This window comes from Isoptericola haloaureus (assembly GCF_036689775.1).
GTDB classification, from domain to species: Bacteria; Actinomycetota; Actinomycetes; order Actinomycetales; family Cellulomonadaceae; genus Isoptericola; species Isoptericola haloaureus.
The window spans coordinates 228,827-285,247 of record NZ_JBAGLP010000105.1 but is presented as its reverse complement, the minus strand read 5'-3'; the positions used below and the strand labels follow the sequence as shown (position 1 = coordinate 285,247).

51 protein-coding genes and 1 riboswitch (2 of these 52 only partly in view) are annotated in these 56,421 nt (G+C 71.9%); of the genes, 23 read left to right on the top strand and 28 right to left on the bottom strand.

Translation table 11 applies throughout. The features are described from left to right. Positions 1-376 carry the 5' portion of a hypothetical protein gene (locus tag V5O49_RS03255; protein ID WP_332900970.1) on the bottom strand. It extends 218 nt beyond the left edge of the window, so only the first 376 of its 594 coding nucleotides appear in the window; it begins with the start codon at positions 374-376; its stop codon lies beyond the left edge, outside the window. After that, positions 373-1,263: a PASTA domain-containing protein gene (locus V5O49_RS03250; protein ID WP_332900969.1), complete on the bottom strand. Its 891-nt coding sequence runs from the start codon at positions 1,261-1,263 to the stop codon at positions 373-375. The genes V5O49_RS03255 and V5O49_RS03250 overlap by 4 nt, the downstream gene beginning before the upstream one ends. Before the next feature lie 134 nt (positions 1,264-1,397). On the opposite strand from V5O49_RS03250, the gene V5O49_RS03245 reads away from it, so the two are divergent. Continuing rightward, positions 1,398-2,663, top strand: a complete 1,266-nt coding sequence (locus V5O49_RS03245; RefSeq protein WP_332900968.1) for an MFS transporter — start codon at positions 1,398-1,400, stop codon at positions 2,661-2,663. Between the two features lie 5 nt (positions 2,664-2,668). Next, complete coding sequence (locus tag V5O49_RS03240) at positions 2,669-3,010, top strand: ArsR/SmtB family transcription factor (RefSeq protein WP_332900967.1); 342 nt, start codon at positions 2,669-2,671, stop codon at positions 3,008-3,010. A gap of 51 nt (positions 3,011-3,061) precedes the next feature. Here V5O49_RS03240 and V5O49_RS03235 read toward each other — a convergent pair whose 3' ends face one another. The 4 genes from V5O49_RS03235 to V5O49_RS03220 are packed head-to-tail and all read right to left on the bottom strand — an operon-like array spanning position 3,062 to position 8,141. Further along, the gene (locus tag V5O49_RS03235; RefSeq protein WP_332900966.1) at positions 3,062-5,026 is read right to left on the bottom strand and encodes a right-handed parallel beta-helix repeat-containing protein; all 1,965 of its coding nucleotides are present in this window, start codon (positions 5,024-5,026) and stop codon (positions 3,062-3,064) included. Between the two features lie 48 nt (positions 5,027-5,074). Continuing rightward, complete coding sequence (locus V5O49_RS03230) at positions 5,075-5,908, bottom strand: carbohydrate ABC transporter permease (RefSeq protein ID WP_278235837.1); 834 nt, start codon at positions 5,906-5,908, stop codon at positions 5,075-5,077. Continuing rightward, complete coding sequence (locus tag V5O49_RS03225; RefSeq protein WP_405001131.1) at positions 5,908-6,843, bottom strand: carbohydrate ABC transporter permease; 936 nt, start codon at positions 6,841-6,843, stop codon at positions 5,908-5,910. Before V5O49_RS03225 ends, V5O49_RS03230 begins: the two co-directional genes overlap by 1 nt. Further along, positions 6,840-8,141, bottom strand: coding sequence for an extracellular solute-binding protein (locus V5O49_RS03220; protein WP_332900965.1), 1,302 nt, complete (start codon positions 8,139-8,141; stop codon positions 6,840-6,842). The genes V5O49_RS03225 and V5O49_RS03220 overlap by 4 nt, the downstream gene beginning before the upstream one ends. 187 nt (positions 8,142-8,328) lie before the next feature. On the opposite strand from V5O49_RS03220, the gene V5O49_RS03215 reads away from it, so the two are divergent. Then, positions 8,329-9,363: a LacI family DNA-binding transcriptional regulator gene (locus V5O49_RS03215; RefSeq protein ID WP_332900964.1), complete on the top strand. Its 1,035-nt coding sequence runs from the start codon at positions 8,329-8,331 to the stop codon at positions 9,361-9,363. Between the two features lie 5 nt (positions 9,364-9,368). On the opposite strand, the gene V5O49_RS03210 is transcribed toward V5O49_RS03215, so the two are convergent. Beyond that, positions 9,369-10,334: a quinone oxidoreductase family protein gene (locus V5O49_RS03210; RefSeq protein ID WP_332900963.1), complete on the bottom strand. Its 966-nt coding sequence runs from the start codon at positions 10,332-10,334 to the stop codon at positions 9,369-9,371. Between the two features lie 159 nt (positions 10,335-10,493). On the opposite strand from V5O49_RS03210, the gene V5O49_RS03205 reads away from it, so the two are divergent. Together V5O49_RS03205 and V5O49_RS03200 are read left to right on the top strand one after the other, a co-directional pair. Further along, positions 10,494-11,174 carry a phosphatase PAP2 family protein gene (locus V5O49_RS03205; protein ID WP_332900962.1) on the top strand — a complete coding sequence of 227 codons (681 nt, stop codon included), beginning with the start codon at positions 10,494-10,496 and terminating at the stop codon, positions 11,172-11,174. After that, entirely contained in the window at positions 11,171-11,875 is a 705-nt protein-coding gene (locus V5O49_RS03200; protein WP_332900961.1) for a phosphatase PAP2 family protein, read from the top strand. The genes V5O49_RS03205 and V5O49_RS03200 overlap by 4 nt, the downstream gene beginning before the upstream one ends. Positions 11,876-11,878: 3 nt before the next feature. On the opposite strand, the gene V5O49_RS03195 is transcribed toward V5O49_RS03200, so the two are convergent. Next, a complete protein-coding gene (locus V5O49_RS03195) occupies positions 11,879-12,571 on the bottom strand; it encodes a GPR1/FUN34/YaaH family transporter (RefSeq protein ID WP_332900960.1) in 693 nt (230 codons plus the stop codon). A gap of 139 nt (positions 12,572-12,710) precedes the next feature. On the opposite strand from V5O49_RS03195, the gene V5O49_RS03190 reads away from it, so the two are divergent. Next, a complete protein-coding gene (locus V5O49_RS03190) occupies positions 12,711-12,923 on the top strand; it encodes a heavy-metal-associated domain-containing protein (protein ID WP_332900959.1) in 213 nt (70 codons plus the stop codon). 29 nt (positions 12,924-12,952) lie between these two features. On the opposite strand, the gene V5O49_RS03185 is transcribed toward V5O49_RS03190, so the two are convergent. Together V5O49_RS03185 and V5O49_RS03180 are read right to left on the bottom strand one after the other, a co-directional pair. Next, entirely contained in the window at positions 12,953-13,567 is a 615-nt protein-coding gene (locus tag V5O49_RS03185) for a cation diffusion facilitator family transporter (RefSeq protein ID WP_332900958.1), read from the bottom strand. Continuing rightward, a complete protein-coding gene (locus V5O49_RS03180) occupies positions 13,564-14,478 on the bottom strand; it encodes a DUF4190 domain-containing protein (RefSeq protein WP_332900957.1) in 915 nt (304 codons plus the stop codon). Before V5O49_RS03180 ends, V5O49_RS03185 begins: the two co-directional genes overlap by 4 nt. A 185-nt stretch (positions 14,479-14,663) precedes the next feature. Here V5O49_RS03180 and V5O49_RS03175 point away from each other — a divergent pair, with 185 nt between their 5' ends. Further along, entirely contained in the window at positions 14,664-16,067 is a 1,404-nt protein-coding gene (locus tag V5O49_RS03175; RefSeq protein WP_332900956.1) for a polysaccharide deacetylase family protein, read from the top strand. Positions 16,068-16,165: 98 nt separating this feature from the next. Here V5O49_RS03175 and V5O49_RS03170 read toward each other — a convergent pair whose 3' ends face one another. From V5O49_RS03170 to V5O49_RS03150, 5 genes are all read right to left on the bottom strand, one after another. Then, positions 16,166-18,580, bottom strand: a complete 2,415-nt coding sequence (locus tag V5O49_RS03170; RefSeq protein WP_332900955.1) for an RICIN domain-containing protein — start codon at positions 18,578-18,580, stop codon at positions 16,166-16,168. A 121-nt stretch (positions 18,581-18,701) separates the two neighbouring features. After that, on the bottom strand, positions 18,702-20,066 hold the full coding sequence (locus tag V5O49_RS03165; protein ID WP_332900954.1) for an ABC transporter substrate-binding protein: 1,365 nt from the start codon (positions 20,064-20,066) through the stop codon (positions 18,702-18,704). Positions 20,067-20,133: 67 nt separating this feature from the next. Continuing rightward, positions 20,134-21,033, bottom strand: coding sequence for a carbohydrate ABC transporter permease (locus V5O49_RS03160; RefSeq protein ID WP_332900953.1), 900 nt, complete (start codon positions 21,031-21,033; stop codon positions 20,134-20,136). Continuing rightward, positions 21,033-21,959, bottom strand: coding sequence for a carbohydrate ABC transporter permease (locus tag V5O49_RS03155; protein WP_278235849.1), 927 nt, complete (start codon positions 21,957-21,959; stop codon positions 21,033-21,035). The genes V5O49_RS03160 and V5O49_RS03155 overlap by 1 nt, the downstream gene beginning before the upstream one ends. Then, the gene (locus V5O49_RS03150; RefSeq protein WP_332900952.1) at positions 21,956-24,091 is read right to left on the bottom strand and encodes a beta-galactosidase; all 2,136 of its coding nucleotides are present in this window, start codon (positions 24,089-24,091) and stop codon (positions 21,956-21,958) included. The genes V5O49_RS03155 and V5O49_RS03150 overlap by 4 nt, the downstream gene beginning before the upstream one ends. 184 nt (positions 24,092-24,275) lie before the next feature. Here V5O49_RS03150 and V5O49_RS03145 point away from each other — a divergent pair, with 184 nt between their 5' ends. The 3 genes from V5O49_RS03145 (at position 24,276) to V5O49_RS03135 (ending at position 27,639) form a co-directional block, all read left to right on the top strand. Beyond that, entirely contained in the window at positions 24,276-25,388 is a 1,113-nt protein-coding gene (locus V5O49_RS03145; protein WP_332900951.1) for a LacI family DNA-binding transcriptional regulator, read from the top strand. Positions 25,389-25,395: 7 nt separating this feature from the next. Further along, the gene (locus V5O49_RS03140) at positions 25,396-26,382 is read left to right on the top strand and encodes an SDR family NAD(P)-dependent oxidoreductase (RefSeq protein ID WP_332900950.1); all 987 of its coding nucleotides are present in this window, start codon (positions 25,396-25,398) and stop codon (positions 26,380-26,382) included. Positions 26,383-26,507: 125 nt separating this feature from the next. Next, a riboswitch (cyclic di-AMP (ydaO/yuaA leader) is annotated at positions 26,508-26,610 on the top strand. An 87-nt stretch (positions 26,611-26,697) separates the two neighbouring features. Further along, a complete protein-coding gene (locus V5O49_RS03135) occupies positions 26,698-27,639 on the top strand; it encodes a M15 family metallopeptidase (protein WP_332900949.1) in 942 nt (313 codons plus the stop codon). A 13-nt stretch (positions 27,640-27,652) separates the two neighbouring features. On the opposite strand, the gene gtfA is transcribed toward V5O49_RS03135, so the two are convergent. Then, positions 27,653-29,185 (bottom strand): sucrose phosphorylase, encoded by a 1,533-nt coding sequence (gene gtfA / locus V5O49_RS03130; protein WP_332900948.1) that lies wholly within the window; start codon positions 29,183-29,185, stop codon positions 27,653-27,655. Between the two features lie 191 nt (positions 29,186-29,376). Between gtfA and V5O49_RS03125 the strand changes: the two genes are divergently transcribed. Then, positions 29,377-29,595 (top strand): DUF2180 family protein, encoded by a 219-nt coding sequence (locus tag V5O49_RS03125; RefSeq protein WP_278235865.1) that lies wholly within the window; start codon positions 29,377-29,379, stop codon positions 29,593-29,595. A 43-nt stretch (positions 29,596-29,638) separates the two neighbouring features. Here V5O49_RS03125 and V5O49_RS03120 read toward each other — a convergent pair whose 3' ends face one another. Next, positions 29,639-31,027, bottom strand: coding sequence for a patatin-like phospholipase family protein (locus V5O49_RS03120; RefSeq protein ID WP_332900947.1), 1,389 nt, complete (start codon positions 31,025-31,027; stop codon positions 29,639-29,641). Positions 31,028-31,034: 7 nt separating this feature from the next. Further along, the gene (locus V5O49_RS03115) at positions 31,035-32,687 is read right to left on the bottom strand and encodes an alpha-amylase family glycosyl hydrolase (RefSeq protein ID WP_332900946.1); all 1,653 of its coding nucleotides are present in this window, start codon (positions 32,685-32,687) and stop codon (positions 31,035-31,037) included. A gap of 146 nt (positions 32,688-32,833) precedes the next feature. On the opposite strand from V5O49_RS03115, the gene V5O49_RS03110 reads away from it, so the two are divergent. Beyond that, entirely contained in the window at positions 32,834-33,865 is a 1,032-nt protein-coding gene (locus V5O49_RS03110) for a bile acid:sodium symporter family protein (RefSeq protein WP_332900945.1), read from the top strand. Between the two features lie 40 nt (positions 33,866-33,905). Here the strand turns inward: V5O49_RS03110 and V5O49_RS03105 are convergent, their stop codons facing one another. After that, positions 33,906-34,589 carry a type 1 glutamine amidotransferase domain-containing protein gene (locus V5O49_RS03105; protein ID WP_332900944.1) on the bottom strand — a complete coding sequence of 228 codons (684 nt, stop codon included), beginning with the start codon at positions 34,587-34,589 and terminating at the stop codon, positions 33,906-33,908. Continuing rightward, on the bottom strand, positions 34,586-35,230 hold the full coding sequence (locus tag V5O49_RS03100) for a TetR/AcrR family transcriptional regulator (RefSeq protein ID WP_332900943.1): 645 nt from the start codon (positions 35,228-35,230) through the stop codon (positions 34,586-34,588). The genes V5O49_RS03105 and V5O49_RS03100 overlap by 4 nt, the downstream gene beginning before the upstream one ends. Positions 35,231-35,354: 124 nt before the next feature. On the opposite strand from V5O49_RS03100, the gene V5O49_RS03095 reads away from it, so the two are divergent. The 3 genes from V5O49_RS03095 to V5O49_RS03085 all read left to right on the top strand — a co-directional run bounded on the left by V5O49_RS03095 (position 35,355) and on the right by V5O49_RS03085 (position 38,242). Then, entirely contained in the window at positions 35,355-36,293 is a 939-nt protein-coding gene (locus tag V5O49_RS03095; RefSeq protein ID WP_332900942.1) for an NAD-dependent epimerase/dehydratase family protein, read from the top strand. Between the two features lie 75 nt (positions 36,294-36,368). Continuing rightward, positions 36,369-37,127, top strand: coding sequence for an alpha/beta fold hydrolase (locus V5O49_RS03090; RefSeq protein WP_332900941.1), 759 nt, complete (start codon positions 36,369-36,371; stop codon positions 37,125-37,127). A 62-nt stretch (positions 37,128-37,189) separates the two neighbouring features. Beyond that, the gene (locus V5O49_RS03085; protein ID WP_332900940.1) at positions 37,190-38,242 is read left to right on the top strand and encodes a S66 family peptidase; all 1,053 of its coding nucleotides are present in this window, start codon (positions 37,190-37,192) and stop codon (positions 38,240-38,242) included. A gap of 43 nt (positions 38,243-38,285) precedes the next feature. Here the strand turns inward: V5O49_RS03085 and V5O49_RS03080 are convergent, their stop codons facing one another. Continuing rightward, on the bottom strand, positions 38,286-39,461 hold the full coding sequence (locus V5O49_RS03080; RefSeq protein WP_332900939.1) for an AI-2E family transporter: 1,176 nt from the start codon (positions 39,459-39,461) through the stop codon (positions 38,286-38,288). A gap of 230 nt (positions 39,462-39,691) precedes the next feature. Between V5O49_RS03080 and V5O49_RS03075 the strand changes: the two genes are divergently transcribed. Both V5O49_RS03075 and V5O49_RS03070 read left to right on the top strand, forming a co-directional pair. Continuing rightward, positions 39,692-40,552, top strand: a complete 861-nt coding sequence (locus V5O49_RS03075; protein WP_332900938.1) for an HNH endonuclease family protein — start codon at positions 39,692-39,694, stop codon at positions 40,550-40,552. Positions 40,553-40,603: 51 nt separating this feature from the next. Further along, a complete protein-coding gene (locus V5O49_RS03070) occupies positions 40,604-41,083 on the top strand; it encodes a nuclear transport factor 2 family protein (RefSeq protein ID WP_332900937.1) in 480 nt (159 codons plus the stop codon). 294 nt (positions 41,084-41,377) lie between these two features. Here the strand turns inward: V5O49_RS03070 and V5O49_RS03065 are convergent, their stop codons facing one another. Together V5O49_RS03065 and dnaB are read right to left on the bottom strand one after the other, a co-directional pair. Then, positions 41,378-41,710, bottom strand: coding sequence for a ribonuclease E inhibitor RraB (locus tag V5O49_RS03065; protein ID WP_332900936.1), 333 nt, complete (start codon positions 41,708-41,710; stop codon positions 41,378-41,380). 155 nt (positions 41,711-41,865) lie between these two features. After that, positions 41,866-44,685, bottom strand: a complete 2,820-nt coding sequence (dnaB, locus tag V5O49_RS03060) for a replicative DNA helicase (protein WP_332900935.1) — start codon at positions 44,683-44,685, stop codon at positions 41,866-41,868. A 296-nt stretch (positions 44,686-44,981) separates the two neighbouring features. On the opposite strand from dnaB, the gene V5O49_RS03055 reads away from it, so the two are divergent. Continuing rightward, positions 44,982-46,304, top strand: coding sequence for an MATE family efflux transporter (locus V5O49_RS03055; protein WP_332900934.1), 1,323 nt, complete (start codon positions 44,982-44,984; stop codon positions 46,302-46,304). A 179-nt stretch (positions 46,305-46,483) separates the two neighbouring features. On the opposite strand, the gene rplI is transcribed toward V5O49_RS03055, so the two are convergent. The 5 genes from rplI to V5O49_RS03030 all read right to left on the bottom strand — a co-directional run bounded on the left by rplI (position 46,484) and on the right by V5O49_RS03030 (position 50,902). After that, positions 46,484-46,933 (bottom strand): 50S ribosomal protein L9, encoded by a 450-nt coding sequence (rplI, locus tag V5O49_RS03050; RefSeq protein ID WP_278235878.1) that lies wholly within the window; start codon positions 46,931-46,933, stop codon positions 46,484-46,486. A 16-nt stretch (positions 46,934-46,949) separates the two neighbouring features. Then, on the bottom strand, positions 46,950-47,186 hold the full coding sequence (rpsR, locus tag V5O49_RS03045) for a 30S ribosomal protein S18 (RefSeq protein ID WP_106265817.1): 237 nt from the start codon (positions 47,184-47,186) through the stop codon (positions 46,950-46,952). A 79-nt stretch (positions 47,187-47,265) separates the two neighbouring features. Next, positions 47,266-47,802, bottom strand: coding sequence for a single-stranded DNA-binding protein (locus V5O49_RS03040; protein ID WP_332900933.1), 537 nt, complete (start codon positions 47,800-47,802; stop codon positions 47,266-47,268). A 116-nt stretch (positions 47,803-47,918) separates the two neighbouring features. After that, positions 47,919-48,209, bottom strand: coding sequence for a 30S ribosomal protein S6 (gene rpsF, locus V5O49_RS03035; protein WP_278235880.1), 291 nt, complete (start codon positions 48,207-48,209; stop codon positions 47,919-47,921). Positions 48,210-48,382: 173 nt separating this feature from the next. Then, on the bottom strand, positions 48,383-50,902 hold the full coding sequence (locus V5O49_RS03030) for a transglycosylase domain-containing protein (protein ID WP_332900932.1): 2,520 nt from the start codon (positions 50,900-50,902) through the stop codon (positions 48,383-48,385). A 310-nt stretch (positions 50,903-51,212) separates the two neighbouring features. Between V5O49_RS03030 and V5O49_RS03025 the strand changes: the two genes are divergently transcribed. The 5 genes from V5O49_RS03025 to V5O49_RS03005 all read left to right on the top strand — a co-directional run. Beyond that, entirely contained in the window at positions 51,213-51,881 is a 669-nt protein-coding gene (locus V5O49_RS03025) for a PadR family transcriptional regulator (protein ID WP_332900931.1), read from the top strand. Continuing rightward, positions 51,878-52,969, top strand: coding sequence for an inositol-3-phosphate synthase (locus V5O49_RS03020; protein ID WP_332900930.1), 1,092 nt, complete (start codon positions 51,878-51,880; stop codon positions 52,967-52,969). Before V5O49_RS03025 ends, V5O49_RS03020 begins: the two co-directional genes overlap by 4 nt. A gap of 240 nt (positions 52,970-53,209) precedes the next feature. Then, positions 53,210-54,562 (top strand): MFS transporter, encoded by a 1,353-nt coding sequence (locus V5O49_RS03015; protein WP_332900929.1) that lies wholly within the window; start codon positions 53,210-53,212, stop codon positions 54,560-54,562. Between the two features lie 168 nt (positions 54,563-54,730). Continuing rightward, positions 54,731-56,227, top strand: coding sequence for an MDR family MFS transporter (locus tag V5O49_RS03010; RefSeq protein WP_332900928.1), 1,497 nt, complete (start codon positions 54,731-54,733; stop codon positions 56,225-56,227). Positions 56,228-56,376: 149 nt separating this feature from the next. Next, positions 56,377-56,421 carry the beginning of a SpoIIE family protein phosphatase gene (locus V5O49_RS03005; protein ID WP_332900927.1) on the top strand. Its footprint extends 2,169 nt past the window's final position, so 45 of the gene's 2,214 nt are visible here — the first part of the coding sequence; its start codon is at positions 56,377-56,379; its stop codon lies beyond the right edge, outside the window.

The window sequence follows — 56,421 nt, the reverse complement described above, 5'->3', positions numbered from 1 at the left end:
GCACCCCGTCGACCATCAGGTCGACCCGCGGGTGGTGGCTGCCGGTGACACGGTGGGTGGCGAGCGCGACCACCTCCCGGCCCGGGGACCGGGCCGTGCGGCGGCCCGCCGCCAGGAGGTCGGCGGAGGAGCGCCACCCGCGCAGCAGGACGTCGCCGAGGTCGAGGTCGAGCAGCCCGTCGGCGACGGCCGCGACCTCGGCCGCGACGGCCTCGGAGGTGGCCGAGGTCGCGTGCCGCACGCCCTGGAGCGCCGTCCCGGCGACCCCCTGCCGGTGCACGGCCTCGCCCAGGACCTCCGCCGTGTCCCGGCCGGTGCCGTCGTCCAGGAGGAAGACGCGCGCCGACGTCCTCGGCGCGGTCGCGGTGCTGGTCATCTCCCGATCACCTCCAGGTGCTCGTCCGGCGCGTCGGTCGACCCGACGAGCCGGACCACGAGCGTCGCGTCGGACGCCGGGTCCTCCGCCACCCTCACCTCCGGCGCCGACGTCGGACCGGGGCTCAGGCGCACGTGCTCCCGCACCCACCGCCGGGCCCGGCGTCGGCGGACCCGTCGCACCGCCGCGGTCCCCGCCGCACCGGCGAGCACGAGCAGCCCGAGGCCGAGGCCGAGGGCCCAGAGGATCCGGTCCGGGTCCTGGTCACCGGTGACGTCGCCGGTCACGTCACCGGGGTCGTCGCCGGGACCGTCGTCGGCGGGTTCCGGGTCGTCCACCCCGACCGGTGCCAGGACGACGTCCACACCGGTCTCCGGCTCGACCGGGGTCCCCGCGGGCGGGTCCTGCTCCGCCACCAGGTCGCCCTCCCCGACGACCTCACCGAGCACCAGGCCCGACTCCGCGAGCCGGGCCTCCGCCTCGGCGGGCGAGGTCCCGCGGACGTCGGGCACGGTCACCTCGAAGATCCCGAAGACGTCGAACCGCGCCTCGGCCTGCAGTCCCGGGTCCCCGGTGCACCGGGCGAGCAGCACGTGCGGCCCGGGCGAGGACTCCGCCGGGACGGTGACCGTCGTGGCCCCCGAGCCGACCTGCAGGTCGGCCGTCCCGAGGAGCTCGTCGCCGTCCCACAGCAGCTCGACCCTCCGGGCGTCGGTGGTGTCGTCCGGGCAGTCGGTGAACCCCTGGACCACGACGGAGACCTCGGTCTCGGGCGCCCCGGCCCCCGGCTCGACGCTCAGCGTGGGGTTCGAGTCGACGACGGCCGCGGTCCCCAGCAGCAGGCCGAGGACGATCCCCAGCACCCTCCGTGCCGCTCGAGGAGCCACGGCGGCCACCTCCGTCGGTGAGACCTCTCCTCTGATGGTCTGGAGCGGCGTCCCGGCCCACCTGATACGCGCGACCGTCTCCGGGCGAACCCTGCATAGTTGCGCGTCTATGCAGATATGCAGATGATGGGTCCGTGCTGCACGTCCTGTCCCGTCGCGTCTACCGCCGGCTCTTCCTCGCCCAGGTGGTCGCCCTCGCCGGCACCGGGCTCGCCACGGTCGCCCTCGGCCTGCTCGCCTACGACCTGGCCGGCGCCGACGCCGGCCAGGTGCTCGGCACCGCGCTCGCGGTGAAGATGGTCGCCTACGTGGTCGTCGCGCCACTGGCCGCGGCCGCCGTCGCACGGCTCCCGCGCCGCGCGGTCATGGTCGGCTCCGACGTCGTCCGGCTGCTGGTCGCCGGGTCGCTGCCGTGGGTCGGCGAGGTCTGGCAGGTCTACGTCCTCGTCTTCGTCCTGCAGGCCGCGTCCGCCACGTTCACCCCCACGTTCCAGTCCGTCATCCCCGACGTGCTCGACGACGAGGAGGAGTACACCGCGGCGCTGTCCCTGTCCCGGCTGGCGTACGACCTCGAGGCCGTGCTCGCCCCCGTGCTCGCGGCGGCCCTGCTCCTCGTCGTGCCCAGCGCGGCCCTGTTCCTCGGCACCGCGGTCGGGTTCGGTGCGTCGGCGCTCCTCGTGGCCGCCACGGTGCTGCCGCGGCGGGGCGCGGAGAACGCCGGGGACGGCCCGCGGATGCCCTTCGGCGAGCGCGTCCGGCACGGGACCCGGCTCGTCGTGCGCACCCCGGCCCTGCGCCCGGTCCTGGCGCTGAACATGGCCGTCGCCGCGGCCGGCGCGTTCGTCATCGTCCAGACGGTGGTCGTGGCGCGCTCGACGTTCGGGCAGGGCGAGGCCGTCGTCGCGCTGCTCCTCGCCGCCAACGGCGTCGGCTCCATGGCGGCGGCCGTCGCCCTCCCGCGCGTGCTCCGCCGTCGGCCCGAGCGGTGGGTCATGGTCGGCGGGGCCGGGCTGCTCACCGCGGCCACCGCCGTCGTCCCGCTCGCCCTCGCCGCGCCGTCCGCCGGGGTCGGGCTCACGGCGGTCGCCGGGCTGTGGGTGCTGGTCGGCCTCGGGTGGGCGTCCGTCGAGACGCCCGTCGGTCGGATCGTGCGCCGCACGATCCCGGCCGCGGACCGTCCGGCCGTCTTCGCGGCCCAGTTCGCGCTGCTGCACGCGTGCTGGCTGGTGACCTACCCGCTGGCCGGATGGCTCGGCACGGCGGTCGGCCTGCCCGCGACCGCCCTGGTCCTCACCGCGCTCGCCGCCGCCGCGACCACGACGGCGGCCCTGCTGTGGCCGCGGGGTCGCACCCCGGCTGCCGCAGGGCCTGCCCGCGCGGAGCCACCGGTGCGATCATGAGTCCCGTGGCCACCACCGAGCGCAGCGCACCACCGGACCTGGAGCTCGACCACGCCGTCGACGTCCTCCGCCTGCTCGCGGACCGCACCCGCCTGGCCGTCCTGGCGATGCTCGACGGGACCGAGATGTCGGTGGGCGAGATCGGCAGACGGCTCGACCGTCCCGGCCCGGCCGTCTCCCAGCACCTCGCCAGGCTCCGCGCCGCTCGCCTCGTGACGTCGCGCCGGGACGGCACGACCGTCTACTACGGCCAGCCGGACGAGCACGTCGCGGCGCTCGTCGCGAACGTGCTCCACCACACCGAGCACCTGCTCTACGAGGTGCCGCCGCACCACCGCGCCGACTGACCGGCGTCGTGGGCGGACGTCCCCGTCAGGACGTCCGCCCACGACCTCGCGTCACCAGACGCGGACGCGGGACGTGCCGGCGTCGACCGCGGCGAGCGGTCCGACGGGGTAGCCCGCGCCGGCCTCCTTCTCCCGGCCCAGCAGGTCGGTCCCCACCACCAGCGGCGTCCCGTCGGGCTCCTCGAAGTCCGCGTCGACGTACCGCACGCGCGGCAGGTCGGCCGCCGTGACCAGGCCGACGTGCGCGGCCACGAGCGCCTCCGGCAGGTTCGTCTCGAGCACGACCTGGTCGCCCTGGTCGACGACGGCGCACGTCACGGCGTCGTCCAGCACCAGGGCGTCCTTCTCCTGCTCGTACGGCGCCGCACCGCCGGCGTAGGCGTTGTGGTGCACGTACGCGGGCTGGCGCAGGCCGTGGAACCGCTCGTGGTCGCCCTTGGACTGGTCCATGCCGCCGAGGTACTCCTCGAGGCTCGCCGGGCAGCCGTCGTAGCCGTGCGTGCCGTAGGTCGTGAGCCGGTGGCCCTTGCTGCCCGGGGCGAACGCGCGGTCGGCGTCACCGCCGAGGAACAGGTTGCCGACGTAGCGGTCGTCGCCGCCGCAGACCACGGCGAACCCCGCGACCTCGGTGCTGTGCGGCCGGTGGTACGGCGTGGCGCGGTCCATGACCTGCTCCAGGCGTACCGCGCCCGCGACGAGGTTGTTGACGTACGCGCCGCCCTGGCTGAACACCTCCAGCGCGACCGGCGAGGCGAAGACGTTGTGGTCCACGACGTAGGGACCGTGGCTGACCTCGACGAACAGGTCGCGCGTGTTCGCGTAGAACAGGTTGCGCGCCACCCGCGTGCCCTGCGTCTGCCAGTCCAGCCACACCCCGAGGGTGCAGTCGTGGATGCGGTTGTGCACGATCTGCACGTCGACGGCGGCGTGCAGCTTGATGCCGCCGATCTCGTAGCCGTAGAACTCGCGCTTCGTCGCGATGTGGTGGATGTGGTTGTCCTCGATCGTCGAGAACACCGCGCCCAGGTGGCCGACGACGCCGTTCTGACCGCAGTCGAAGATCGTGTTGCGGCGCACCACGTGGGAGCCGACGCGCTCGCGGTCCCACCCGATCTGGCGGGCCAGGAACACCGACTCGAGCTGGTACTGGTAGCCGGGCTTGTCGCCGCGCTCGGTGGCGTAGTTGTGGCCCGTCGAGATCTCCTTGCCCAGCGACACGGCCGAGCACTTGGCGTCGTGGATGACGTTGTCCTCGATGATCCAGCCCTTGGCCCAGTTGGGCCCGATCAGCCCGGGCTGGTCGGCGGTCGGCGGGGTCCACGGGGTCGCGGCCTGGGCGAGCTCGAACCCGCGCACGGTGATGTAGTCGAGGTGGTGCTCGGTCGGGTAGAAGACGGCCGGGCGCACGTTGATCTCGACCAGCGCGCCGGTCGGGTCGGTCCCCAGGAAGTTCGCCCAGATGGTCGTCGTGTCCTCGCCGACCTCCGCGTACCAGACGGCGCGGGTCCACTCCGGGTCCTCGACGGGCTCGGTGGTGCCGGTCCAGCCGTCCACGGCCTCGGTGCGCGCCACCGGGGCGGACACGGTGGCGCGGTCGTGCACCTCGGACAGGCTCCGCCCGTCGAGGTAGACCTCGCCGAGGTGCTGCCGCTCCCCGGTCGCCGGCGGGACGAGCCAGTCGCCGTCGACGGTCTCGACGAACGGGTTGCGGTCCCCGAACAGGCTGTTCGGCACCTCGGCGCGCCAGACGTCGCCGTCCTCGCGGTGCCAGGCGGTCACCGGCTCGGACCCCTTGATCACCACGTGCTCGCCGTCGGCGGCCTCGTAGGTGATGCGGCGCAGGTCGCTGAGCCCGCCGCGGGCCGGCCGGACCCACTCGCGGTACTCGCCGCCGTGGACGCGGACGGTGTCGCCGGGCCGGGCGAGCGCCGCGGCGCGGTTGATGGTGCGCAGGGGTGCGCCCGCGGAGCCGTCGGCGGTGTCGGACCCGGTCGTGGCGACGTGGTGGATGGTCATCGTGATGACGCCTTTCGGTGCAGGGGTGCGGAGGTCGGGACGGTCGGACTACTTGCCGAACCCGGCCGTCAGCCCGGAGACGAGCTGGCGGCGGCCGACGGCGTAGGCGGCCAGGATGGGGAGCACGGACAGGACGACGGCGGCCAGGACGGCCGGCACGTTCACGGAGAACTCGCCCTGGAAGGCCCACAGGGACAGGGGCAGCACGCGGGTCTCGGCGCTCTGGGTCAGGACCAGGGGGAACAGGAACCCGTTCCAGATCATCAGGCCGTCGTAGATGCCCACGGTGACGATGGCCGGGCGCGTCAGGGGCAGCGCCAGGCTCCACAGCGTGCGCCACTCCCCCGCGCCGTCGACCCGCATGGACTCGAACAGCTCGCCGGGCACGTCGCGCAGGAAGTTGGTCAGGATGAGGACCGACAGCGGGATCGCGAAGGCGATGGAGGGCAGGATCAGCGCGAGCAGGGTGTCGTAGAGCCCGAGCTGCACGATGAGGTAGTAGACGGGGATGATCGTCGCCTGGATCGGGATGGCGATCCCCAGCAGGAACACCTGGAAGAGCCGCGAGGTCGAGCGCCGGACGGAGCGCACCACGACGTAGGACGCCATGAGCGAGACCGCGAGGATGACGACCACCGAGGTCCCGGTGACGATCACCGAGTTGGCGAAGTACCGCAGGAAGTCGTTCTCGAGCACCTGTCGGTAGGCGTCGATCGTGGGCGCGGACGGCCACGACAGGGGGTTCTCGGTGTAGTAGTCGGCCTGCGGACGCAGGCTGGTGACCACGATGTAGTAGATCGGCACGATCACGACGAGGAGCCACAGCCACCCCCCGAGCCCGCCGAGGACGTTCGGGGTGGTGCGGGTGCTGCGCGCGGTCATCAGACTCCCTCCTGCTGCGACTCCATGCGGTTCGCGCCCGAGAGCCGGTTGAGGGCGAGCGAGACCAGCAGCCCGACGACGACGAGCAGGACGGCGATGACGCTCGCCTTGCCCATGTCGTAGGAGCGGAATCCGGTGAGGTACATGTCCAGCGGCAGGACGCGGGTCGCGTTGCCCGGGCCGCCGCCGGTGAGGACGAAGATCAGGTCGAAGTACGTCAGCGAGCCCACGATCATCAGCGTCGAGGACGTGACCATCGTGTACTTCAGCTGGGGGACGGTGATGCGGAAGAACTGCTGCACGCGGCCGGCGCCGTCGAGCAGGGCGGCCTCGTACATCGAGGCCGGGATCTGCCGGACGCCGGACTGGTAGAGCAGCGAGTGCAGCGGGATGAAGCTCCAGCCGATGACGAAGATCACCAGCCACATCGCCAGGTCGGGGTCGCCGATCCAGTCCTGCGCGAGCCACTCGGCCCCCAGCGCGGCGCCGAGACCGAAGTTCGGGTCCAGCAGCGCGGTGAAGGCGATGGCCACCGCCGCGGCCGAGAAGAGCAGCGGCAGGAAGAACAGCACGGACAGCACGGCGCGGTACCGCTGGCGGCCCGCCATGAAGACGCCGAGCAGCAGCGAGACAGGTGCCTGGAAGAGCCAGGTCCCGACCGTCAGCACGACGGTCAGCCACATCGCGTTCTGCGTGACCGGGTCGGTCAGCGTGCGGCCCCAGTTGTCGAGCCCGGCCCACGTCGGGGTGCCGAGGCCGTCCCAGCTCATGAAGGACAGCACCACGACACCGATCAGCGGGACGAACGCGAAGAGGCCGAAGAAGGCCAGGGCCGGGCCCGCCATCCACAGGCTGGGGCCCGCCGCCCGGCCCCGGGGGGCCCGCCGCGCGGGGCGGGCCTCCCGGGTCACGTCGGTGGTGGCGGGGGCAGTCACAGCGTCGCGTCCATCGTCTCGCTGAACTGCTGCGGGTCGATCTGCCCCAGGAACACCTGGCTGAGGTTGTCCAGCAGGGCCTGGGCCTGGTCGGCCGGCAGCGCCTGGTCCCAGGAGAGCTGGAAGTGCGGGGCGTCACGGACCATGTCGTAGACGAACTCCAGGTACTCGGGGTTCTCCTGCTCCGCGATCCGGTCCTCGAGCCCCGTCAGCGGGGGCACGGTGCCGATCGCCAGCAGCTCGTCGACCGCCTCGTCGGACAGCACCTGGGTGCTGATGTACTCCTTGGCGGTCTCCTGCGCCTCGGGAGAGGCCGAGGCCGAGACGGACCAGAAGTTGGACGGGTTGCCCACGATGTTCGTCGGGTCGCCGGCGCCGCCGTCGACCGCGGGGAACGTGGTGTACCCGAGCCCTCCGGACTCGACCAGCTCGGGCGACGACTCGAGGAAGTTGGGGTAGACCCAGCTGCCCTGCAGCACGAAGGCGGCCTTGCCGGTCTGCACGAGCGCGATGTCAGCGTTCTGGTCGGCGTTGACCGAGCCGAACGCGTCCCCGAAGGCGCCCGCGTCGACGAGCTCCTGGATGCGCGTGGTCGCCTCGACGATCGCCGGGTCCGACCACGCACCCTCCTCGCCGTCGAGCACGGCCTGGAAGACCTCGGGTCCGCCGATGCGGTCGGTGAGGTACTGGATCCACATCAGCTCGGGCCAGACGCTCTGGCCGGCCAGGGCCACGGGGATGACGTCGGCCTCCTGGAGCGCGGCCGCGGCGTCGAGCAGCTCGTCGTAGGTGGTGGGGACCTCGACGCCCGCGGCGTCCAGGACCTCCTGGTTGTAGTACAGGACGACCGGCTGGCTCTGCGTGTTCGGCACCGCGTAGGTCGTGCCGTCGATCTGTCCGTTGGCGGCCACGGACGGGATGACCCGGTCCAGGAGGTCCTGCGTGCCGTCGGAGATGTCGACGACGTTGCCGTTCTCGGCGTAGTCGGCGAGCGTCCCGCCGGCCCAGGAGTAGACCAGCGTCGGGGCGTTGCCGGACCCGACGGCGGTACGGATCTTCTCCTTGTAGGCGTCGTTGGCGAACCAGTCGACGGCGATCTCCCGCTCGGGGTTCTCGGCGTTCCAGTCCTCGAAGGACGCGCGGAACATGTCCTCGCTCCCCCCGGTCAGCGCCCACGCGCTGGCACCGTCGCTCGACGCGCCGCCCGGCTGGTTGCCCCCGCCGCACGCGGCCAGCGTCGCGGCGACCGCCACCGCGGTCGCGATGGCGCCGGTGCGTCGTGCTGTCCTCAGCTTCATTGCTCGGTCCTCTCGGTCGGCGACCGTCGTGGTCGCTGCTCGAAACAGTTTCATTCTGTTTCGTGAACGAGTAGACGCTAGGCAGGGCGATCGGCGGATGTCAACGGAGAAATTGGGGATGAATGGGGCACTACACGTCGAAACAGTTTCTGATCTATGCTGGCTACGCACCGGCCGAAGGAGGACCATGACCGCGACGGGACCACCCCGCGCCACGCTGGCGCACGTCGCGCGCCTGGCCGGGGTCTCGAAGGCCACGGCGTCCAAGGTGCTCAACCGACGTCCCGACGTGTCCGCGCGCACCCGCGAACGGGTCGAGCAGGTGATCGACGAGCTCGGCTACGTCCCGAGCACCGGACCGCGCGGGGGCGACACCCTGGAGAAGGTCAACGTCGTCTTCGACACGCTCGTCAACGTGTACTCGATGCAGGTCCTCGACGGCATCATCACCGCCGCCGACGCGCACGGGGTCGAGGTCCTCGTCGACAAGCTCGACCCGGACCCCGAGGGCGACGGACCGCTGTCGGCGACGTGGATCCGACGGCTCGGGGCCCACGGCCGCACCGGCGTGATCGTCGTGACCTCCGAGCTCACGGCCTCCCAGCGCGCGCTGATGCGTCGGCTGGGTCTGAGCATCGTCGTGATCGACCCCCTCAACCCGCTCGACGACGACGTGGCCTCCGTGGGCGCCACGAACTTCACCGGAGGGGTGCAGGCCACCCAGCACCTGCTCGACCTGGGGCACCGCCGGATCGGGTTCGCCGGCGGCCTGCCGGCGTCCATGGCGTCCCGCGAGCGCCTGCAGGGGTTCCTCAGCGCCATGAGCTCGGCCGACGTGCCGGTCGACCCGGACCTCGTGCTCGAGCAGGGCTTCACCTTCACCGCCGGGCTGGAGATGACCCGCCGCATGATGGCGAGCCCCGACCCGCCCACCGCCGTCTTCGCCGGCAGCGACGCGTCCGCCCTCGGCGTGCTGGAGGCGGCGCGACAGCGCGGGCTGCGCATCCCCGAGGACCTGTCCGTCGTGGGGTTCGACGACACGTACGCCGCCGTGTCGACGGCGCCGCCGCTGACGACGGTGCGCCAGCCGATCATCGACATGGGCCGGGTGGCCCTGCGCACCCTGCTGCAGCAGGCGCGGGGGGAGCAGGCCGACTCCCACCACGTCCAGCTCTCGACCCAGCTCGTGGTGCGGGAGTCGACGGCGCCCGCCGAGCCCTGATCGCGTCAGGCGTCGCCGAGGCTCGCGACGGTCTTGCCGTCGACGTGCTCGCCCGCGGCCAGCGCGGCGAGCGTCGCGGGCAGCTCCGTGAAGGCGGTGTGCCGCCCCACGACCGGCGCGACCCGCCCCTGCGAGACCGCGTCCGACAGGTCCCGTGTCACGCCCTCCAGGAGGTCCCCGATGACCTCGACGGGGGTGAACCCGAAGGACACGGACTGCAGCACGGCACCGCTGCGCGCGAGCGCGAAGAGGTCGATCTCGGCCGTCGGGCCGGCCAGCCGGCCCACGCTGACGACGCGCCCGCCCGGTCGGACGGCGGCGATCGCGTCGTCGAGGACGGCACCGCCGACGTGGTCCAGGACGACGTCGGCGCCCGTGCCGCCGGTCAGCTCGCGCACGCGGGCCACCAGGTCCTCCGTACCCGTCACGACGACGTCGTGGGCGCCGACGCCCTCCAGCAGCGGACGCCGCTCCTCGCTCCGGGTCGTGGCGATGACGCGGCCGGCGCCGAGCTCGGTGGCGACCTGGACGCCCACCAGCCCGATCGCCGACGTCGCGGCGGTGAGCAGCACGGTGTCGCCCGCGGACAGCGGCGCACGCCGCAGGGCCCCGTACTCGGTGAGCAGCGCGGTGGGCAGACCGGCCGCCACGTCGGAGGGCACGCCGTCGGGCACCGGCATGACGTGGCGGTGGTGGACCGCGACGTACTCGGCGAAGGCGCCCGGGCCCACGCCCATGACGGCGGTACCCACGACCGCCGGGTCGACGGCCGACCCCGCGGCGACCACCTCGCCGCTGAGCTCGAACCCGGGGATCCGCACGTCGGCGGCCTCGGTGACGTCGGCGTTGTTCACGGCCACGGCCCGGGTGCGCACCAGGACCTGGTCGTCGGCGGTCTCGGGGACGGGGACCCGGACGAGCTCCGGTCGCACCGCACCGGGCGTGGTCTGCAGGGCGGTCATCGTGGTCATGCTGGCTCCGTTCTCGTGCTGGCCCTGACGACGCTACGTCGCCCCGGCCGACCGTGGGGTGCTGCGTCAGGGCACCCCACGGCGGGCCGGTCCCGCGGGCCGTCGGGCGCTCTCCGGCTCCGGGGAGCGCTGCGACGACACCCGGGTTAGCCTCGCCGGATGTCTCGACGATCGCCTCGGTCCCGCGCGCTGCTGCGCGCCGGCGCCTTCGCCGTCGCCGGCTTCGTCCCCATGCTGGTCCTGGCCTGGTTCGTCCGGTCGAGCACCGCCGTGCAGGACGCCGACCAGGCCGTGGTCGACGCCGCGACCGCGGTCACGCTCGACCACCCCTGGTTGCAGGACTTCTTCGTGGTCTGGTCGGCCGTCACGCAGCCCGGCTGGGTCGTGCTCGCCGGCGCACTGCTCGCGCTGTGGATGTGGCGACGCCGCGGCTACCCCGGGCGCGCCCTGTGGGCCGTGGGCACGCTGCTCGTCTCGTGGGGGCTGGCGAACCTGGCCAAGCTGGCCGTCGGACGAGTGCGGCCGGAGATCGACGAGGTGATCCTCAGCGCCCCCGGGCTCAGCTTCCCGTCCGGGCACGCGACGTCGTCGACGACGGCCGCCGTGACGCTCACCCTGCTCGTCTGGCCCGTCCTCGGCCGCACCGGACGCGTCGTCGTCCCCCTCGCCGCGACGACGTTCGCGCTGATCACCGCCGCCGACCGGATCTTCCTCGGGGTGCACTTCCCCTCCGACGTCGTCGGCGGCATCCTCCTGGGCGTCACCATCTCCGGCGCCTCCTACCTCGGTTACCGCGGGTGGTCACCCACGACCCGCACGACAGATGCGGAGCATCGATGAACACGTTCGTCCACCGTTACGAGCTCGACACGAGCAGACCGACGGGCAAGGCCGCGGCCCGGGACGCCGCGACGCGGGCGCTGCTGCCCGCCCTGGGCGGCTGGCTCGTGCTGATCGGCGTGGGCTTCCTCGTCGTCGGGCCCCTGGACGACTACCCGGAGGGCAACGCGGTCGAGGAGTGGTTCGCCGAGCACCGGACCCCCACGATGAACGCGGTCTCGGAGTGGGTCGGTCGCTTCGGCATGACCGAGGTGGTCATCGGCGTGACGGCGCTGACCGTCGCGATCCTGTGGTGGCGCACCCGCCAGTGGTGGTTCGCCGTCGTCCCGGCGCTGGCCGTCTCCCTGCAGTCGCTGCTGTTCATCACGAGCTCGGCCCTGGTGGGTCGCGAGCGCCCCGACGTCGAGAAGCTCGACGACGCGCCGCCGACGTCGAGCTTCCCGAGCGGGCACACCGGGGCCTCCACGGCGCTGTGGCTGACCATGGCGATGCTCGCCCAGCGCATCGAGAACCCGGCGCTGCGCCGGGTGGTCACCGTGGTCTGCGTGACGATCCCGTTCCTCGTCGGCCTCTCGCGGATCTACCGCGGCATGCACGGCCCGCTGGACGTGGTTTTCGGCCTGCTCAACGGTCTGCTGTGCGTGGTCGTGGCCTGGTGGTACCTGCGGCGGGACACGTCGACCGGCACGGCGCGGCGCTGAGCCTCAGAGCTGCTGGCGGACGCCGGCCGACCGCGCGACGCCCTCGACCTGCTCCTCGAGGTCGTCGCGCAGGGGCTTGAGGCCGGCGCCGCGGCGCAGCACCGGGAGACGGACCGGGTGGTCGACCTCCTCGAGCACGAACCCGAGGGCGGCGTACAGCGCCATCGCGGCCAGGACCAGCCCGAGGACGCCGCCTGTCGTCTCCCAGCCGCCGGACCCGGTGAACTCCGCGACGCCGGTCACCGCGAACCGCACGCCGGAGCCGATCATGACGGCGGCCGCGACGATCTTGCCGCCCGCCGCCAGGGCCGGGACCACCATCGCGAGCGCCGCCGTCAGGAGCAGGACGCCGAGCGCGGGGCTCGACGTCCCCGGCGGGGATGTCAGCGTCGACACGGCCAGCATCGCCCACACCCCCGACACCACGGCCATGCCGGTACCCGCGATGGGGTCGCGGGCGCCGAACCCGATGATCGCGGCCAGCAGCTGCAGCGGGACGGTGAGCACGAGGACGGCGAGCGCCACCGTGCTCTCCTCGGCGGTGCTGAGGATCCCGAGCTGCAGGCAGCTGAACCCGACGGTGGCCACCGCGAGGGACATGAAGCCCAGCGGCAGCGGGTTGCCCGTCGGCCGGAGCACGATCCGGGTGATCTCGAGCTGCTCGCTGCGCGGTCGCGCGTCGGTTCCTTCAGTCATCGCCCCACACAACACCAGGGTCGGGACGTCCACAACAGGGGACGTCGGGCCGGGGACGCAGCGGTCGTTGCGAGATACCCCTATGGGGTATTAACGTGCTGGAGAACGAGCGGCCCGACCGGGCCCGGGAGGAGAGTCGATGAGCACGAACCAGTACCAGGTCACCGGCATGACGTGCGGACACTGCGAGATGTCGGTCCGCGAGGAGGTCGGCGCGGTGCCCGGGGTCGAGGAGGTCCAGGTAAGCGCGGAGTCCGGCACGCTCGTCGTCACCGGATCCGACGACGTCGAGGAGTCGAAGGTCCTGGCGGCCGTCGACGAGGCGGGCTACTCCGCGGTCCCCGTCGCCTGATCGCCCGCGGTGCTCGACGGCGGAGCGGCTCAGTCGATCTGCTCCCCGTCGAGCGCCCGGGCCGCGAGGCGCTCGTCCTCGCTGACCTCCCACACCTCCCAGGCGGCGCGTCCGGCCAGGCCGATGATCACGCAGCCGAGGATCAGGTCGGGCCAGCCCGACCCCGTCACGGCGGTCAGCACCCCCATGGCGATGACGGCGACGTTGACCAGGACGTCGTTGCGCGCCGAGAGGAACGCGGCGCGGCTCAGCGAGCCGCCGTGCTGCCGCACCCCGGACAGCAGCCAGGCCGACGTGCCGTTGACGACGATCGCCCCGGCCGAGGCGACGACCAGCGGGACGACGTCGGGGGCCTGGGGCGCGCCGAAGCGCTGCACGGCCTCCCACGCGGCGAAGACTGCGGGACCGACGATGATCACCGCCATGACCTTGCCCATCACCGCTCGGCGAGCCAACGGCCAGCCCAGCGCGACGAGGATGAGCACGTTGACGGCCGTGTCCTCGAGGAAGTCGACGCTGTCGGCCAGCAGGGAGACGGACCCCGCCTCGAGCGCGACGAAGAACTCGACGAAGAAGTAGGCGAAGTTGATCGCGGCGACGACCGCGACGACACGCCGGAGCCGACCGACGGGGACCGTGGTCACGGCAGGTCGACACCCTCGGGGATCAGGTCCTCCGGCACGCGGTCCAGCAGGTCGTCGCAGGCCGCCGCGTCGCCCGCTCGGCACTGGCCGCCCAGCTCCTGCAGCTCGTCGGCGTCGCCCACCAGACCGCCGAGCTCCTGCAGGTCGTCGACGGAGTAGTCCCCGGTGAGACCGCCGAGGACGACGTCCGGGACGCTGATCTCGCCCTCGGCGATCGCGTCGACCTGGGCCAGGCCGGCCTCGATGTCCTCGCCGTAGGCGTTCCAGAACATCAGGCCGGCCACGACCAGCAGCGTCGTGAACAGCACCTGCAGCGACCCGAGCGTCAGCCCCGTCCGCGCCATGCCGCGGCCGTTCGTCCCGCGCCGGCGGGTGCGGTCCAGTCCGATCCCGCCGAGCACGATCGCCAGGACGCCCACCAGGGGCACCACGATGCCGAGCAGGCCGGTGACCAGGGACGCGACCGCCGTCGGCTCCGTGCCGCGACGTCCGCCCGTGCCGCCGGTCTGCGCGCGCTGCGCCGGGGCAGGCGGCGCCGGGGCAGGCGGTGCCGGACGCTGCGGCGTCGGACGCTGCGGCGTCGCGGGCCCACGCTGCGGTGCGGCCGTTCCGGGCCAGGGTGCGGGGTGCTGCGCCGGTGCCGGGGAGGACGGACCTGCCGGTGCGGACCGGTGCGCCCACGGGGCGGCGCCGTACCCCCGGTCGGCGGGCATGACGGACTCCCGGTGCGGGCGGCCGGCCAGGGGCCGGGTCTGCGGTACGCCGCCACCGGGGAGGACCTGGGTGTCCTGGCCCGCACCCGCGTCGACGATCCGCGTGTCCTCGCCGGCGCCGATGTCGAGCGGCCGGGTCTCCTGCGGGTCGCCCGCGCCCTCGGCGTCGGTCCGGTCGGTGCGGTGCTGCTCGGTCATGGGTCTCCCGTGTCGAGGTCGGCACCGATGCTATGCCCCGGGCCCCGCTCCGGACAGGCCCCGGACACCGGTTCGACCGGACGGGGCGGTGTCCCGGTGCCCGTCGTGCGCGCGGTCCGCGAGCGCCTGGCGCGGACCCCGGGTCCGGGGTGGCCCTGCGGGGCCGTTGGCCGGAGGATCGCCCTGTGAGCACGTCACCGGATCCTGGGGCGCCGGCACCGGCGCGCCGCCGTCATGCCCGCTGGTGGTGGCTCGGCGGCACGCTCGTCCTGCTGCTCACCGGCGCGGCGTTCGTCGCGGCCGAGCTGGAGCACCGTGCCTGGGTCGAGGCGGTGGCGGAGTACGAGGCGGAGGTCGCCCGGGTCACCGAGGAGGCCGAGACCTCGCGCGCCCGGGCCGAGGAGGCCTACGCCGACGGTCTCGCCACGCTCACCGGGGCGATCGACCAGGCCCGACCGGTCTACCGGGCGAGCGAGGACCAGGTGGCCGACCCCGCGGTGCGGGACCCGCTCGACGACGCCCTGGCTGAGGGCCGCCGGCTCCGCGACGCCGAGGTCGCCTACCCCGTCGAGACCCGCACGGTGGAGGCGGTGACCCGGCCGAACCCGTTCTTCGCCGAGGAGCTCCCCGCGGTGACCGTCGAGGTCGTCGACGCCGCGCAGCCGGACCCGGCTGCGCTCGAGTCCGCGGCGACCGACCTCGTGTCGACGGCGGACGCCGTGGCGGCGGCCCGCCGCGAGTGGGCGGTCGCGGAGCTGCGGCCCGCCACCGACGAGGGGCGCTACGCCCTGACAGGCCTGCGCGCGCAGGACGCGGACCTCGGCCTCGGCGCCCTCGACGACGCGGTCACCGCGGCCGAGGCCGTCCTGGACGCCGGGGTCGACGCCGTCGACCCGGACGCGGCCGTGCGCCTGCGGGACACCCTAATCGAGACGTCCGCGTCGCTGTGGCGCACCCGGCTGGACCAGATCACCGCCGAGCGCCGTGCGGCGGCGCGTGCCGACGGCGTCGACTGCCGGGTGGACAGGTGCGTCGCCCTGACCTTCGACGACGGTCCGGTCGCGGAGACCGAACGCCTGCTGCGCATCCTGGAGCGCAAGGACGCGCCCGCCACGTTCTTCATGGTGGGCGACAACGTCGCGCGGAACCCGCAGATCGCCCGAGCGGTGGCCGACGGCGGGCACCTGGTCGCGAACCACTCCTGGAGCCACCCGCAGCTCACCACGCTGGACGACGCCGCGGTCCGGGAGGAGCTGCGCAGCACCTCCGACGCGATCCGCGAGGCCACCGGGACCGCCCCGTTCCTGCTGCGGCCACCGTACGGGGACGTGGACGGGCGGGTCCGCTCGCTCGCCACCCGTGCCGGGCTCGACGTCATGCTGTGGAACCTGGACACGCTCGACTGGGAGACCCGCGACGCGAAGGAGACCCGGCGGGCGGTGCGGAAGCAGGTGGAGCCCGGCAGCAACGTCCTGATGCACGACATCCACGCCACCACGGTCGACGCCGTCGGAAAGATCATCAAGGACCTGCGCGACGAGGACTACGTGCTCGTCACGGCCGACCTGCTCGTCGACGACGAGGACTGACGGCAGGGGCCGCACGGGTCCCTGCCCTCACGACCACGAGGTCCGGGTCCGTCGCGTCGCCACGGACCCGGACCCGTGCCAAGGCTCGTCGACGCCGGTCAGCCGCAGCCGATCGGGTCCACGGGCTCCTCGTGCGTGGTGACGACCTCGTCGCCGGCGATCTGCGCCGACGCCGTGACCGTCACGGTGCTCGCCGGGACCGACGGCTCACCCGTCGAGAACGACTGGTACGCGTGCCGGCCCGGCTCGACGTCGGTGAACGTCGTGCTGCCGGCCAGCGTGACGACCTCGACGTCGACCGCGACGTCGCCGACGTTCCGGACGCGGACCGCCACGTACGCCGTTCCCGCCATGCACCGCGGCTTCACCGTCACCTCCGTCGGGAGCGTCGGCTCGGACACGTCACCTCCGACGACCGCCTCGTCCCAGACGACCGGGGCGTCGTCGGTCAGCACCGCGACCCGGAACGACGTGCCCGCGGCGAGGTCGCCGGGAAGGGTCACGACACCCTGCTGCGCGGCGTCGAGCTCGACCGGACCCAGGGAGGTGACGCCGGCGTCCGTGAGGACGTAGGCGTGCCCCGTCGTGTCCGCCCGCAGCGGGTCGCCCGCCGGGTCGAACCCGGCGGCGTCGAGCGGCAGCTCGGCCCCGGCGCCCGCCGGGTCGGCACCGATCAGGCTCTCCGAGAGGTGCGCGCCCGTCAGGTCCTCACCCGTCGGGGCCAGCGGGGTCAGCTCCCACACCTGGGTGTCGTCCCCGGTGGCGTTCTGCAGCGTCACCGGGCCGGACCCCGCCGGGGCGGTCAGGTAGAGGTCGGTCGCCCCCGCCGACTGGATCCGGTAGCCCCCGTCGCCGGTCTCGACGAGGTTCCAGCTGCCCGTGTCCTGGTCGTCGACCCACTGGCCGACCCGCTGGCCCACGCTGGGGAACCCGGTCCACACCGCGGCTGCCCGCCCGCCGGACTTGTTGAGGAAGGTCTCCGCGCCGTCGGGCCGCGTCATGACGTGCCAGTACTGGGTGTCGGCGGCAGCGTCCTGCGGCTCGGCGACGACGTCCGGCACGTCCCCGTTGCCGATGTTCGCGTCCGTGGTGTTGCCGCCGGTCCCGATCACCTGGCCGGAGGCGCGGTTGGTCAGCCGGTAGTAGGTCCCGTCCGAGTCGCCGAGGTCGACCTCGGCGTGCCGGACGACGGCGCCGCTCGTCGGGCCGCCCCAGACGGCCTGGAGGATGGCGACGCGTCCGGTGCCCTCGACGTACTGCAGCGCCCGGCTGTAGCCGGTGCCGATGGGCGCCTGGTGCTCCGTCCAGGTCCCGTCGCTCGCCCCGGACTCGTTGACCCAGATGTTGCCGCTGCCGAAGGAGTTGTACAGGATCCGGCCGTCGGGCAACCGCTCGAGCACCGGGCTGCCGCCCGGAGCCAGGGTGCCGGACCCCGGGGTCACCGGCAGCCCTTCGATGCCGGCACCGGCGGCCGTCCCGTCGGCGTGGAACGCGAGCGGGTCGTCGGCGATCTTGTAGCGCGCGACGGTCCCGCCGCCGAAGTACTCGAACGTCATCAGCCACTGGTCGTCGCTGGTCGGCACGACGTACGTCATGCCGGGCCGGCCGCCACCGATCTGCGTCTTGCCCGCCCCGCGGTCGACCGTCAGCCCCGGGGTGTCCACGACCGGGTCGCTCCACTCGGCGCTGACGCCGTCCCAGGTCCGGTGGACCAGGATCTGGCCGTGCGAGTCCGGCGCCGTGTCGTTGTCCGGGTCGACCTGCGCGACGCCGGTCGCGGGGTCGTAGCCGAGGTAGTCGTTCTCGTCGGAGTAGTAGGCGACGAGCAGACCGTCGTGCACCATCAGCTGCGGCTCCCACACCGGGTCGACCTGCGCGAAGGTGTTGGCCGAGGAGATCCGGCCGCCGATCGCGCCGGCCGAGCCTCCCTGCCACCCGCCCCGGGCGACGATGTCGACGACGTCCCACGAGGCGCCCTCGTCGGTCGAAGCGAACAGCGCGATCGCCAGGTCGCTCCGGTCGCCGTCGTTGTCCGGCACCCACGAGGGGTCCGCGGCCTTCTGCTCGAGGAAGTAGTGGTCGTCGCCGGAGACGACGCTGGCCAGCAGCAGCGTCCCGGCCGCGAGGTCACCGACGTCCTGGGGCAGCACGTACAGGTTGGGGTTGGTCCAGTTGCTGATGTACGGGTCGTACTCGGGGTCGTCGCTCAGGTAGGCGGGAGGATCGACCTCGGACAGCGGCAGCCACGACTCGCCGTGGTCGTCGCTCGCGTAGACCGGCATGGTCTGCCCGTCGGCGCTGCCGGTCTCCGCCACGACGGTCGACCGCTCGAAGGCCATCACGAGCCGCCCCGACGGCAGCTGGACGGACTTCGGGTAGATCGCGCAGTTGCCGGTGCCCTTCAGGCACGGCTCGTCGCCCAGCTCGTAGACGGTCCCGCCGGTCGGGTCGTAGCCCTGCGCCGCCAGGGCCGGGAGCGCGGCGACGGCGGCCGCGGCGAGAAGTGCGGTCACGGTCCTGACTGATCTCGTCCTGCTCATATCCCCTCCGTTGGGGTGATCGGGATCGGCGGGGCTCGTCGTCGAACCCCGGGGACCGCCCGGACCGGCGAGGAGTCCGGTCCGGGCGGAGCTCTCACTGCTCGACGGTGAAGCCCTGGGAGCTGCCGTACGAGACGAGGTTGTCCTGCCAGGCGACGAGGCCCTCGTTGAGGTCGCTCTTCTGCGTGTAGGCCTGGCCCACGGTGTCCGGGAAGACGCTGTTGGCGTAGACCTGGAACGGCAGGTACTGCCAGTCGGTCGACACGTTCTCGGACGCCTCGACGAGGACCTCGTTGATCTTCTGGCCACCGAAGTACTCCGGCGCGGCCTCGAGGAACTCCGGGTCGTTCAGGTGCGCCGTCGTGGACGGGAAGCCGCCGGACTCGAGGAACACGTCCACGCTCTCCTCCGAGCTGTTCAGCCAGCGCACGAACGCCGCCGCGAGCTCGGGGTTCTCGGACTGCTTGATGACGGCCTGGGAGCTGCCGCCGTTCTCCGCGGTGGTCGGGTCACCGTCGTAGCTCGGGATCGGGGCGACCCGCCACTTGCCGGCGCCCTCGGGCACGGAGCCCTCGAGGATGCCCGGCATCCAGGCGCCGGTGACGATCGTGGCGAGCGTGTCGTTGCCCAGCGCCTTCCACCAGTCGTCCGACCACGTGGGGATGTCGGCCAGCAGGCCCGGCTCGAGCATCTGGTTCCACATGTCGGCCCAGCGCTGGGAGCCCTCGTCCTGCAGGTCGATGCTCACGGTCGTGCCGTCGACGGTGTACGGGTGACCGCCGGCCTGCCAGATGAGCGGCTGGACGAAGCCGGGGTCCCCGGCGTCGTTGGTGATGTACGTCGACGGGTCGGCCTCGTGCAGCGTCTCGGCGGCGGCCACGTACTCGTCCCAGGTGGTCGGCACCTCGATGCCGTGCTCGTCGAAGATGTCCTGGTTGTACATCAGGACCAGTGGGCCGGAGTCCTGCGGCAGGCCGTACAGGCCGCCCTCGACGCTGACCTGCGCCCAGGTCGAGGCCGTGTACTGGTCCTCGAGGCTGCCGAGCCCCAGGGTGTTCAGGTCCACGAGGCTGTCGGAGATCGCGAACTGCTGCAGGGCGTAGTACTCGATCTGCGCCACGTCGGGGGCTCCCGAGCCGGCCGCGATCGCGTTCTGGAGCTTGGTGTACTCGTCCGTCGCGGTGCCGGCGTTGACCACCTCGACCGTGACGTCCGGGTACTGCTCCATGAACGCGGCGGCCTGGTCCTCGCCGGACGGCGTCCACGTCCAGTAGGTCAGCTCGCCACCCTCCTCGAGGGCGGCGTCGAGGTCGGCTGCGGCCTCGGGGTCGGGCTCGGAGGATCCGGCGTCGGTCCCCGTCTCGGCTCCTCCGCAGGCGCTGAGCAGGCCTGCTGCGAGGAGGCCGGCGGCGACGGCGGCGGAGGCTCGGCGAGCCTGTGGGCGGATGGTGGTGCGCATGGTTGCTCCTTGGTCACTTCGTCGTGCCGGACGCCGACGGTGGCGCCCGCCGTGGTCGTGCTGAGGTCTACTGCTTGACGCTCCCGGCGCTCAGGCCGGACTGCCAGAAGCGCTGCAGGAAGAGGAAGACGGCGATGATCGGCACGATCGCGACGAGCGAGCCGGTGATCACCAGGTTGAAGATGGGCTCGGCCGCGACACCGGCGGCCTGCGAGCTCCACTGGTTGAGCCCCACCGTCAGCGGGAACCACTGCGGGTCGCTGAGCATGATCAGGGGCAGGAAGTAGTTGTTCCAGGTCGCCACGATGGTGAACAGCGCCACCGTCACGATGCCCGGCGTGAGCAGCCGGATCGAGACGGTGAAGAACGTCCGCATCTCGGTGGCGCCGTCGAGCCGGGCCGCCTCGAGCAGCTCGGTCGGGACCGAGTCGATCGTGTAGACCCAGATCAGGTAGAGGCCGAACGGGCTGATCAGCGACGGGATGATGATCGACCAGGGCGTGTTGGTCAGCCCCAGCTGGCTGAACAGCAGGAACGTCGGCACCGCGAGCGCCGTGCCGGGCACGGCCACCGCTCCGAGCACGACGGCGAAGTAGGCGCTGCGCCCGGGGAAGCGGAACCTCGCGAGCCCGTAGCCGGCGAGCGTGGCCAGCAGGGTCGCCCCGCCGGCGCCGACGACGACGTACAGCAGCGTGTTGCCGAGCCAGCGGAGGTAGATCCCGTCGTCGTAGGTGAACGTCGCCGCGACGTTGTCCCACAGCGCGAACGAGTCGCCGAACGCCAGGCCGAACGACGAGAACAGGTCGCCCTGCGTCTTCGTGGCGTTGATGAACAGCCACACCAGCGGCACCAGTGCGTAGAACAGGAAGAGGACCATGACCAGGGTCAGGGCCGTGGACTTCGGCGGCCGGGTGATCGAGAAGGCCCGACGGCGGACCCGCGGGTTGATCGTGCGTGGCCGGACCATCAGCGGTCCTCCTTCCGGGAACCGCGCAGCTGCACCACGTAGGCGATGGCCGCGGTGATGACGCCCATGATGATGGCGACGGTGGCGGAGTAGTTGTACTGCTGGCCGGCGAAGGACAGCGAGTAGGCGTACATGTTCGGGGTGTACGAGCTGGTGATGACGTTGTTGGCCAGCGGCTGCAGCACGTTCGGCTCGTTGAAGAGCTGGAAGCTGCCGATGATCGAGAAGATCGTGGCGATGACGATCGCGCCGCGGGCGGCGGGGAGCTTGATGGCCTTGATGACCTGCCAGCCCCGGGCCCCGTCGATCTCGGCCGCCTCGTAGAGGTCCGTGGGGATCGTCTTGAGCGCCGAGTAGAAGATCACCATGTTGTAGCCGACGAACTCCCAGGTCACGATGTTGCCGATCGAGACGAGCATCCACTGCGGGGCGAACGGCGCCAGCACGTCGCTGCCGAGCCAGTCGTTGATGCTCGCGGTGAGGCCGAAGTTGTCGCCGTAGATGAAGCCCCACATGAGCACGGCGACGACGGCGGGCACGGCGTACGGCAGGAAGATCACGATGCGGAAGAACCCGGTCGCGTACAGCCGTGCGCTGTCGATCGCGAGGGCGGCCGCGAGGGCGAGCAGCAGCATGATCGGGACCTGCACGAGCAGGAACAGGAAGACACGCCCGAAGCCCGCCCAGAAGGCCGGGTCGTTGAACGCCAGGACGTAGTTGTCGAGGCCGACGAACGCGTTGCCGCCGACGAGCTGGTTCTGGAAGAGGCTGAGCCACAGGGCGTAGAGCAGCGGCGCGATGAACGCGACGACGAACACGGCGGCGAACGGCCAGGTGAACTGCCAACCGGTCCAACGCCGCTTCGGTGTGCGGATCTCCTGGGTGACCCGTGCCGGGGTCACCCTCGGGGGGGTGAGCGTGGTCATCGGACGTCTCCCGGGTGGTGCGGCTGGTCGGAGGGACCGTCGGAGACGAAGACCCGGCAGCCCCACGGCTCGAGGTCCAGCTCCTTGCCGGCCGGGTAGCGCGTGCCGCCGACCGGTTCGACGACGTCCTCGTCGAGCACGACGGTGGTCCGGTCCCAGCTCCAGTTGAAGGCGAAACGGACCCGCCGCCCGTCCCGCACCGTTCCCGACGCGACGGTGACCGGCAGCGTCGCGGTCGTGGCGCCGTCGTCCGGTCGCGGGTCGACGAGCTCGACGACGGCGCGTGCCAGGTCGCGGCCGGGCACGCAGCCCACCGTCGTCACGCGGCCGGCGCCGTGCTCGTGGGTGGTCACGGCGGCGAAGTCGCCGAACCGGGGGTGCGCGTACGTCGCGAGCGTCGTCGCGCCGTCGGGCCGCAGGCACTCGACCCAGTACCGGCCGATCGCCGAGAGCGGGAGGGGGAGCTCGTCGGACCCGATGACGGTGACCTCGTCCTCCAGGTTCGAGAACTCCTCGTAGGAGGCGCCGGCGGCGGCCGCGAGCCCCGGCGGGGCGACGTCGACCCGGGCCCGGGCCTCGTCGTCGGCGTACCCGGTGCGCACGCCGAGCACGAGGTGGCCGCCGTGCTCGGCGTACTCGCGCAGGAAGGCCAGCTCGGCGTCGGTCGTGACGTACAGGCCGGCGGCGACCAGCACGGGGAACCGGCGCGCCATCTCGACCGCGCCGCGCTCGAGGGCCTGCTCCAGGTGCAGCACCCGGGCCTGGCGGCCGGTCTCGACGACGGCGGCGTGGAAGGCGTCGAAGACGTGCTCGAACGACTCGTCGTCCGGCGTGCCGCCGATCGTGAAGGGCGGCATGTACTGCAACGCGTACCGGCTCGGGTTCGACCACAGCACCGCGACGTCGGCGTCCGGCTCGTAGCCGTCGAGCAGCGGCGAGATCTCGCGCAGCTCGGCGCCGATCTCGGACACCTCGTCGTAGACGCGCCCGGGGACGAGGCTGTGCGGGAGCACACCGCCCCAGTAGGTCTCGGCCCCGTAGGGCAGCGTGTGCCAGTGCCAGTACTCGATCATCGCGGCACCGCGGGAGACGAACGCCATCGCGGCCTGCTTGAGCTGGCCCGGGTAGGGCGGGAAGTTGGTCGACGCGTCGTCGATGGCCTGGGCGTTGGTCTCGGTGACGAGGTAGCGGTCCTGCTGGGAGGAGTAGAGCCGGTCGGCCTGCCGGAAGAGCCCGGCGACACCGGTGGTGGTCCAGTAGTTCGGCGCGGACTTCTCCACCGAGGCGTCGAGCCGGTCCTGCATCCCGTAGTACGGGTTGCCGGCGGTAACGTCGAGCGAGGTGAAGAGCCCGCGGTCGTCGAGGCCCCGGCGCGGGTACTGCAGGCACGTGGTGACGAACTGCTCGGGCCGGGCGTACTCGCGGACGATGCCCGCCTGCCAGGCGATGAACTCCGAGGTCTGCTCGGCCTGGAACCGTCGCCACGCCAGGTCGTACTGGGGGAACGAGTTGCCGTCGGGCCGCCACAGCTCGCTCCAGTCCGCGAGGCGGTGCGACCAGTAGGTCAGTCCCCACTCGCGGTTGAGCGTCCCGACGTCGCCGTACTGCCGCTTGAGCGACCGGACGAACCGCGTGAACACGCTGTGGTTGTGGAAGAGCTCCAGGCCCGGCTCGTTGTCCACCTGGTAGCCGATCACGGCCGGGTGGTCGGCGTACCGCGCGGTGATGCGGCGGACGATCCGCTCGGCGTAGTGGCGGAACGTCGGGTTGGTGTAGTCGACCTCCTGCCTGGCGCCCCACGGGATGGGCTCGCCGGTGCGGCGCTCCCCCGCGATCTCGGGGTGCGCCGTCTGCAGCCACGGCGGGACCGCGTAGGTCGGCGTCCCGAGGACGACGGCGATCCCCCGCTCGTGCGCGGCGTCCAGCACCGGGGCCAGCCACTCGAGCTCGAAGCGGCCGTCCTCCGGCTCCCAGGTGGACCAGACCGACTCGCCGACGCGGATCACGGTGATCGACGCCTGCACCATGAGGTCGAGGTCCTCGATCATCCGGTCGCGCTGGTGGTACTCCGGGTAGTAGGCGACGCCGAACAGCGCTCCGGTCGGGAGCGAGGGCGCGGGGCGTGGGTCCATCGGTCAGGTACTCCGTTGTCTGTGCTGCAGTCGGCGGTGACGTACGAGCGACTCTAGGGCCTGATGTTGTCGGCAACATAGCGTCGTTATCGGATTGTTGCCGGTAACATGGCGGTGAGTCAACCCGTCTCCGCGCCAGAGCTACTCTGGCTGGATCGATCTCGAGCACGCCGAAGGAGCGTCGATGGACCCGCACACGACGGTGGACGACGCTCCGACCGGCGACGACGTCGGCGGCGAGCTGCCCGGACGCCCCCGGCGGCCCGCGCTGTCGACCCTGCAGCGCGCCTCCGCGCCGGGCAGCGACAAGCCCCCCACGATCTACGACGTCGCCAAGGCCGCCGGCGTCTCGCACCAGACGGTGACCCGCTACCTGCGCGGGTACGAGGGCATCCGTCCGGCGACCCGGGACCGCGTCGTCGCGGCGCTGGAAGAGCTCGACTACCGGCCCAACCTCACGGCACGGTCCCTGACGACCGGCCGCTCCCACCGCATCGGCGCCCTCACCCACGAGATCGACAAGCACGGGCCGAGCAACATCGCCCAGGGTGCCGCCGCCGCGGCCCGCCGGGCCGGCTACGTGCTGGACATCTTCACGCTCGACATGAGCGATCCGCGCTCGATCCGGGACACGCTCAAGATGCTCCGGCAGCACGACCTCGCCGGCATCCTGGCGCTGACCTCGACCGACGCGATGACGCGCGCCATCGAGGCGGCGAAGTTCACCGTCCCCGTCTACCTCGGCGGCGAGCCCGACGAGACCCCCACCGAGCACTCCGAGCTCACCGGGATCGGCTTCCCCGCTCTCGTCGACCACCTGGCCGGGCTGGGCCACCGGTCGTTCCTGCACATCGCCGGACCCGCCACCTGGCCGGCCGCGCGCAACCGCACCCAGGCCTACGAGGAAGCCGTCGCCGCCCGGGGGCTGCGGTCCGCCGGCGTCCTGCCCGGGGACTGGACCGCCCGGTCCGGGCACGACGCCGTCGCCGCCCTCGGGGAGGATCTCGACGCGACCGCCATCGTGGCGGCCAACGACCAGATGGCGCTGGGCGCGATGCTCGCGCTGCGCCGACGGGGCCTTTCCGTCCCCGGCGACGTCAGCGTCACCGGCGTCGACGACATCCCCGACGCCGCCTACTTCGCCCCGCCCCTGACCACGCTCCGGGTCGACTTCGCGGCCCAGGGCCGCAACATCGTCGACGGGCTCCTCGCCCAGATCGACGGGCGGCCCCCCGTGCGGTCCATCACCCCGCACTCCGAGCTCGTGGTCCGGGAGTCCACCGGACCCGCACGGTAGGAGCCAGATGTCCACCGTCCTGGTCACCGGAGCCTCCGGCTTCATCGCCAAGCACGTCGTGCGCGAGCTGCTCGACGCCGGGCACACCGTCCGCGCCAGCGTCCGCTCGGAGCGTCGGCGCGCCCAGGTCGAGGCACTCTTCCCCGGCACCGGGATCGAGTTCGTCGAGCTGGACCTCACCTCCGACGACGGGTGGGACGAAGCCCTGGCCGGGGTCGACGTCCTGATCCACACCGCCTCCCCCTTCCCGGCCGCCCCGCCCCGGGACCCTGAGGACCTCGTCCGCCCCGCGGTGGACGGGACCCTGCGCGCCCTGCGCGCGGCACGGGCTGCCGGGGTGCACCGTGTGGTGCTGACCTCGACGTGCGGTGCGATCTACAAGCCCGCCGACCACCAGTGGTCGCGGCGCAAGACCCGGGAGGACTGGACCGAGGCCGACGGGCCGAAGACGTCGGCGTACGAGGCGTCCAAGACGCTCGCCGAGCGGGCGGCGTGGCGGTTCGTGGACGAGCACCCGGAGATGCGGCTGACCGTGATCAACCCCGGCATGGTGTTCGGGCCCGCGATGGACGAGCACTACGGGTCCTCCCTGGAGACCGTCGAGCAGCTCGTCAGCGGCGCGATGCCGTTGCTCCCGCGGATGAGCATGCCCGTCGTCGACGTCCGCGACGTGGCGCGCGTCCACGTCCGGGCGATGGCCGACGACGGCACCGTCGGGCAGCGGTTCCCGGCGAACGCCGGCGTGCTGTCGATCCCCGAGATGGCGGAGGTGCTCCGCCGGGCCTACCCGGACGCGAAGATCGCCCGCCGCGTCGCCCCGGACTGGCTGATCCGCGGCCTGGCCCGCGTGGTGCCGCTGATGCGGACCGCGGCCCAGGGCCTCGGCCTCAACCCCGACGTGGACGGCTCCGACGCCCCGCGCAGGCTCGGCTTCGAGTACATCCCCCCGCGCGACGCCCTGCTGGCCGCGGCCGCCTCCGTGCGACGTCCGTGATCGTTCCGTGACATCGGTGGCCTGGGGGGATAGGGTCCAGGCAGCCTCACGGCAGCGTGGGGTCTCCGGAGCGGGCGCCGAGCCCTGTCACCGCCCCGGACCACCGGCGAGAACGACGACAGGGACGGGGGACCCACTCTCGGGCACGGACGTGTCCTCGGGGTGAAGCCGCGCAGGGAGACCTGCCGACCGGGTCAGTCTCCGACCCGAACCCGACAGCTAACCCCGCAGGCGCGAGGAGATGCCGACGATGCCCTGCACCACCCCTGCACCACCCCGGCCCGACGCACCGCTGCACCGCCGCCGGGGACGGCGATGAGGCACGCCCGCGACACGCCTCTGCCCCGCACCACCACCCCCACCGCGACCCGGACCTCGCCCCGCGGCCCGGGTCGGCACGTTGCCTCCTCCGCGGACCGACGACGTCGCTCCGGACCGACCTGGTCCTCCCTCGCGCCCACGAGCTGGCCGCTGAGCATCGGCATCGGGATCGCCGTCACGATGGCCACCACGACGGGCATGGCCGTGGCGGACGGGACGTCGCAGCCGGCGCGCTCGGCCGCGCCGGACACCGCGCCCTCCGGCATCCGGGCCACCCCGGACGCGCCCAACGCCGCCGACACGAAGCGGGACACCGCCGCCGTCGTGGCCGCCGCCCGCCAGGCCGTGCTGGTCGACCGGGAGCAGGGCGCGTCCCGCAGCGGAGCGCGCACCGCGCGCACGGCGCCGCAGGCCGCCGGCGGCATCGTCGTCCCGAGCGACGCCACGATGTCCGGCGAGACGGTGTCGCTCGACGTCGAGTCCGCGCCCGAGCCCCCGGTCCTGCCGGGATGCGACGGCTACGCCACCGGGGCCGGGTCCAACGGCTACATCTCCTCCAGCGAGATGTGCACCCTGTGGGACGGCAAGACCCTGGTCCGCGCCGACGCGGCCGTGGCCCTCGCCCGGCTCAACGAGTCCTACCGCGCGACCTTCGGCGAGAACATGTGCATCACCGACGGCTACCGCAGCTACGCCCTGCAGGTCTCGACCCGCGCGGCGAAGGGCTCCCTGGCGGCCCCTCCCGGCACGTCGAACCACGGCTGGGGTCTGGCCGTGGACATCTGCCCGGACTCGTACGCCGGCAGCCGCTACGACTGGCTCCGGGCCAACGCCCCGGCCTACGGCTGGGACAACCCGGCCTGGGCACGACCGGGCGGCTCGAAGTACGAGCCGTGGCACTGGGAGTTCACCGCCGCCGTCGCGCAGATGGGCTGAGCCCGACCGCGGCTCAGCGCCGCACGGGCACGACGACGTCCTCGGGCACGAAGCCCGCGAGGTCGACGACGGTCTCCGGGGCAGCGCCGTCGGACCAGTGCAGCGATCCCGCGCCGGAGGCCAGGTCCACCTCGAGGCGGGCGACGGCGTCGGGCACCTCGGCGCCACGGCGCTCCATCGTGAGGCGGGACCCGTCGAGGGCGGTGTCCACGTCGCCGTCGAACGCGGGGAAGGTGCTGCGGAAGCGGCACAGCGCGAGCAGGCGCTGGACCAGCGGGGTGGCCAGGGCGGCGTCGACCTCGGCGGTTGTGTAGTGGTGCCGGTTGACGTCCCGGCCCACTCCGGTCCGCTCCAGCAGCTCGACGTCGTTCTGGCCCGCCAGCAGGCCGACGTAGTAGACCTGCGCGATCCCCGGGGTGAAGAGCTGGATCGACCGCGCGGCGAGGTACCGGGCGTCGTCGCGGCCGAGCGCGTCGTAGAACGTCGAGTTCACCTGATACAGGTCGAGGTTCGACGCCGCGGCGCCGGTCGCGCGGGCCGACGCGCCACCGGTGCGCTCGTGGATGCCCTCCACGAGCGCGTCGATCTGCTCCGGCGTGAGGAGCCCCGGCCGCTCGGCCTCGCCCGGGGCGACCGTCTGGTCCGGTCCGACGTCGATCACCCCGATGCCGTCGTGCGTGTCGAGCACCGTGACCGCGTTGCGCGGACGCTCGCGCAGCCAGTCCACGAGCGCCGTGCCGTCGCCCGTGTACAGGGCGTGCAGCACCAGCGGCGGCAGGGCGAAGTCGTAGACGAGGTCGACCTCGCGGGCGATCTCGACCTGGCGCCGGTAGTACGAGTGCACCTCGACCAGCAGGTCGACACCGCGCTCGCGCGCCTGCGCGGCGAAGTCCGCGATGAAGTCGAACGTCTCGGGCGTCATGAAGCACGTGGTGCCCGGCGTCTTGACCGCGTAGCCGACGGCGTCGAGCCGGACGAGCCGGACGCCCGCGCCGGCCGCGGCGTCGAGGATCGAGGTGAGGTACTCGCGGCCCAGCTCCGAGGTGACGTCGACGTCGATCTGCTGGGGCGTGAACGTCGTCCACACGTACCGCAGCCGGTCCCCGAGACGGATCGCCGTGAACGGGAGCCCGGGTCGGGGCCGGTAGATGCGGGCGAGCTCCTCCTCCCGCGCGCCGTCGGGGAACACCGACGACATCGTCAGGAACATCGGCGCCCACGGCGAGGCGTCGCCACGGGCGACGACGTCGAGGAACGCGGCCGAGTCCGCGGACACGTGGTTGACGATGAGGTCGACCATCACGTCGTGCGTGCGCGCCAGCTCGCGCACGTCGTCCCACGTGCCCAGCCGCGGGTCGACGGCGGTGTGGTCGATCGGGTCGAAGCCCGCGTCCGCGCCGTCGAACGGCGTGTAGAACGGCAGGACGTGCACGCCGCCGAACGCGCCGGCGACCTCCTCGCGCCGCAGGAAGCCGGCCAGCCCGCGCAGGTCACCGCCGAGCCTGTCGGCATAGGCGATGAGCTGGACCTGGTCCTGCGTGGCCATGGGCACGCCCTCCCTCGGGTCGGCCGGACTGCTCCTTCCCCGCCATGATGCGGCGGCGACCGGGGACCTGCTCGTCGTACGGCCCCCGTGCGTGTCCCCCGCGCGGTGCCAGACTGGAAGGGCCGGCCCCTCCCGGACGGCCGGCCGCGAGCGCGACGGAGCCGCGCTGCACGCCTGTCAGGAGATGCCCCATGAACTGCTTCGAATGTGCCACCGACCAGCAGACCACGACGCCCGCGGTCACCGTGTGCTCGCAGTGCGGAGCCGCCTCGTGCGTCCGGCACACCCGGGTCGCCCACGCGCACGAGGAGGTCGACTACTCCCCCGGAGCGCCCAGCGAGCTGGACCTCGGACGGCGGATGTTCTGCACGACCTGCGCACCCGCGTCAGCCAAGCAGGTCGGGGCCTGACGCGGGTCACGACACGCTTCACGACACGCTCGGCCGCCGCGATCTAGGCCGTCGACGCCTGCTCCTCCTCGAGGAGACGCGAGAACCGCTCGCGCCCCGGCAGCTCGAGGAGCGGGTACCCGTGCAGGACGTGCAGGTTGCACATCGCGAGCACGTAGGAGTGCTCGAGCAGGTCGACCGTCGCCGTCCTGCCGAGACGACGCAGCACGGTGGGCACCGCCGCGTCGGCCTCCGCCCGGTCCCGCCAGGCCCGGCGCGACTCGTCGTCGTCGCCGAGCAGGTCGAGCACGGCGCGGGCACGTCGGGCCCGGTCCTCGTCGCCCTTCGTCAGGAAGGCGTCGGCGATCCGGTACGGGGACTGCTGGATCTGGACGATCGCTCCCCGCTGCCCCCGGCCGGTGCGCTCGCACTCGACCCAGTTGTGGACCAGGCCGCGCTGACGCCGTTCGGTGGGCACCTGGTACATGACGCTGCTGGACCGCAGCAGGGTGAACAGCTCTCCGACCAGGAACCGGCGGGCGTACCGCAGCCGCCTCCAGTCCAGCGCGGTGGTGGCGTTGACGACGACGAGCTCGTCGATGGTGCGACCCACGACGGGCAGGTCCGGCGAGCGCTCCAGGCGGGTCTCGAGCCCGTCGGGCCACTGGTCGGCCAGGTTGTCGTACACGCCGCCGTCCGTGAGCAGGAAGTCCTCGGCGACTCCCCCGTCCTTCGGGCCGCCGTGGAAGCCGTAGGGTGCCGTCGGCAGCCTCCGCGGGGTGAAGGCGCCGGGCATGCTCAGGGACGCCTGGACGGCGGTGGACAGTCGCATGCCGTTCGGCGAGCCGGTGCCCAGCCGGTAGGAGTAGAGGAACCGGGGCGTGAGGTAGAGGTGCTCGGCCGACTGCAGCTCCGTCGCGCACACCACGTGGTCGAGGGGCCGGTCGACGTCCTCCAGCCGGGTCGACCTCCCGTCCCGGTGGAAGTGGGTCCGGGCCAGCGCGCGGTCGAGGACGTGCGAGCGGCGCTCGAACCAGCGGGCGGTGAGCCCCAGGAGCACGCTCCCGGCGAGCAGCGTGAGACCTGACCTCCACGACAGGCCGTCGAGGAACGCGAACACGACGCCGGACAGCAGGGTGGCCAGGGCGGCACCGACCCCGGCGAACACCGACAGCAGGTAGGCGTTGGTGGGCGGACCCCAGAAGAAGAGGCCGGTGTCGGCGAGGTGCCGCACCAGCCGCCTGATGCTGCGGTCGAAGCCGGACGGGTCGGTGGTCGTGTAGTCGGTCTCCTGCGCCACGACGCCGTTGGCGATCGATCCGCCGGACACCGAGGAGATCGCGGAGACCTCCTCGTTCTTGCCGCTGTCGACCAGGTAGAGCAACGTGCCGAGGCCCCAGGCCGTGGCGCGGTGCCCGCCGCCGGAGATCGCGACCCCGATGTGCTGGTTCATCGGTCGCTCAGCTCCCGGGTCCCGTCAGGGCGAGCACCGCGTGGCCTCCGCCGGCCACCTGCACCACGCCGTCGGCGACCTCGACGCCGTCACCGAGGAGCGTCGTCGCGGTCGCGCCCGCGAGCGCCGGGATCGTGGCCCGGGCCGCCTCGCGGCGGGGGTTGACGACGACGAGGTGCCCCTCGCCGCGCTGGTAGACGAACGGGTACCCGACGTGCAGCACGGTGCGCGGCCCGCCGGTGCGCAGGGCCGGAGTGCGCCGGCGCAGGTGCACGAGGTCGCGCACGTGGTGCAGGAGTGATCCGGGGTCGTCCCGCTGGGCCGCCACGGTGGGACGGGACGGGTCCGGGTCCTGCGGGAGGTAGAGCCGCTCGGCCGGTGCCGTCGAGAAGCCGCTGTTCGCCAGCGCGTCGTCCCACTGCATCGGGGTGCGGCAGCCCGCGCGGTCGTAGCCCGGGTTCCAGCGGCTCCCCTCCGTCTCCGGCGCCTCGGGCAGGTTGCGCATCCCGATCTCGTCGCCGTAGTAGATCGACGGCAGCGATCCCCAGGTCAGCAGGAACGTGAAGGCGGGGCGCAGCTGGTCACCGGTGCGCGGTCCCGCGGCGAGCCGGGAGAAGTCGTGGTCCGCGGTCGGCAGGACGACCAGCCGGTCCGCACCCGCCTCGCGCTCCCGCGCGTCCCACTCGGTCAGGAAGGTCTCGAGCGCGCGGGTGCCGTCCGCCTCGTCGACGTCGGGGTCGACGTAGCAGGGTTCGGCCACCGCCGGGTCCTGCCACGTCAGGTAGCCGGTGGCGCCGTTGTTGAACAGCGCGCTGTGCTCGCGCTGGATGACGAGCGCGAAGTCCGCGTCGAACCCGCCGCGCAGCCCGGCGTCGGCGGTGTTGTCGTCGTCGGCCTCCGGCAGCAGCACCGCGTCCGGGTACCGCGCGTGCATCCAACCCGCGATCTCGCGCCACAGCGCGGTGGTCGCCTCGAGGCCGGGGTCGTCCTTCACGAGCGAGAAGGCCAGGTCCACCCGGAAGCCGGCCACCCCGCGGTCCAGCCAGAACCCGATGATCTCCTGCAGGGCTTCGCGGTTGCGCGTCGGGTCCGGGGCGTCGGTCGCCTGCCGCCACGGCTCGTCGGGATGCGGCCGGGCGTAGCCGAAGTTCAGCGCCGGCTGGGAGTCGAAGAAGTTCTTCAGGTACCAGCCCGGACGGGGCCCGGGCGACGGGACGAGCGCCGGCCCGTCGCGATCGGCCCAGATGTACCGGTCGTCGCCCGGGTCGGCCAGGGCCCGGACGAACCAGGGGTGGTCGATCGACGTGTGTCCCGCGACGAGGTCGAGCAGCACCCGGATACCGCGCCGGCGGGCCTCCTCGACGAGCTCGACCATGTCCTCGTTCGTCCCGTACCGCGGCGCGATCTGCAGGTAGTCGACGACGTCGTAGCCGGCGTCCCGGAACGGCGAGGCGAAGCACGGGTTGAACCAGATGACGTCCACCCCGAGCCACTCCAGGTGGTCGAGGTGGTCGATGACGCCGCGCAGGTCGCCGATCCCGTCGCCGTCCGAGTCGGCGAAGGACTGCGGATAGATCTCGTAGACGACGGCGTCGGCCAGCCATCCGGGTGGCGCGCCGGTCGTGTCGTCGCTCGTGTCACCACTCCGCCGCGTCGTCATGGCCCGAGCCTAGGAGTGATCCGCGACCGGCGCGGGTCGGAGGCCCCACGCAGGGCGTCCGCCGTCCCGTCCTGTGAGGCGAGCGGCCGTCCGTGACGGCACAGGGCGTACCGTACGGTCGTCGCGACCACCCGAGAGGACCCCCTGTGACCCGACGCTCCGGCCGTCCGAGCTCCCTGTGGCGAGGGGTGCGGCAATGGGTCGACCCGTTCGTCGTCGCCATCGTCCTCGCCCTCCTGATCGGCGTCGTCGTCCCCGTCCCGGACGACGTGCGCGGCGTGCTCGACGTCGTCACGGACGTCGCGATCGCCCTGCTGTTCCTGCTGTACGGCGCGCGGCTGCCGACGCGGGAGATCTGGCGGTCGCTGACCAACTGGCGCCTCCAGGGCTCCCTGCTCGTCGCGACGTTCGTCGCGTTCCCGCTCGCCGGGCTCGCCCTCTCCGCGGCCGTCGGCCCGCTCGTCGGCCAGGGGATCGCCGTCGGGCTGCTCTGCGTCTCGCTCCTGCCGTCCACGGTGAACTCCGCCGTCGCGTTCACGTCCGTGGCCCGCGGCGACGTCGCGGGGGCGATCTGCGGGGCCACCGTGTCGAACGTCGTCGGCATGGTCGCCACTCCCCTGCTGGTGCTCGGGCTGATGAGCGGGGTGGTCGCCGGTGACGGGGCCGTCGGGGTGGACGGCCTGCAGACGGTGCTGCTGCAGCTCCTCGCGCCGCTCGTGCTCGGCCAGCTCCTGCAGCCCTGGGTGGGCGGGCTCGTGCGGCGGCACAAGGCCGTCACCACGGCCGTGGACCGCGGGACGATCCTGCTCATCGTGTTCACGGCCATCAGCGGCGCGACCGCCGAGGGCATCTGGGCGGACATGACCGTGTGGGTCGTGCTGGTGCTCGTCGGGTCGGCCGGGGTGCTGCTGGGCGTCATGCTGGCCGCCACCTGGTGGGGCGGCCGCGCGCTGGGGATGCCCCGCGACCAGCGGGTCACCCTGCTGCTCGTCGGAGGGATGAAGTCGCTGGCCACGGGCCTGCCGATGGCCTCGGCGCTGCTGCCCGCCGCCACCCTCGCCGTCGTCGTGGTGCCGCTGGTCGTCTTCCACCAGCTCCAGCTCGTGGTGTGCTCCGTGCTGGCCCGGCGACTCGGGCAGGAGCCGGTACCTGCCGAGGCGGGGTCCGGGCGGGACTGAGCCGCCGGGCCTGCTCTCGTCGGGCCGACGACGGACGGCCTCAGAGGAGCGCGGCGACCTTCTCGGCGGTCTCCCGGGCCGAGCCGGGGTTCTGTCCGGTGACGAGGTTCCCGTCCACGACGACGAAGGAGACGAACGGCAGCTTCGCCTTCTGGTAGAGCGCCCCCCGGTCCTTCACCGCCTCCTCGGCGTTGTAGGGCACGATCTTGTCGACGCGCGCGAGCACCTCCTCGGTCCAGGCGAAGCCCGTGAGCCGGCGCCCGGTGACGAGGAGGGTGCCGTCCGAGAGCCGGGTGTTGAGCAGGCCGCAGTACCCGTGGCAGACGGAGGAGACGACGCCGCCCTGCTCCCAGATCTCCCGGGTGAGGCGTTGCAGACCCTCGCTGTCGGGGAAGTCGTACATCACGGCGTGACCGCCGGTGAAGTAGATCGCGTCGTAGTCGGCGGCGTCGATCTCGTCGGGGCGGGCGGTGCGTTCCAGCAGCTCCATCCGGTCGGGGTCGCCGTGCCAGGCCTTGGCGGTCTTGTCGTAGGTCGGGAACTTCAGCGACCGCGGCTCCAGCGGCGACCGTCCGCCCTGGGGGCTGACGATCGTCTGCTCGACGCCGCGTTCGGCGAAGACCTCCCAGGCGTGCGTGAGCTCGGACAGCCACAACCCGGTCGGGTGCGACGGGTCGTCGTAGTGGCCGACGTTCGTGACCACGTGGAGGATGCGCTGCGTCACGGGTGTGCCTCCTGTCGGGCGGGGATCGCGGGCTCCGGGGTCTCCGGGTGTCGGTCGTCGACGCCGACGGCGAGGATCGCGGCGACCGAGGTCCGCACGCGGGCGGCCACCTCGTCGTCGGACCCGGGCGGAAGCTTGCCGTCCAGGTGGAGGAACGCCAGGCCGTGCGCCAGGCCCCACAGCGCCGTCGACAGGCTCGGGACGTCCGCGGCCGGGATCGAGCGCTCGACGACGCGATCCAGCACGACGTGCAGCTCGCGGGCCGCCCGGACGCGCTCGTCGTTCTCGTCGTCGCACTCGTGGCCGAACATCAGGCGGAACACCGCCGGGCGGCGCAGCGCGAAGGACACGTAGGCCACGCCGAGCGCCGCGATCTCGTCGACGGGACCTGCTGTCGCGGGCAGGTCGGCCACCGCTCGCTCCAGCTCCTGACGCAGGTCGTGGAAGGCCTCGACCGCGACGGCCGCGTCGAGGGCCTCCCGATCGGCGAAGTGCCGGTAGGGCGCCGTGGGCGAGACCCCGGCGCGCCGCGCGACGCCGCGCATCGAGAAGGCCTCACCGGCCTCCAGGCTGTCGACGGCGGCGCGGAGCAGGGCGGCGCGCAGGTCGCCGTGGTGGTAGCTCGTGCGGGATGTTGACACTGCTAACACTGCCTCCTACGCTGATGTGTACACCGCACACATTAGTGCGCGGTCCCCTCCACCGCCATCCGTGCCGCCCGGGCGTGCCCGGCCGCGAGGCACCGTCGAAAGAGTCGAGGCCCCGATGCAGACCATCCTGGGAGCGAACGGTCAGATCGCCGTCGAGCTCGCGCGCGAGCTGCACCGCTCGCACACGTCCGACCTGCGGCTCGTGAGCCGCCACCCGCGCCCGGTCCACGACACCGACGCGCTCGTGCGCGCCGACCTGCTCGACGCCGAGCAGACGGCCGCCGCGGTCGAGGGCAGCAGCATCGTCTACTTCACGGCCGGGCTCCCGGCGGACACGGCGCTGTGGGAGCGGCAGTTCCCGACGATGCTGCGGAACGCCCTGGACGCCACCCGCGCCGCCGGCGCGAGCTTCGCCTACTTCGACAACACCTACATGTATCCCCAGGACGACCGCCTCCAGACCGAGGACACGCCCTTCGCGCCGGTCGGTCGCAAGGGCCGGGTCCGCGCGGCGATGGCACGGATGGTGCTCGACGAGATCGAGCGGGGCGACATCCCCACCCTCATCGCCCGGGCTCCCGAGTTCTACGGCCCGGGACGGACGCAGAGCATCACGAACACGCTGGTCCTCGACCGGCTCGTCGCGGGACGGAAGCCTCGGGTGCCCGTCCGGGACGACCGGCGTCGGACGCTCGTCTGGACGCCCGACGCGAGCCGCGGCCTGGCCACGCTGGGCAACACCCCGGACGCGTTCGGCCAGACCTGGCACCTGCCCGTCTCGGACGGACGGCCGACCTACCGAGAGCTCGTCGCGACGGCGAACGAGGTGTTCGACCGGGACGCCGGCCACACCGTCGTCCCGCGCTGGGCGCTGACCGCCGCCGGCCTGGTCTCCACCCAGGTCCGCGAGCTCGCCGAGCTCCTGCCGCGCTACGCCCACGACAACCTCTTCGACGCCACGAAGTTCGCGGCCCGGTTCCCCGAGTTCGAGGTCACCCCGTACCGTCGCGGTCTGGAGATCATCCGCGAGGAGACCAGGCCCGACCACGGCTGACACCTCACAGAGGAGACGCACCATGCTGAGACGCCACGCTCGACGAGTCGCCGTCGAGGTCGAGGTCGAGCCACGGTGACCGATGCACCCGTGGTGCTGATCTCTCCCGCGATGGGCATCGGTTCTCGCTACTACCGGCCCGTGGTCGCGGCGTTCGAGGACGCCGGGTGGGAGGCGCGCGCCCTGACACGTCGCGGCTTCGAGGACCCGACGATCACGGCCGCCCGCGGCCGGGACTGGAGCTACCGGGACGAGATCGACGACATCGCTGCCGCCGTCGTCGCGGCACGCCGCGAGCGCCCGGACCGCCCCGTGCTGCTGCTCGGCCACAGCCTCGGCGCCCAGCTCGCAGCGGGCTACCTGCTGACCGGTGGCGCGGTGGACGGGCTGATCACCGTCGCGGGGGCCCTCCCCGACCACCGCCACTTCCCGTACGGCGGTCTGCACCTCGTGCTCATGGGTGGCGTCATCGTGCCGGCGCTCACGGCCGTCTTCGGCTACCTGCCCAAACCCGCGTTCGGCGGTCCCGGCGCCCGCACCCTCATGCGCGAGTGGGCGGCGATGGCCCGCAACGGGCGGCCGCCCTTCCCGACCGCGCCACCCATCGGGACGCCGTCGTTCGTCGTCAGCCTCGAGGGCGACACGCTGGCACCCCGCCGGGCGGTCGAGGCGTTCGCCCGGGACCTGTTCGACCCCGAGGTCGTCACCCGCTGGGACTACGCCGACCGCGAGGTGCCCGCCGGAGCGAGCAACGACCACATCCGGTGGGTCCGCTCCCCCGAGCGGGTGGTCTCCGCCGCGGTGCAGTGGTGGTCGGGCCGTCCGCGCCACTGACCGGCGACGACGTCCCCTCCGGCGGGAGAATCAGGTTCCCTGCCGGCCACACTCACGGCACGATGTCGGCCATGGATCTCGTCTCGCCCCGCAAGGCTTCCCCCGGTGACCAGGTCGCCGTCGTCTCGCCGTCGTTCGCCGCGCCCGGGTTCGCCCCCGCGGTCCACGAGCAGGCGATGCAGCGCCTGCAGGAGGTCACCGGCCTGGTCCCCGTCGAGTACCCGACCACCCGACGTCTCGGTGCGACGCCGCAGGACCGTGCCGCGGACCTCAACGCGGCATTCGCGGACCCCGAGATCCGCACCGTGCTGGCCACGATCGGCGGCGAGGACCAGATCACCGTGATCCCCCACCTCGACGCCGAGCTGGTGCGCGCGGACCCGAAGCCGTTCCTCGGGTACAGCGACAACACCAACCTCCTCAACTGGCTGTGGATGCACGGCGTCGCGGGCTTCTACGGCGGGTCGACCCAGGTGCACCTCGGGCCCGGGCCGTCCGTCGACCCGGTGCACGCCGCCTCGCTGCGCGCCGCGCTGCTCACCGGCGAGCGCCTGGAGATCACCGAGCCCGGCGAGTCCGAGGACTTCGGCGTCGACTGGCAGGACCCGGCCGCGCTCACCGCGCACGGCGACCGCGAGCGCACCGAGCCCTGGACGTGGGCCGGACCCGAGCGGTCCGTCACGGGCCGCACCTGGGGAGGCTGTATCGAGGTGATCGAGTGGATCCTCACCGCGGGCCGCTTCCCCGCCGACCCGGGTGTCCTGGACGGCGGAGTGCTGCTGCTCGAGACCTCCGAGGAGCTCCTGCCGGCCCGCGAGGTCGGCTGGATCGTGCGGTCGCTCGGCGAGCGCGGCCTCCTCGAGGCCGTGCACGCCGTCGTCGTCGCGCGCCCGCCGACGTCGTCTTTCGACGTGGAGCGCACGACGGCGGAGCGCGCCGCTAAGCGCGCCGAGCAGCGCGACGTCGTCGTCGAGACGGTGCAGCGCTACAACCCTGACGCTGTCGTGGTGGTCGGGGTGCCGTTCGGCCACACCCGGCCGCAGTGGATCCTGCCCTACGGGGGCATGGTCACGGTCGACGGTGCGCAGCAGCGGGTCTGGGCGGAGTACGCCTGACGGCGGCCCCGTCGGCGTGATCCGTGCGTCCGGCGGAGCGACCTCAGACCGTCTCTGACCTCTTCTGTCGCGCGAACTTCGCCGGCAGGTTCGGCCCGTCCCACACCTGGATCGCCCGCCAGATCGATGCGGCGATCGGCACGGCGAGCACCGCCCCGGTGATGCCGACGAGCACCGTGCCGGCCGTCAGGGCGAAGAGGATGGCCAGCGGGTGCAGCTGCAGGGTCCGGCCCATGACGATCGGCTGGAGGAAGTTGCCCTCGAGCTGGTTCACACCCACGACGATCGCGACGACGATCAGCGCCTCGACCGGACCCACGGCGACCAGCGCCACCAGTGCGGCGAGGATGCCCGCCAGGGTGGCACCGACGAGGGGGATGAACGCGAGCAGGAAGACCAGGACCGACAGCGGGAGCGCCAGGGGCACGCCCACGATCGCCAGGCCGATCCCGATACCGACGGCGTCGGCCGCCGCCACGATCGCCGTCCCGCGGACGTAGTTGCCCAGGGTCTGGATGGTCGCCGTCCCGACACGCCGGCCGCGCTCGTACGCCTCGCCGTCGAACGGGCGCAGGAGGAACTCCCACATGGCAGGGCCGTCCTTCAGGAAGAAGAACAGCACGACGATCATGATGAAGAAGCCCGCGACGAAGTCCGCGGTCTGCGACACGCCCTGGAGCGCACCGGACCCCACCGCGCTGGACTGCAGGAAGTTCAGCGCGGAGTCCCGCACGGAGCTGATCTGCTCGGAGGAGATCTGGAACGGCAGGTCCTGGACGTAGGACTGCAGGGAGTCGAAGCCGTCGAGCGCCTGCTGCTGCAGCTCGTCCCACTGGTCGACGACGGCTCGCACCACCAGCCACATGACGGCGGCCAGGATGGCGATCAGCGCGAGGAGCGCGAGCCATGTCGCGAGGAGCGACTGCACCCCGCGGCGGCGCAGCCAGGACACCAGCGGCGAGATCGCCGCCGCCAGGACCAGCGCGATGAGGAGCGGGATCACGACGAGGGTCAGGCGCGTGCCCGCGAAGGCGAGGACGGCGACGACCGCGATCACCGCGAGGACCTGCAGCGAGCGTGTCGCGACCCGGCCCACGCCGTCGGACCACAGCTTCGAGGCTCCGCTCGGCTCGGGAGCGCTGGGCGGTCGCGACTCGACCTGCGTCGCCTGAGCCGGGCTGCGGTCGGTGCGTCGCGCACGACGGCCGAAGAGTCCCATCGACGTCCTTCCTCGCTGAACCGGTGGGTCCGGACGTGATGACCGTAGTGCGGCTGCGCCGGGACGCGGTGGCGGCGCGCTGAGCCCTCGTGACTCAGGCACCCGTAGCCCGTGACCGTGCGCTGCGAGGCCGGGTGAACTTCGGCCCAGGAGCCCGTTCTGACGGCGTGAAGGACGCCGGTGACGACTAGATTCTGTTCGCTACGTCAACTGACACCGTGGGGGTTCCGATGTCGTTCCGCTCGCTGTTGTCCGCCGTCATCGCCTGCATGCTCGCAGCCACGATCGGTCTCGTCGTGCCCACGGTCACCGCCGCACCGGCCGAGGCCGCCGGCGACAAGGTCTCGGCACGCAAGCTGCTGCGGCAGCTGCCGGTACGGTACGAGACGAACAAGGGCTACGACCGGTCGAAGTTCCGCCACTGGATCGACACCGGCGACAAGGACGTGTGCGACACCCGCGAGGAGGTCCTCATCGCCGAGGCCGTCCGCACGCCCCGCGTCCGAGCGTCGACCTGCGCGATCTCCGGCGGGAAGTGGCGCTCGAAGTACGACCGACGCACGACGACGAACCCGTCGACGTTCGACATCGACCATCTCGTGCCGCTGAAGGAGGCTTGGGCCTCCGGGGCGAAGAAGTGGACCAAGAACACGCGCAAGCGGTTCGCCAACGACCTGCGCTACAAGCACTCCCTCATCGCGGTGTCCGCGTCGTCCAACCGGTCCAAGGGCTCCCGCGAGCCGCACCAGTGGATGCCCCCCAACCGTTCCTACCGCTGCACCTACGTCAAGCAGTGGATCGCCGTGAAGTGGCGCTGGAAGATGAGCGTCAACACGAAGGAGAAGCGCTACCTCAACGCGCGGCTGGACAAGTGCAAGAGCGTCCAGGTCCTCAAGCCCGCCCGCGCCACGGTCACGCTCCGGTCGACCAGCACGAGCTCCGGGTCGACCGACCAGCGCAGCGCCCCCTGGAACCAGCCTGGACCCGACCTGGACTGCTCCGACATCCGTAAGAAGGTCCGCGTCTACCCGCCCGACTACCACCGCCTCGACGCCGACGGTGACGGCTGGGGCTGTGAGTCGTACGGCTGACCGAGTCCTCCCTCGGTGGTCACCGCCCGCGGCATCGTCCAGCATGGCGGGATGCGTCCGGATGACGACCTCGAGGAACGTCTTGACCGGCTGGAGTCGACCCAGGCTCTCTACCGCGTCGTCGCGGAGTACGCCCACGGAGCGGACAACCGTGACCTCTCCCGCTTCCTGGCGACGTTCCATCCCGACGCCACGTGGGACGTCGGCGTGGCCCGCTTCGTCGGCCACGACCAGATCCGAGCCGCCATCGAGCACCAGTGGGACTCCCAGCCGCAGATGCACCACTGGACCAGCAACACCTCCATCACCCTGACCGGGCGGGACGCGGCCGAGGGCGTCTCCAGCGTCGCGGCGTTGACGCGACGGGCCGACGGACGGTGGCTCCTCTCGGCGGGCAGCTACCTGGACTCCTTCGAGCGGCGTGCCGGCAGCTGGGCGATCGCGACGCGCCGTGCCGTCGTGCACTCGAGCGTCGACGTCACGGGCGACGACGCCGGCGCACCACCTCCGAGTGGGCCCGGGAGCCCGTAGGTTCCTCATCTTGCGCCTGACCGCATGGCGGAAGGCCGGCAGGCGTGAGGTCGGAGACGTCGGCCTCACGGACCGTCAACATGGCGGGGGAGCATGTGCAAAGGCGGATCGTTGCCGATCTCGAACGCTCGGCTCCACCGGAGTCCTCGAGGTAGCGGAGTAGACCTCTATGGAACGGCGCATCGCAAAGCGGCCGAGGCGGCGCACAACAGCCTCCCCCGCTACGACACACTCATCGTGATCCGAACCGGGCGCCCCGCGAATCTCCGCCGTGCTGTCACTCGTGAGCGACCACTAGGACGTCGTCGCGCCCCAACCGTCGTAGTCGCCGTGCGCCTGCTCGACGGCACCGATCACCTCTGCAAGGAACGCGGCGACCTCTTCGTCACCGAGCCTCTGGGGCCGTGTGGCCTTGAGCAGGACCTTCAAGCCTCGGCGCCCCGTTTCGACATCGAAGCCTGCCGCGCGGAGCGTCGCCGCAGCGTCCCTAGCCCGAGACCCACGCATGAAGTAGGCGAAGTGCTCGACCGGACGAGCCTCCGCGAGGTCGTCTCCCAGCTCGATCCGCTTCCCACGCTGTCGTACCCATAGGGCGTATTGCTGCTTGAATGACTCAGGGCCCGCCATTGCGGAATGGTGGCACAGGGACGCAGCGTTTCCGAGTGCTCGCTCGGCACGGTCTCACCTGGACTGCTTCAGTCATCCTTAATCCATCGTTCAGATCTGCTTATGAAGCAGATCTGTAAGGGTCTGAAGGATCGGCTGCACGTCGACAAGCGGGGTCAGACCTGCATGTCGACGAACCGCGAGTAGTGGCCCTGGAACGCCACCGTGATCGTGTCGGTCGGACCGTTACGGTGCTTGGCGACGATCAGGTCGGCCTCGCCGGCGCGCGGGGACTCCTTCTCGTAGGCGTCCTCGCGGTGCAGCAGGATGACCATGTCGGCGTCCTGCTCGATGCTGTTGTGGACAGCGATGCCGTTGGCGATGAAGTTGTGAGTACCCAGCACTGTCGCGTCGAAGACCTGCTTCTCCCCCATCGGCTCGATCGACACGACCTCTTCCCACAGCAGGTCGTTGACGGCCTCGATCTCGAGATCAGCCTCGTCGAGCACCTCCGCGACGACGCCGAGCCGCTGGCGCCCGCCGTCCTGAACAGTGGCCGTTCCTGCGGCAACCACCTGGGCACTGAGGATGTCGCGCACCTCGTCCCAGATGTGGCGGGTCCCCCCACGCGTGCCAGACGACTGCGCACGAACCTGCTCCAGAAGCCGAGCTGCCCTCGCAGTCTCCGAAACTTCGATGCCGATCTCCTGCAAGAACCGTCGCAGATCGTCGACCCCGTCGATGGTGAGACGCAGGTCCGAGGGTGCCGTGGTGACCCGGGTGGCGATGCCGAAGCGCAACAGGAGCCGGGCGACGCCCTCGAGCACTCGCTGCGATCCAGGCAGCGTCACGCGTCCAGCCTCGTCCGAACCCAGCACTGCACCGCGATCGGTGAACAGCGTCTTGAGGAAGAGCGCGATCTGGTCCTTCGGCAGGTGGAAGACCGCTGCCGGGACGCCGAGCTCGGGAGCAGCCCAGTCGCCATCCGCGAGCGAGGCAACCTGCGCCGGAGACTCACCGTCCCCGAGCAGGTGCGCCAGCATGACCACCTTGCGGTCGTCCCACGCAGTGTTCTGCTCCGGTCCCGGGACGTGCCGCGGCACACCGAGCCGGGACCCGACCTCGAGCTCGCCGAGCGGGGTCCAGCCCTCGTAGGTGAGGAACGGGTGGTTCGCCGTCGCCTCGATCTCCTTGCCGGAGGCCAGCCGGAGCCGGTACACGGGCTTCACCCCGGTGGCGAACACATGCGTGAGGTGACGCCGCACGTACTGCAGTCGGTCGTTGAGCGCCCACACCGGCACGTCGGTGGCGCCCTGGGCGTGGAGCTCGCCCATCGTCGTCTCGGCCCCCGTGTCGGCGCGGAGGATCCTCGTGTCCTCGGTCAGACATCCGGATTCACGAAGATCGGACATCTGCGGCTTCTTGTCGCTGCGGGTCTCGGGACCACGGTTGAGCTGCGACAGCGCGATGACCGGGACCTCGATCTCCTTCGCGAGCAGCTTCAGCGCACGCGAGAACTCGGAGACCTCCTGCTGCCGGGACTCGACCTTCTTGCCGGACGTCATGAGCTGCAGGTAGTCGACGATGACGAGCTCGAGGTCGTGCTTCTGCTTGAGCCGGCGGCACTTGGCGCGGATCTCGGTGAGCGACATGTTCGGCGAGTCGTCGATGAACAGCGGCGCCTCGGACACCTTGCCCATGATCTTGGCGAGCTTCTGCCAGTCGTCGTCGCCCATCGAGCCGTTGCGGAGCTTCTGCAGGTGCACACGCGCCTCGGCCGACAGCAGACGCATGGTGATCTCGTTGCGGCTCATCTCGAGCGAGAAGACCACGGAGGTCTTCTGGGCCTTGATGGACGCCGCGCGGGCCAGGTCCAGCGCCAGCGTCGAGTTGTGGGTCGGGATCATGGCCCGGCTCGCCAGGTACAGATGCTCCGGGTGGTCGATCTGGACGCAGCGCACCGGCACCGAGGCGACGGAGCGAACGTCGACGATCTTCCACGCCGCACCGGGTCGCGACACCGAGTGCGCCGCGCCGCGATCCATCGAGGCCACGATCGCCTGGGTCGTCCGCACCGACGTGTCGACGGGGTCACCGGACAGGCTGGTCGCCCACTCGTGCTGGGCGTCCGCGACGATGGTCGTGCCGTCGTCGAACTCCACCTCGTAGCAGGGTCGGCCGGTCATGATCTCGGTGGCCTCGACGACGCGCGTGGGCGTGCCGTCGGGGGCGAGCAGCTCGTCGCCGACGGCGACCTCGCCCATCGTGGTCCAGCCGGTCGGCGTCGGCAGCGGGGTGTCGAGCGCGAGCGCCTTACCCATGGCCGGCCGCGCGGCCACGACGACCATCTGCCCGGGGTGCAGGCCGTTGGTGAGACGGTCGAGGTCCGCGAACCCGGTGGGCACGCCCACCATGCCCTCGCCGCGGTTCCCGGCAGCCTCGATCTCGTCCATCGTGCCGCCGATGATGTCGGCCAGCGGCGCGTAGTCCTCGGTGGTCTTGCGCTCGGTGACGGCGTAGATCTCCGCCTGGGCGTTGTTGACGACGGCCTCGACCTCGCCGCCGTCGGTGGCGTACCCGAGCTGGACGATCTTGGTCCCGGCCTCGACGAGCCGGCGCAGCACGGCCCGCTCGCGCACGATGCGCGCGTAGTACCCGGCGTTCGCCGCCGTCGGCACGCCGGCCATGAGGTCGTGGATGTAGGAGGCGCCACCGATCCGGCCGATCTCGCCGCGCTTGGTCAGCTCGGCGACGACGGTGATGGCGTCGGCCGGTTCGCCGCGGCCGTAGAGGTCGATGATCGCCTCGTAGATGGCCTCGTGGGCCGGGCGGTAGAAGTCGACCCCGCGGATCTGCTCGACGACGTCGGCGATCGCGTCCTTGGACAGCAGCATGCCGCCGAGCACGCTCATCTCGGCGGGGATGTCCTGCGGAGGGGTGCGGTCGAAGGCGGGCGACGACGCTCCGTATCCCGCTTCGAGCTCCTCGATCGACATGCGTCCCCCAGTCCGGTTCTCACCGGAAGACCACGCCACAGGCGGCGCGTTCACCGGTCGTCAAGGTCTTGTTCTACCGTGCCCCTCCGACACTCGGGTCGACGGTAGGCGCGCCCGTGCACGACTGCAACGGACGCTGTGGACGAACATGTGGACCCCCATGTGGAAGACTGCCCGCAGCCTGTGCACAGGCGGTGGACAACCCTGTGCACAACTGGGGAAATCTCCTGTGTACAAGCCCTTGCGTGCGGCCTGACCTGGGCCGACGCCGTACTCATGCTGTGGAGGAAAACTCGGTGGGTGACATCCGCCGCATCGATCGCGAGATCCTCGCGCTCGCCTGGCCAGCCCTCGGGGCGCTCGTCGCCGAGCCGCTGTTCGTGCTCGTCGACAGCGCCGTCGTCGGCCACCTGGGGACCGCCCAGCTCGCCGGGCTCTCCCTCGCCTCCACCCTGCTGGTCACCCTCGTCGGACTCTGCGTCTTCCTCGCCTACGCCACCACCGCGGCTGTCGCCCGCCGCCTGGGCGCCGGGCACGACCGCGCCGCGCTCCAGTCCGGCGTCGACGGCATGTGGCTGGCCCTCGGGCTCGGCGTCGTGCTCGCGGCGCTCCTGTGGACGGCCGCCCCGTGGGCCGTGGCGGTCATGGGGGCCTCGGACGACGTCGCCACGCACGCGGTCACCTACCTGCGCTGGTCCGCGCCCGGCCTGCCCGGGATGCTGCTCGTCCTGGCCACGACCGGCGTGCTGCGCGGGCTCCAGGACACCCGCACTCCGCTGTGGGTGGCCTCGGGCGGCGCGGTGCTCAACGCGATCGGCTCGGTCACGCTGGTCTACGGCGTCGGCCTCGGGATCGCGGGATCGGCCCTGGCGACGACGACGGCGCAGCTGCTGATGGCGGTCGTGCTCGCCGTCGTCGTGGTCCTCGGCGCCCGACGCCGTGGCGCCTCGCTGCGCCCGCACCGTGCGGGGATCTGGGCCAACGCCGTCGCCGGGGCGCCGCTGTTCGTCCGGACCGTGTCCCTGCGCCTGGCGATCCTGCTGACCGTGTGGGTCGCGACAGGACTCGGCGCCGTCGCGCTCGGCGGTCACCAGGTCGTCAACAGCCTCTGGGGACTGGCGGCGTTCGCGCTGGACGCCCTCGCGATCGCAGCCCAGGCGCTCGTCGGATTCGGGCTCGGTTCCGGGGACACCGCGCGCGTGCGGGCCGTGCTGCGGCGCTGCCTGCAGTGGGGCGTCGGTGCCGGGGCGGTCATCGGCGTCGTGCTCGCGGCGGCGTCCTGGTGGATCGCGCCGCTCTTCTCCCCCGACCCCGACGTGCGGGTCGCCATCACGGCCGGGCTCGTCGCGTGCGGGGTGTTCATGCCGATGGCGGGCTGGGTGTTCGTGCTTGACGGCGTCCTCATCGGCGCCGGGGACGGCCGGTTCCTCGCGTGGGCCGGCATGCTCACCCTCGTGGTCTACGTGCCCGTCGCGCTGGCGGTCCGCGCCTGGGCGCCGGACGGAGCGGCCGGACTCGCGTGGCTGTGGGCAGGGTTCGCCGGCGTGTTCATGCTGGCGCGCGCCCTGACGACGGGGCTGCGAGCCCGCGGCGAGCGCTGGATGACCACCGGCGCCTGAGCGAGATGAGCCCGCCGCGCCTTCGCGTCGGCAGTTCGTCGTGGGATCGGCAGTTGAGAGTGCCGATCCCACGACGAACTGCCGACCAGAAAGCGCCGACCAGAAAGCACGGTCCGGGAACGACGACGGCCCCGGCTCCCCCACAGGGGAACCGGGGCCGACGGGCGATCGGACCGGCGTCAGCCGGCGACGACCTCCAGCGCGATCTTCGCCGACACCTCGGGGTGCAGGCGGATCGACACGGTGTGCTCACCGAGCGACTTGATCGGCTGGCCGATCTCGATCTTGCGCTTGTCGACGGACGGGCCGCCGGCCGCCTTCACGGCAGCGGCGATGTCCGCGGTGGTGACCGCACCGAACAGGCGGCCGGACTCACCGGCGTGCGCCTCCACGGTGTAGGTCCGCGACTGGATCGACTCGGCCGCGGCCTGAGCGTCCTCGCGCGTGGCGATCTCGCGGGCCTTGCGAGCCTTGCGGATCGCGGAGATCTGCGACTCGGCGCCCTTGGTCCACGGCGTGGCCAGCGAACGCGGGACGAGGTAGTTACGGGCGTACCCGTCCTTCACCTCGACGACGTCGCCGGGCTCACCGAGACCGGTCACCTCGTGGGTCAGGATCAGCTTTGCCATGATCTGGATCCTTTCCTCAGCGGGCCGACGACGAGTACGGCAGCAGGGCCATCTCGCGCGCGTTCTTGACGGCCTTGGCGATCTGGCGCTGCTCCTGCACGCTCACGCCGGTGACGCGACGGGCACGGATCTTGCCGCGGTCGGAGATGAACTTCCGCAGCAGGGCGGTGTCCTTGTAGTCGACCGTCTCGACCTTCGCGGCCTTGAGCGGGTTCGCCTTCTTCTTGGGCTTGCGCACCACAGGCTTGGCCATGGTGAGTGCTCCTTCTCAGGTGTGGACCTCACCGGCACGAGGCCGGGAGGTCACGGGTGATCGTGGATGTGGGCGACGATCAGAACGGGGGCTCGTCGGAGAACCCGCCGCCCGAGGACGCCGGGCCAGCCGTGGCCCAGGGATCGCTCTGCTGTCCGCCGCCGGAGGAACCGAATCCACCGCCACCACCGGGCTGGCCACCGGCGTTGCCGCCGTAGCCGCCACCGAATCCGCCGCCACCGCCGCCGCTGCGCTGTGCGCGGGCGACCTTGGCGGACGCCCACCGCAGCGACGGGCCGATCTCGTCGACCTGCAGCTCGACGACGGTGCGCTTCTCACCCTCGCGGGTCTCGAACGAACGCTGCTGAAGGCGGCCCTGCGCGATGACGCGCATCCCCTTCGTCATGGACTCGGCGACGTTCTCCGCCGCCTCGCGCCAGATGGAGCAACGCAGGAAGAGCGCCTCGCCGTCCTTCCACTCGTTCGACTGTCGGTCGAACGTGCGGGGTGTCGACGCGATCGTGAAGTTGGCGACGGCTGCACCCGACGGGGTGAAGCGCAGCTCCGGGTCCGCGGTCAGGTTTCCCACGACCGTGATGACGGTCTCACCAGCCATGCCAAGCTCCTTCGTTCGTCCGCGAGATTCGGCTGTCCTCGATGTTCAGTGGCATCCCATCACGGGGCACCGACAGGTGCCCAGCCGGGATACGGGGTGTCTCGGTTCAGCGGGTCTCAGTGAGCGACGGCGCGGAGGGTCTTGGTCCGCAGCACGCCCTCGTTGAGGCCGAGCTGACGGTCCAGCTCCTTCGCGGTGTCCGGCGTCGCGGTGTAGTTCACGACGGCGTAGATGCCCTCGGAGCGCTTGTTGATGTCGTAGGCCATCCGGCGACGACCCCAGATGTCCACGTTGTCGACGCTGCCGCCGTCGGTCGTGATGACCTTGAGCAGCTTGTCCAGCGTCGGGCCCACGGAGCGCTCCTCGACCTCCGGGTCCAGGATCACCATCAGTTCGTACTGACGCATGAGTCAACCCACCTCCTCTGGTCTCAGCGGCCACGGTCGTTCCGTGGCAGGAGGGTTCTTGCGTGCGTCGGCCGTGCCCTGCCGCCCCCGGTGGGGACGACGGCGGTACGGCCAGTCGACCAGGATACCCGCTGCGGGCACCCCGGACGAAGCTCGGTGGCGCGTGGTGTCGGTCACCCGTTGCCGTTGCCGTTGCCGTTGCCCGGTGGGCTGGAGGGCGACGGCGACTGCGTGGGCTCCGACGTCGGCTCCTGCGTGGGCTCCTGCGTCGGCTGCGGCCCGGTCGAGACCACGATCCGCACGGTGGTGCCCGGGTCGACCTCGCTGCCCGCACCGGGCTCGGTGCGGATCACCTGACCGCGCGGGATCTCGTTGTTGGGCTCCTGGACGACCTCCGCCCCGAGGCCGACCCGGTTGAGCTGGCTCTCGGCGGACCCGGCGGGCTGTCCGACGACGTTCGGCACCGCGACCTGCTCCTGCTCCTCGACCGCCCCGGTCGAGACCCAGAGCGTGATCGTCGAGCCGGACTCCACGGCACCGCCCGGGTCGTAGAAGTTCACCACGGTGCCCTTCTCGGCCTCGTTCTCGGTCGCCTGGGTGGCCACGTCGAGCCCCAGGCCCTGGAGCAGCGCCGTGGCCTCGTTGATGTTCATGCCGATGAGGTCGTCCGGCAGCTCGACCCACTGCGGGGTGGTCTCGCTCGGGGTCGGCGACGGCGAGAACGTCGGCCGCGGCGGCGTGTAGTCGGGGAACTCCGCGACGTCCTTGCCCTCGAGCGCGACCTGCATGAAGTCGGTCCAGGCGTCCGCCGGCCACGTCGAGCCGGTGATCTCGCCGTAGGGCTCGAAGTCGTCGATCTGGACCGTGTCCTTGATGATCCCCGCGTCGAGATCGACGGTCTTGTACTGCCGCAGGTTGACCACCGTGGCCAGCTGCGGGGTGAAGCCGGCGAACCACGCGGTTCGGTTGTTCTGCGCCGTACCGGTCTTGCCGGCCACGGGTCGGCGCTGCCCGTCGGGCCCGGTGAGCTCGAGCGCGGCCCGGCCGGAGCCCTCCTCGACGACCTGCGTCATGGCGTAGGTCGCGGCGTTGATCACGTCCCGCTCGAACCGCTTCTGCGCCGAGGTGTCCGGCTCCCAGCGCAGGGTGCCGTCCATGTGCTCGACGTTCTTGATGACGTGCGGCTGCACGTAGAAACCCCCGCCCGCGATCGTCGCGTACGCCGAGGCGAGGTCGCGGGGGAAGATCGAGGCGGTGCCGAGCACGTTCGAGTTGTTGGCGGCGACCGGGTTCTCCCCGCCCTCGCCGATCCCCAGCCGGTGGGCGACGTCCGCGGTCTTGGCGGGGCCGACGTCGATGTTGAGCTCGGCGTAGGCGGTGTTGACCGAGTGCGCGGTCGCCTCGACGAGGTCGATCTGGTCCCCGTAGTCGTATCCGCCGAAGTTGTTGACGGTCCAGTCCTGGCCGTCGTCGGCCTCGGGGAAGATCTTCGGCGAGTTGCCGTCGTACCGGTCGGTGAGCTGGCGACCCTCCTCCAGCGCCCCGATGAGCGTGAAGGGCTTGAACGTCGAACCGGCCTGCACGACGTCGTCCGTGGCCGTGTTCATCTGCTGCTTGAGGTAGTCCGGACCCCCGTACAGCGCCCAGATCGCCCCGTCCTCCGGGTTGATCGACACCAAGGACGCCCGGACGTTCTTGTTCGCTCCCTCGGGCATGTTCCGGACGATCTTCGCCGCGTTGCGCTGCAGCTTCGGCTTGATCGTCGTGTGGATCTGCAGACCCCGGGACTCGAGGTCCTCCTTCGTGAACTCCCCGCTGGCGAGGAGCTCCTTGCGGACCGCCTCCATGATGTAGCCCTTCTGGCCACCGAGGCTGTTGCCGCTGGAGCTCTTCTCCACGAACTCGGGGAACTCGGCGGAGTCGGCCTCGGCCTGGGTGATGTACCCCTGGGCGGCCATCCGGTTCAGGCTGCGCTCCCACCGCGCGGTCGCGATGTCGAGGTTCTCCGACGGGTCGTATCGCACGGGCGCGGGGATGATCCCCGACAGCATCGCCGACTCCGAGAAGGTGAGGTCCGCGGCGTCCTTGTCGAAGTACGCCTGGGCGGCTGCCTGCACGCCGTAGGCGCCGCGCCCGAAGTAGATCGTGTTGAGGTAGCGCTCCAGCACCAGCTCCTTGGGCTGCTCCCGCGTGATCTTCAGCGAGATGATCGCCTCGCGGGCCTTGCCGGCGATGTCGGTCGTCTGTCCCAGGTAGTAGCGCTCGACGTACTGCTGGGTCAGGGTGGAGCCGCCCTGCCGGGAGTCCGTGGTGAGGTTCGTCCACATCGCCCGTGCCAGACCCATGACGTCGACGCCCGGGTCCTCCCAGAACGAGGCGTTCTCGCTCGCCACGACGGCGTCGCCGACGTGCGAGGGCAGGTCCTCGTAGGCGACGATCTCGCGCTTGACGGTCGAGAACGTCCCGATCTCCTTGCCGTTGGCGTAGTAGACCGTCGTGGCCTGGTGGTCGACGTCGTCGAGGTTCTCCGGGATCGCGGTGGAGGTCCACGCGGCGAAGAACACCCCGGCGCCGAGCGCGGCGAACGTGAGCGCCGCGCCGAGGACGATGCGCCACGACGGCAGCCACCGCTGCACGAGGCCCTTGCCCCGGCGCGGATAGTTCCAGAAGCGACGGTTGCGTGTGCTCGCCACGTCCACCCTTTCGAAGTGCGATGTCCTCGTCCCTGTTCCGCCCCCTGCGGACACGAGGAACCCCACCGCACACTAGGGGATACGCCGCACGGCATGGGCAGAAAGGCGCGCGACGCAACCGTTTGTGCGCCGGTCGTCCCCAGAGCCCTGCCCCGTGCTCCACGAGCCCTTCACATTCCGCTCCGCGACCGCGGACGACGTGACGCGCAACGCACCGATTGCCCGGCTCTCACGCGCGTCCTATCCTTATGATGTATCGACTCGATACAACGTCATGAGAGGTGCCGTCGGCACGGGAGGGAGAGCACGGGTGCGTAGTCGCTCGAACGTTCTCGAGACGGCCGTCCTGGGCCTGCTCAGCTCCGCCCCGCTGCACGGCTACGAGCTGCGCAAGAGGCTCAACCTGCTCCTGGGTTCGTTCCGCGCCTTCTCCTACGGCAGCCTCTACCCGGCCCTGAAGTCCCTGGTCGGGCGCGGGCTGATCGAGACGGTCGACCCCGACCCGGCCACGTCCCGTCCCGGCGCGACCGGCGCGACGGGACGACCGTCGTCGGGCACCAAGCCGCTCACGGGGCGGCGGGGCCGGATCGTCTATCGCCTCACGCCCGAGGGCAAGGAACACCTCCAGACCACTCTCGCCTCCTCCGGCCCCTCGGCCTGGGAGGACGAGAGCTTCGACGTCCGGTTCGCGTTGTTCGCGCAGACTGACGCCGAGACCCGCCTCCGCATCCTCGAGGGCCGGCGCACCCGGCTGACCGAGCGCCTGGAGGCGGTCCGGGAGTCCGCAGCCCGGACCCGCGAACGGCTCGACGAGTACACTCTCGAGTTGCAGCGGCACGGACTGGAGCAGGTCGAGCGCGAGGTGCGCTGGCTCGACGGGCTCATCACGACCGAGCGCGACCGCGTCAGCGGCCGCGACCGCGACCACGACGCCGGGGCGCACCACGCCCCGGCCCCGAGAAACAAGGAGCGAGGATGACCTCCGTCCGCGTTGCCATCGTCGGTGTCGGAAACTGTGCATCGTCCCTGGTCCAGGGTGTGCACTACTACCGCGACGCCGACCCGGCCGACACCGTCCCGGGTCTCATGCACGTGCAGTTCGGCGACTACCACGTGAGCGACCTCGAGTTCGTGGCGGCGTTCGACGTCGACGCGAAGAAGGTCGGCTTCGACCTGGCCGAGGCGATCATCGCCTCGGAGAACAACACGATCAAGATCGCGGACGTGCCGCCCACGGGCGTCATGGTCCAGCGCGGCCCGACCCTCGACGGCCTCGGCGACTACTACGCCGCGACCATCGACGAGGCGGCCGACGAGCCGGTCGACGTCGTGCAGGCGCTCAAGGACGCGAACGTCGACGTCCTCGTCTCCTACCTGCCGGTGGGCTCCGAGGAGGCCGACAAGTTCTACGCGCAGTGCGCCATCGACGCGGGCGTGGCCTTCGTCAACGCCCTGCCGGTCTTCATCGCCTCGGACCCCGAGTGGGCGAAGAAGTTCGAGGACGCCGGTGTGCCGATCGTCGGCGACGACATCAAGTCCCAGGTCGGCGCGACCATCACGCACCGCGTGCTCGCGAAGCTCTTCGAGCAGCGCGGCGTCATCCTGGACCGCACGTACCAGCTGAACGTCGGCGGCAACATGGACTTCAAGAACATGCTGCAGCGCGACCGTCTCGAGTCGAAGAAGGTCTCCAAGACCCAGGCCGTGACCTCCAACCTGGAGGGCCCGCTGGCCGGGAAGAAGGACGACCGCAACGTCCACATCGGCCCGTCGGACTACGTCGCCTGGCTCGACGACCGCAAGTGGGCCTACGTGCGCCTCGAGGGCCGCGCGTTCGGCGAGGCGCCGCTGAACATGGAGTACAAGCTCGAGGTCTGGGACTCCCCCAACTCGGCCGGCATCATCATCGACGCCATCCGCGCGGCGAAGATCGCCAAGGACCGCGGCATCGGCGGCCCGATCCTGTCGGCGTCGACCTACTTCATGAAGTCCCCGCCGGTCCAGATGGAGGACACGCAGGGCCGCGCCCAGCTCGAGGCCTTCATCACCGGCGACGTGGAGCGCTGACCAGCCCCGCGAGGTAGGCAACTTCTCGCCGAGGTAGGCAACTTCCCCACCAGGTAGGCAGACTGACCGTCACGGGCGCCGGTTGCCGCGGGTCGTCGGACCGGTCGGTCCGCCTCCCTCGGCCGGATCTTGCCTACCTCGGCCGGATCTTGCCTACCTCGGCGGAAGGTTGCCTACCTCAGCGGAAGGTTGCCTACCTCGGCCGGATCGGGCCTACCTCGGGACAAGGACGGAACAGCGGTGGGAGCACTGGGCGAGACCTGGCACGACCTGCGCGCGCTGCTGCGCCTGCAGGGGTTCCGCCGGCTGTTCGCGGTGCGGCTCGTCTCCCAGGCCGGCGACGGCATGTTCCAGGTCGGGCTCGCCTCCCTGCTGTTCTTCTCCCCGGAGCGGGCCGGGACGGCCGCCGGCGTCGCGAGCGCCTTCGCGGTGATGCTCGCCCCGTTCACGATCGTCGGCCCGTTCGCCGGCGTCTTCCTGGACCGGTGGCGACGCCGTCAGGTGCTCGCCTACGGCAACGCCCTGCGGCTGCTCATCACCGGTGCGATGGCGGCGATCATGCTGACCGTCGGACTCGGCGGCAGCGGCGACGTGTGGGTGATCGTCCTGGGCCTGCTCGCCCTGAGCGTCAACCGGTTCCTGCTCGCCGCTCTCAGCGCGGGTCTCCCCCGCGTCGTGGCGGGCCCCTACCTGCTCACGGCGAACTCCCTGACCCCGACCCTCGGCGCGGGCGCCGTGTTCCTCGGCGGCGGCATCGGTCTGGTCCTGGGTCTCGGCATCCCGCCCGGGCGGATCCACGACGCCGCCGCGCTGGTGTGCGCCGCCGTCGTCTTCGGCGTCGCCGGGCTGCTCGCGCTGCGGCTGGGACGCGACCAGCTCGGTCCGGAGCACCCCGCCCGCGGCCACCTCGCCGCCGAGCTCGCCGCCGTCGCGCGCGGTCTGGTCGACGGTGCCCGCTACCTCACGGCCCGCCGGACCCCGGGTCAGGCGCTGCTGGTCATGGGAGCCCACCGGTTCCTGTACGGCGTGGTCTTCATCGCGGCGATCCTCATCTCCCGCAACCTGCTGGCCGACCCGGGCGACACCACGGCCGGCCTGGCCAACTTTGCCCTCGTGCTGGCCGCGACGGCGGTCGGCGGGGCGGCCGCCGTCGTCGTCACCCCGGTGTTCTCCCGGCTCACCGGTCCGCAGGGCTGGATCGTGTGCATGCTGCTGCTCGCCGCGGCCTCCCAGCTCCTGCTGGCCACGACGCCGGCACGCACGGTCATCTTCCTCGGGGCCGGGCTGCTCGGCCTCGCTGCGCAGAGCGCCAAGATCGCCGTCGACACGATCGTGCAGCGCGACACCCACGACGACATCCGCGGCCGCGCGTTCGCGTTCTTCGACGTGCTCTACAACGCCGCGTTCGTCGGTGCGGCGCTGCTCGCCGCGTGGGCCGTGCCCGACGACGGCTGGTCGCGCGGCCTGTTCGTCGCCCTCGCGCTGGCCTACGTGGCTGTCGCGGCGGTGCTCGGCCTCACGGGTGCCCGGCACCCGGCGCCCGTGCACCTCTCGGGAGATCCGGCCCGGGTCGACCGCCCGGTCGACCGCTGAGCCGGCCACGGGACCGGCCACGGCGCCGACCGATGAGTTCCGGGCAGAAAACAAGTCGCCCCGGGCGAGGGAATATCGCAGGCTGGTAGTGCCTTGAGTTGACGGGTCAGTCCGTGCGCAGCGCCGCCCGCGGTCGACAACAATCGATGCGAACCACCGGGAGGGGTCATGTCCGCACGCACCACCGAGGCGCCGCCCGGCGGAGCGCCCCACGACGACGTCTCCGCCCGCGACACCGACAAGCTGTCGCGCGAGCACCTCGGCGTCATCGCGCTGCTGATGGTGTCGGCGTTCATCGTCATCCTCAACGAGACGACCATGGGCGTGGCGCTGCCCGCCGTCATGGACGAGTTCGACATCGAGCCGTCCGCCGGGCAGTGGCTGACCACCGCCTTCCTGCTGACCATGGCCGTCGTCATCCCCACCACGGGGTGGCTGCTGCAGCGGGTCGGCACCCGGAACGCGTTCGTCCTGGGCATGTCGCTGTTCACCCTGGGCACCCTGCTGGCCGGTCTGGCCCCGGTGTTCGGGCTGCTCGTGGCCGCCCGCGTGGTGCAGGCCTCCGGCACGGCCGTCATGCTGCCCCTGCTCATGACCACCGTCATGACGATCGTGCCCCCGCACCACCGCGGTCGCGTCATGGGCAACGTGTCGCTGGTCATCGCCGTCGCCCCCGCGCTGGGCCCGACCATGTCCGGCGCCGTGGTCAACGCCCTGGGCTGGCGCGAGGTCTTCTGGGTCATGCTGCCGATCGCGCTGCTCGGCCTCGGCATCGGCCTGTTCCTGGTCCGTGACGTCGCCGAGCGGTCCCGCAAGCACCTCGACGCCCTGTCCGTCGTCCTGGCGGGTCTCGCCTTCGGCGGCCTGGTCTACGGCCTCTCGGCGCTGGGCGAGGCCGCGCGGCACGCCCCGCCGGTCTCCCCCGCGGTCCCGATCGTCGGCGGCCTGGCCTTCCTCGGACTGTTCGTGTGGCGTCAGCTGCGCCTGCAGCGCACCGACGACGCCCTGCTCGACCTGCGCGTCTTCCGCGCCCCCGGGTTCCCCGCCGGCCTGAGCGTGCTCGTCGTCGCGATGATCGCGATGTTCGGCATGATCATCGGCCTGCCGCTGGTGCTGCAGGAGGCCATCGGGCTCGCACCGCTGGCCAGCGGCCTGGTGATGCTGCCCGGCGGTCTGCTCATGGGTCTGCTCGGACCGGTCGTGGGCCGGATGTACGACCGCGTCGGCCCGCGCCCGCTCGTGCTGCCCGGGGTGTCCGCCGTCGGGGTCGCGATGGTCCTGTTCGCGACGCTGACGCCGTCCTCGCCGATCTGGTGGGTGATGACGGGCCACATCGTGCTCAGCCTGGGCCTGGCCTGCGTGTTCACGCCGACCCTCACCTCGGCGCTCGGTGGTCTGCCGCCGCGGCTGTACTCGCACGGGTCGGCGACGATCACCACGCTGCAGCAGCTCGCCGGGGCGGCCGGGACCGCGATGTTCGTCGCGCTGCTCACGCTCCGTTCCGTCGCCCTGCTGGACGACGGCGCCACCGAGGCGGTCGCGACGGCCGGCGGTGCGCGACTCTCCTTCGGGGTGGCCGCCGTGGTGATGATCGGTGCGGTGCTGCTGGCCACGCGGCTGCGCAAGGCGGAGGCGACGACCTCGGAGACGCCCGCCGCGCACTGAGGACGCCGGGTCGACCGCGGGTGACACGCGTCCCACCCCGCCCTGCCACAGGACCGTCCTGTGGACAGGCGGGTCCGGTGCGCCGCATCATATGGTTCTCCGGATCGTCCGACGACGTCCCGGTGGAACGTTGGGGGAAGGGTCAGGGCATGCCACAGTCACCGTCGTCGCCGACCGACATCACCACGCTCGCT

Bases quoted from the DNA above. Each gene is read 5' to 3' on its own strand.
- V5O49_RS03075 (WP_332900938.1), top strand. From the start codon at position 39,692: ATGTCGTTCCGCTCGCTGTTGTCCGCCGTCATCGCCTGCATGCTCGCA.
- V5O49_RS03020 (WP_332900930.1), top strand. From the start codon at position 51,878: ATGACCTCCGTCCGCGTTGCCATCGTCGGTGTCGGAAACTGTGCATCG.
- V5O49_RS03070 (WP_332900937.1), top strand. From the start codon at position 40,604: ATGCGTCCGGATGACGACCTCGAGGAACGTCTTGACCGGCTGGAGTCG.
- V5O49_RS03125 (WP_278235865.1), top strand. From the start codon at position 29,377: ATGAACTGCTTCGAATGTGCCACCGACCAGCAGACCACGACGCCCGCG.
- gtfA (WP_332900948.1), bottom strand. From the start codon at position 29,185: ATGGCCACGCAGGACCAGGTCCAGCTCATCGCCTATGCCGACAGGCTC.
- V5O49_RS03200 (WP_332900961.1), top strand. From the start codon at position 11,171: ATGAACACGTTCGTCCACCGTTACGAGCTCGACACGAGCAGACCGACG.
- V5O49_RS03160 (WP_332900953.1), bottom strand. From the start codon at position 21,033: ATGGTCCGGCCACGCACGATCAACCCGCGGGTCCGCCGTCGGGCCTTC.
- V5O49_RS03120 (WP_332900947.1), bottom strand. From the start codon at position 31,027: ATGAACCAGCACATCGGGGTCGCGATCTCCGGCGGCGGGCACCGCGCC.
- V5O49_RS03040 (WP_332900933.1), bottom strand. From the start codon at position 47,802: ATGGCTGGTGAGACCGTCATCACGGTCGTGGGAAACCTGACCGCGGAC.
- V5O49_RS03220 (WP_332900965.1), bottom strand. From the start codon at position 8,141: ATGAAGCTGAGGACAGCACGACGCACCGGCGCCATCGCGACCGCGGTG.
- V5O49_RS03135 (WP_332900949.1), top strand. From the start codon at position 26,698: ATGAGGCACGCCCGCGACACGCCTCTGCCCCGCACCACCACCCCCACC.
- rplI (WP_278235878.1), bottom strand. From the start codon at position 46,933: ATGGCAAAGCTGATCCTGACCCACGAGGTGACCGGTCTCGGTGAGCCC.
- V5O49_RS03115 (WP_332900946.1), bottom strand. From the start codon at position 32,687: ATGACGACGCGGCGGAGTGGTGACACGAGCGACGACACGACCGGCGCG.
- V5O49_RS03155 (WP_278235849.1), bottom strand. From the start codon at position 21,959: ATGACCACGCTCACCCCCCCGAGGGTGACCCCGGCACGGGTCACCCAG.
- V5O49_RS03150 (WP_332900952.1), bottom strand. From the start codon at position 24,091: ATGGACCCACGCCCCGCGCCCTCGCTCCCGACCGGAGCGCTGTTCGGC.
- V5O49_RS03095 (WP_332900942.1), top strand. From the start codon at position 35,355: ATGCAGACCATCCTGGGAGCGAACGGTCAGATCGCCGTCGAGCTCGCG.
- V5O49_RS03235 (WP_332900966.1), bottom strand. From the start codon at position 5,026: ATGACCATCCACCACGTCGCCACGACCGGGTCCGACACCGCCGACGGC.
- V5O49_RS03065 (WP_332900936.1), bottom strand. From the start codon at position 41,710: ATGGCGGGCCCTGAGTCATTCAAGCAGCAATACGCCCTATGGGTACGA.
- V5O49_RS03205 (WP_332900962.1), top strand. From the start codon at position 10,494: ATGTCTCGACGATCGCCTCGGTCCCGCGCGCTGCTGCGCGCCGGCGCC.
- rpsF (WP_278235880.1), bottom strand. From the start codon at position 48,209: ATGCGTCAGTACGAACTGATGGTGATCCTGGACCCGGAGGTCGAGGAG.
- V5O49_RS03085 (WP_332900940.1), top strand. From the start codon at position 37,190: ATGTCGGCCATGGATCTCGTCTCGCCCCGCAAGGCTTCCCCCGGTGAC.
- V5O49_RS03010 (WP_332900928.1), top strand. From the start codon at position 54,731: ATGTCCGCACGCACCACCGAGGCGCCGCCCGGCGGAGCGCCCCACGAC.
- V5O49_RS03165 (WP_332900954.1), bottom strand. From the start codon at position 20,066: ATGCGCACCACCATCCGCCCACAGGCTCGCCGAGCCTCCGCCGCCGTC.
- V5O49_RS03230 (WP_278235837.1), bottom strand. From the start codon at position 5,908: ATGACCGCGCGCAGCACCCGCACCACCCCGAACGTCCTCGGCGGGCTC.
- V5O49_RS03210 (WP_332900963.1), bottom strand. From the start codon at position 10,334: ATGACCACGATGACCGCCCTGCAGACCACGCCCGGTGCGGTGCGACCG.
- V5O49_RS03145 (WP_332900951.1), top strand. From the start codon at position 24,276: ATGGACCCGCACACGACGGTGGACGACGCTCCGACCGGCGACGACGTC.
- rpsR (WP_106265817.1), bottom strand. From the start codon at position 47,186: ATGGCCAAGCCTGTGGTGCGCAAGCCCAAGAAGAAGGCGAACCCGCTC.
- V5O49_RS03180 (WP_332900957.1), bottom strand. From the start codon at position 14,478: ATGACCGAGCAGCACCGCACCGACCGGACCGACGCCGAGGGCGCGGGC.
- V5O49_RS03080 (WP_332900939.1), bottom strand. From the start codon at position 39,461: ATGGGACTCTTCGGCCGTCGTGCGCGACGCACCGACCGCAGCCCGGCT.
- dnaB (WP_332900935.1), bottom strand. From the start codon at position 44,685: ATGTCGATCGAGGAGCTCGAAGCGGGATACGGAGCGTCGTCGCCCGCC.
- V5O49_RS03140 (WP_332900950.1), top strand. From the start codon at position 25,396: ATGTCCACCGTCCTGGTCACCGGAGCCTCCGGCTTCATCGCCAAGCAC.
- V5O49_RS03195 (WP_332900960.1), bottom strand. From the start codon at position 12,571: ATGACTGAAGGAACCGACGCGCGACCGCGCAGCGAGCAGCTCGAGATC.
- V5O49_RS03215 (WP_332900964.1), top strand. From the start codon at position 8,329: ATGACCGCGACGGGACCACCCCGCGCCACGCTGGCGCACGTCGCGCGC.
- V5O49_RS03190 (WP_332900959.1), top strand. From the start codon at position 12,711: ATGAGCACGAACCAGTACCAGGTCACCGGCATGACGTGCGGACACTGC.